General features: G+C 69.5%; 43 protein-coding genes, 1 tRNA gene and 1 riboswitch (1 of these 45 only partly in view). Of the genes, 26 read left to right on the top strand and 18 right to left on the bottom strand.

From position 1 onward, the window contains the following. The 3 genes from HJG52_RS14880 to HJG52_RS14870 all read right to left on the bottom strand — a co-directional run. Window positions 1–2,886: the 5' portion of a M36 family metallopeptidase gene (locus HJG52_RS14880; RefSeq protein ID WP_171244400.1), read on the bottom strand. The gene continues 102 nt to the left of window position 1, outside the view; 2,886 of the gene's 2,988 nt are visible here — the first part of the coding sequence; its start codon is at window positions 2,884–2,886; its stop codon lies off the left edge, out of view. Between the two features lie 164 nt (window positions 2,887–3,050). Next, window positions 3,051–4,538 carry a hypothetical protein gene (locus tag HJG52_RS14875; RefSeq protein WP_171244399.1) on the bottom strand — a complete coding sequence of 496 codons (1,488 nt, stop codon included), beginning with the start codon at window positions 4,536–4,538 and terminating at the stop codon, window positions 3,051–3,053. 108 nt (window positions 4,539–4,646) lie between these two features. Beyond that, a complete protein-coding gene (locus HJG52_RS14870; protein ID WP_171244398.1) occupies window positions 4,647–6,482 on the bottom strand; it encodes a phosphoenolpyruvate carboxykinase (GTP) in 1,836 nt (611 codons plus the stop codon). Window positions 6,483–6,903: 421 nt separating this feature from the next. Between HJG52_RS14870 and HJG52_RS14865 the strand changes: the two genes are divergently transcribed. Next, window positions 6,904–6,976, top strand: a tRNA-Arg gene (locus HJG52_RS14865). Window positions 6,977–7,223: 247 nt separating this feature from the next. Here the strand turns inward: HJG52_RS14865 and HJG52_RS14860 are convergent. The 4 genes from HJG52_RS14860 to HJG52_RS14845 form a co-directional block, all read right to left on the bottom strand. Then, window positions 7,224–7,889 (bottom strand): hypothetical protein, encoded by a 666-nt coding sequence (locus HJG52_RS14860; protein ID WP_240978055.1) that lies wholly within the window; start codon window positions 7,887–7,889, stop codon window positions 7,224–7,226. Between the two features lie 149 nt (window positions 7,890–8,038). After that, window positions 8,039–8,695, bottom strand: coding sequence for a helix-turn-helix domain-containing protein (locus tag HJG52_RS14855; protein ID WP_171244396.1), 657 nt, complete (start codon window positions 8,693–8,695; stop codon window positions 8,039–8,041). A 449-nt stretch (window positions 8,696–9,144) separates the two neighbouring features. Further along, window positions 9,145–9,327: a hypothetical protein gene (locus tag HJG52_RS14850; RefSeq protein ID WP_171244395.1), complete on the bottom strand. Its 183-nt coding sequence runs from the start codon at window positions 9,325–9,327 to the stop codon at window positions 9,145–9,147. A gap of 38 nt (window positions 9,328–9,365) precedes the next feature. Continuing rightward, complete coding sequence (locus HJG52_RS14845; protein WP_171244394.1) at window positions 9,366–10,907, bottom strand: peptidoglycan-binding domain-containing protein; 1,542 nt, start codon at window positions 10,905–10,907, stop codon at window positions 9,366–9,368. A 257-nt stretch (window positions 10,908–11,164) separates the two neighbouring features. On the opposite strand from HJG52_RS14845, the gene HJG52_RS14840 reads away from it, so the two are divergent. Beyond that, complete coding sequence (locus HJG52_RS14840; RefSeq protein WP_346767760.1) at window positions 11,165–12,052, top strand: peptidase inhibitor family I36 protein; 888 nt, start codon at window positions 11,165–11,167, stop codon at window positions 12,050–12,052. 145 nt (window positions 12,053–12,197) lie between these two features. On the opposite strand, the gene HJG52_RS14835 is transcribed toward HJG52_RS14840, so the two are convergent. Beyond that, the gene (locus HJG52_RS14835; protein ID WP_346767759.1) at window positions 12,198–13,274 is read right to left on the bottom strand and encodes a ribonucleotide-diphosphate reductase subunit beta; all 1,077 of its coding nucleotides are present in this window, start codon (window positions 13,272–13,274) and stop codon (window positions 12,198–12,200) included. Beyond that, entirely contained in the window at window positions 13,271–15,730 is a 2,460-nt protein-coding gene (locus tag HJG52_RS14830) for a ribonucleoside-diphosphate reductase subunit alpha (RefSeq protein WP_171244392.1), read from the bottom strand. The genes HJG52_RS14835 and HJG52_RS14830 overlap by 4 nt, the downstream gene beginning before the upstream one ends. A 145-nt stretch (window positions 15,731–15,875) precedes the next feature. Beyond that, window positions 15,876–16,105, bottom strand: a riboswitch (cobalamin riboswitch). A gap of 192 nt (window positions 16,106–16,297) precedes the next feature. Between HJG52_RS14830 and HJG52_RS14825 the strand changes: the two genes are divergently transcribed. Continuing rightward, window positions 16,298–18,031 (top strand): S8 family serine peptidase, encoded by a 1,734-nt coding sequence (locus tag HJG52_RS14825; protein ID WP_171244391.1) that lies wholly within the window; start codon window positions 16,298–16,300, stop codon window positions 18,029–18,031. An 86-nt stretch (window positions 18,032–18,117) separates the two neighbouring features. On the opposite strand, the gene HJG52_RS14820 is transcribed toward HJG52_RS14825, so the two are convergent. Further along, the gene (locus tag HJG52_RS14820) at window positions 18,118–19,089 is read right to left on the bottom strand and encodes a helix-turn-helix transcriptional regulator (RefSeq protein WP_171244390.1); all 972 of its coding nucleotides are present in this window, start codon (window positions 19,087–19,089) and stop codon (window positions 18,118–18,120) included. Between the two features lie 102 nt (window positions 19,090–19,191). Here HJG52_RS14820 and HJG52_RS14815 point away from each other — a divergent pair, with 102 nt between their 5' ends. The 3 genes from HJG52_RS14815 (at window position 19,192) to crcB (ending at window position 21,848) form a co-directional block, all read left to right on the top strand. Next, window positions 19,192–20,733 carry a DHA2 family efflux MFS transporter permease subunit gene (locus HJG52_RS14815; RefSeq protein WP_171244389.1) on the top strand — a complete coding sequence of 514 codons (1,542 nt, stop codon included), beginning with the start codon at window positions 19,192–19,194 and terminating at the stop codon, window positions 20,731–20,733. Between the two features lie 240 nt (window positions 20,734–20,973). Continuing rightward, window positions 20,974–21,480: a fluoride efflux transporter FluC gene (locus HJG52_RS14810; RefSeq protein ID WP_206070856.1), complete on the top strand. Its 507-nt coding sequence runs from the start codon at window positions 20,974–20,976 to the stop codon at window positions 21,478–21,480. Next, window positions 21,477–21,848, top strand: coding sequence for a fluoride efflux transporter CrcB (gene crcB / locus HJG52_RS14805; protein WP_171244388.1), 372 nt, complete (start codon window positions 21,477–21,479; stop codon window positions 21,846–21,848). Before HJG52_RS14810 ends, crcB begins: the two co-directional genes overlap by 4 nt. A gap of 16 nt (window positions 21,849–21,864) precedes the next feature. Here the strand turns inward: crcB and HJG52_RS14800 are convergent, their stop codons facing one another. After that, window positions 21,865–23,094, bottom strand: coding sequence for an aminotransferase class I/II-fold pyridoxal phosphate-dependent enzyme (locus HJG52_RS14800; RefSeq protein WP_171244387.1), 1,230 nt, complete (start codon window positions 23,092–23,094; stop codon window positions 21,865–21,867). Between the two features lie 116 nt (window positions 23,095–23,210). Here HJG52_RS14800 and HJG52_RS14795 point away from each other — a divergent pair, with 116 nt between their 5' ends. Next, on the top strand, window positions 23,211–23,744 hold the full coding sequence (locus HJG52_RS14795) for a DUF6328 family protein (RefSeq protein WP_206070854.1): 534 nt from the start codon (window positions 23,211–23,213) through the stop codon (window positions 23,742–23,744). 9 nt (window positions 23,745–23,753) lie between these two features. On the opposite strand, the gene HJG52_RS14790 is transcribed toward HJG52_RS14795, so the two are convergent. After that, on the bottom strand, window positions 23,754–24,365 hold the full coding sequence (locus HJG52_RS14790) for a hypothetical protein (RefSeq protein WP_346767758.1): 612 nt from the start codon (window positions 24,363–24,365) through the stop codon (window positions 23,754–23,756). A gap of 3 nt (window positions 24,366–24,368) precedes the next feature. Further along, complete coding sequence (locus tag HJG52_RS14785) at window positions 24,369–25,859, bottom strand: DHA2 family efflux MFS transporter permease subunit (RefSeq protein WP_171244386.1); 1,491 nt, start codon at window positions 25,857–25,859, stop codon at window positions 24,369–24,371. 53 nt (window positions 25,860–25,912) lie between these two features. Here HJG52_RS14785 and HJG52_RS14780 point away from each other — a divergent pair, with 53 nt between their 5' ends. The 16 genes from HJG52_RS14780 to HJG52_RS14705 all read left to right on the top strand — a co-directional run bounded on the left by HJG52_RS14780 (window position 25,913) and on the right by HJG52_RS14705 (window position 49,516). After that, entirely contained in the window at window positions 25,913–27,295 is a 1,383-nt protein-coding gene (locus tag HJG52_RS14780) for an MFS transporter (protein WP_171244385.1), read from the top strand. Window position 27,296: 1 nt separating this feature from the next. Next, window positions 27,297–28,724, top strand: coding sequence for a pyridoxal phosphate-dependent decarboxylase family protein (locus HJG52_RS14775; RefSeq protein WP_171244384.1), 1,428 nt, complete (start codon window positions 27,297–27,299; stop codon window positions 28,722–28,724). Window positions 28,725–28,820: 96 nt separating this feature from the next. Then, window positions 28,821–29,264: a MarR family winged helix-turn-helix transcriptional regulator gene (locus tag HJG52_RS14770; RefSeq protein WP_171244383.1), complete on the top strand. Its 444-nt coding sequence runs from the start codon at window positions 28,821–28,823 to the stop codon at window positions 29,262–29,264. 218 nt (window positions 29,265–29,482) lie between these two features. Further along, window positions 29,483–29,998: a MarR family winged helix-turn-helix transcriptional regulator gene (locus HJG52_RS14765; RefSeq protein ID WP_171244382.1), complete on the top strand. Its 516-nt coding sequence runs from the start codon at window positions 29,483–29,485 to the stop codon at window positions 29,996–29,998. Continuing rightward, window positions 29,998–32,118, top strand: a complete 2,121-nt coding sequence (locus HJG52_RS14760) for an MDR family MFS transporter (protein ID WP_206070852.1) — start codon at window positions 29,998–30,000, stop codon at window positions 32,116–32,118. The genes HJG52_RS14765 and HJG52_RS14760 overlap by 1 nt, the downstream gene beginning before the upstream one ends. A 168-nt stretch (window positions 32,119–32,286) precedes the next feature. After that, entirely contained in the window at window positions 32,287–33,114 is an 828-nt protein-coding gene (locus HJG52_RS14755) for an SDR family oxidoreductase (protein ID WP_171244381.1), read from the top strand. A 390-nt stretch (window positions 33,115–33,504) separates the two neighbouring features. Further along, entirely contained in the window at window positions 33,505–37,359 is a 3,855-nt protein-coding gene (locus HJG52_RS14750; protein WP_171244380.1) for a DUF6923 family protein, read from the top strand. A 108-nt stretch (window positions 37,360–37,467) separates the two neighbouring features. Beyond that, complete coding sequence (locus HJG52_RS14745; RefSeq protein WP_171244379.1) at window positions 37,468–39,195, top strand: SpaH/EbpB family LPXTG-anchored major pilin; 1,728 nt, start codon at window positions 37,468–37,470, stop codon at window positions 39,193–39,195. Between the two features lie 128 nt (window positions 39,196–39,323). Further along, window positions 39,324–40,301, top strand: a complete 978-nt coding sequence (locus HJG52_RS14740) for a class C sortase (RefSeq protein ID WP_171244378.1) — start codon at window positions 39,324–39,326, stop codon at window positions 40,299–40,301. 23 nt (window positions 40,302–40,324) lie between these two features. Next, window positions 40,325–42,109: a SpaH/EbpB family LPXTG-anchored major pilin gene (locus HJG52_RS14735; protein WP_171244377.1), complete on the top strand. Its 1,785-nt coding sequence runs from the start codon at window positions 40,325–40,327 to the stop codon at window positions 42,107–42,109. 96 nt (window positions 42,110–42,205) lie between these two features. Continuing rightward, window positions 42,206–43,825 carry an AMP-binding protein gene (locus HJG52_RS14730; RefSeq protein ID WP_171244376.1) on the top strand — a complete coding sequence of 540 codons (1,620 nt, stop codon included), beginning with the start codon at window positions 42,206–42,208 and terminating at the stop codon, window positions 43,823–43,825. Between the two features lie 75 nt (window positions 43,826–43,900). Next, complete coding sequence (locus HJG52_RS14725) at window positions 43,901–44,878, top strand: pirin family protein (protein ID WP_171244375.1); 978 nt, start codon at window positions 43,901–43,903, stop codon at window positions 44,876–44,878. Window positions 44,879–45,002: 124 nt separating this feature from the next. Next, window positions 45,003–45,179: a hypothetical protein gene (locus tag HJG52_RS14720; protein WP_171244374.1), complete on the top strand. Its 177-nt coding sequence runs from the start codon at window positions 45,003–45,005 to the stop codon at window positions 45,177–45,179. 188 nt (window positions 45,180–45,367) lie between these two features. Then, window positions 45,368–46,927, top strand: coding sequence for a Re/Si-specific NAD(P)(+) transhydrogenase subunit alpha (locus HJG52_RS14715; RefSeq protein WP_171244373.1), 1,560 nt, complete (start codon window positions 45,368–45,370; stop codon window positions 46,925–46,927). Window positions 46,928–46,937: 10 nt separating this feature from the next. Next, on the top strand, window positions 46,938–48,335 hold the full coding sequence (gene pntB, locus HJG52_RS14710; RefSeq protein ID WP_171244372.1) for a Re/Si-specific NAD(P)(+) transhydrogenase subunit beta: 1,398 nt from the start codon (window positions 46,938–46,940) through the stop codon (window positions 48,333–48,335). Window positions 48,336–48,799: 464 nt separating this feature from the next. Next, entirely contained in the window at window positions 48,800–49,516 is a 717-nt protein-coding gene (locus HJG52_RS14705) for a hypothetical protein (RefSeq protein WP_171244371.1), read from the top strand. 144 nt (window positions 49,517–49,660) lie between these two features. Here HJG52_RS14705 and HJG52_RS14700 read toward each other — a convergent pair whose 3' ends face one another. The 3 genes from HJG52_RS14700 to HJG52_RS14690 form a co-directional block, all read right to left on the bottom strand. Further along, complete coding sequence (locus tag HJG52_RS14700) at window positions 49,661–51,169, bottom strand: APC family permease (RefSeq protein ID WP_171244370.1); 1,509 nt, start codon at window positions 51,167–51,169, stop codon at window positions 49,661–49,663. A gap of 61 nt (window positions 51,170–51,230) precedes the next feature. Further along, the gene (locus tag HJG52_RS14695; RefSeq protein ID WP_171244369.1) at window positions 51,231–52,016 is read right to left on the bottom strand and encodes a PH domain-containing protein; all 786 of its coding nucleotides are present in this window, start codon (window positions 52,014–52,016) and stop codon (window positions 51,231–51,233) included. Window positions 52,017–52,028: 12 nt separating this feature from the next. Then, window positions 52,029–52,199 (bottom strand): hypothetical protein, encoded by a 171-nt coding sequence (locus tag HJG52_RS14690; protein WP_171244368.1) that lies wholly within the window; start codon window positions 52,197–52,199, stop codon window positions 52,029–52,031. A gap of 121 nt (window positions 52,200–52,320) precedes the next feature. Here HJG52_RS14690 and HJG52_RS14685 point away from each other — a divergent pair, with 121 nt between their 5' ends. After that, entirely contained in the window at window positions 52,321–54,222 is a 1,902-nt protein-coding gene (locus HJG52_RS14685; RefSeq protein WP_171244367.1) for a GMC family oxidoreductase, read from the top strand. Here the strand turns inward: HJG52_RS14685 and upp are convergent. Further along, complete coding sequence (upp, locus tag HJG52_RS14680; protein WP_171244366.1) at window positions 54,207–54,845, bottom strand: uracil phosphoribosyltransferase; 639 nt, start codon at window positions 54,843–54,845, stop codon at window positions 54,207–54,209. The genes HJG52_RS14685 and upp overlap by 16 nt on opposite strands. Before the next feature lie 64 nt (window positions 54,846–54,909). On the opposite strand from upp, the gene HJG52_RS14675 reads away from it, so the two are divergent. After that, entirely contained in the window at window positions 54,910–55,359 is a 450-nt protein-coding gene (locus HJG52_RS14675) for a nucleoside deaminase (RefSeq protein WP_171244561.1), read from the top strand. Then, a complete protein-coding gene (locus tag HJG52_RS14670; protein WP_171244365.1) occupies window positions 55,356–56,051 on the top strand; it encodes a VTT domain-containing protein in 696 nt (231 codons plus the stop codon). The genes HJG52_RS14675 and HJG52_RS14670 overlap by 4 nt, the downstream gene beginning before the upstream one ends. Before the next feature lie 14 nt (window positions 56,052–56,065). Here HJG52_RS14670 and HJG52_RS14665 read toward each other — a convergent pair whose 3' ends face one another. After that, on the bottom strand, window positions 56,066–57,562 hold the full coding sequence (locus HJG52_RS14665) for an MDR family MFS transporter (RefSeq protein ID WP_171244364.1): 1,497 nt from the start codon (window positions 57,560–57,562) through the stop codon (window positions 56,066–56,068). Window positions 57,563–57,671: the final 109 nt, after the last annotated feature.

Genomic DNA, 57,671 nt, shown 5'->3' with positions numbered 1-57,671 from the left:
GGCGAAGGCCGGCCCACCCTGGCACTGGTTCGTCACGATCTCGAACCGCACGTGCGTCGCCGCCGTCTGCGGGATCTCGAACGTGCGCATCTTCAGCTCCGGCGCCACCGGTCGCGGGGCGGCACCGGGGAAGGCGTCGGGCGCCGAGGTGAACGCGACCCGGAAGTCCGCGTCCTGGTTGCACAGGACCCGGCCCTTCGCGTCACACGTGGAGATCCGGAACTGGCGGATGTTCTGGAACCGGTTGACGCCCGGCTCCGGCAGACCGCTCACCTGCACCTTGCGGACGACCTGACGGCCACCGGCGAGGTCGATGGTGAACTTCTTCTGCTCCGCGGTCGGCTGTGCGACTGTGCTGGTGGTGGTGCCCTCGTCCCCGTCGATGAGGTCAGGGACGTCGGTGCCCGCTCCGGTGACAGTGCCGCCGGCCTGCGAGCTGGCGAGGTTGGTCACCATCTTCACCGGCATGTCGCGCGTCTGACCTGCGTTGCCGCTGAACGTGATTCGCGTCTGGGCGTAGCCCGGGGCGGTGGCGGTGTAGGTCTTCTCCCCGGCCGAGACGACGAACCGGTCGCCCGTCGCGCTGGCCGGGTCGGTGTCCGCGATCGCGGTCGACCGTGCCACGTACTCGCCGACGTAGAGCTTGGCCCCCGGGATCACTCGGCCGTCCTCGTCGACGGGGGTGAACCGGAGGGTCGAGTTGCCCTGGTAGGCGGATTCGAAGTTCGGCACCGGGTTGTCGTCGTTGGCGCTGGTCGAGGAGGCGTTGCGCCCCATGCCGCGGTCGGCGAAGGCGTTCCACATGATGTCCTGGTTGGCGCCGCCGAACCGCAGCAGGTCTGCGGCCAGCATCGCGTTGCGGGCGTCCAGCATCGACACCGAACCGCTGGGCATCAACAGCCACGCGTCGAACACCAGCTGCATCCAGCGCCGGTTGCCCGGGCAGGCCGTGGCGGCCGTCTTGCCCTCGGCGCAGCTGCGCTGGGTGGCTGCGTCACCGGCGCCGTAGCGGTTCATGAAGGCCGCGCGCACGTCGGTCTGCGTCGCTGTCCAGATCTCACCGTCAGCGTGCACCTGCGGACCTGTCAGGTCGTAGCCGACATTGCTGTAGTTGAGCGGGCTGTTGCTGGCGTTGTAGTTGCGAATCCCGCGCTGCGGGTTGCCCGTGACGTAGGCGCCCATCGGGATGTTGCTGCGGCCGGCCGGCTCGTAGCCCCACTCCTGGAGGTACTCGTTGGCCATGAGGTCCGACCAGCTCTCGCCCATCGCACCGGCCTGGAGGCCGGACAGGTTGTTGTTCGGTCCACCGGCCATGCGGTTGCTGATGCCGTGGCCGTACTCGTGCCCGATCACCGACATGTCGTAGTCGCCATCGACGCACGGTGCGTAGAACGAGCCGGCGATCGGCTGCCACAGGTACATGTTGCTGTAGCCGGGGATTCCGTCGGCGCGGGTGCCGAAGTTGGCGTTGTCGCGCGAACCCGACTGGGCACCGGACTGCGCGTAGCCGAGGACGGCGTCGTTGCCGAGCCCGCCCTTGCCGTAGTTGTCCTTCTGGAAGTTCCAGGCGGTCTCGGTGAAGCCGAGCCGGTAGGACCAGTCGTGCATCCGGTTGTGCATGCCGAACAGGTTGGCCGTGGCCGCGTCGATGTCGTTGCGCTCGGGGCTGTTGTAGACCGACGGGTTGCACTTCTGCTCGAACCACTGGTTGGTCCACGGGTAGGTGTAGTTGCGGTCCGACTTCGGCGTCGCGGGCACCGGGGTGCCGAAGCCGCGCCAGAGCTCGCCGCTGTAGGCGTTGTTGCCGCTGGTCGTCAGGGTGGACACGTCGAGGGCGGGGTCGATGTCCCACGCCTTCGGTGAGGCCGGGCTCTGCATCGTCTCGGCGCAACCTGCGGCGGCAGTCCAGCACCACTCGACCCGGGTGTCCGCCGAGCTGCCGTCCGTGGCCGGGGTGCCGGTGAAGACCTTCCAGCGCGGGTTGTCACTGTCGAAGTCGACCAGCGACTCGCGGGCGATCACCTCTCCGCTGCGCGCGTCGACGTAGACGGAGTATCCGCTGTCGTCGCCTTCCTGGGTGACGACCTGGTAGGCCGGCCGCGGCGCCTGGCCCGGCACGGGAATCGCGACCTGGGCGGCATACTGCTCACCGGTGAGGCCCTTGGCGGTGAGCCTCGTCCAGCTCGTGCCGGACCTCGACCGGTTCGACTCGCCCTTGCGCTTGACCTCCGTCGCCTTGGCTCCGACGTTGCTCGCCGCCTTCTGCAGGGCCTGCTCAGCGGTGAGGGCCGGTGCGGCCAACCGCTTGCTGCTCGCTCCGCCGGTCGGCGCGAGCGTGGAGTTCACGTAGCGGGCCGCTCCGTTCTCGACCGCCACGACGACGAGGCCGTCGATGCCCGCCGGCACGCCGCCGAAGGTCTGGCGCAGCATCACGACGTCGGCCTTGCCGATCTTGTTCGTCGTCACGAGCTCCATCGCGTCGACATCGGCCGCCGTGAGGCCGAACATCGCGGCCCGACCGGTGATGAAGTCGCGGGCGGCCCGCTCCGGGTCCTTGGCCAGGCCGGTGGCGAGCGGCGTCGTGCCGCTGGCCGAGATGCTCTCGACCGACCCGAACCGGTTCCAGGTCACCTCGCCACCGCTGGCGCGGGCGTTGGCGGCTTTGCTCGCTGCGGTCCGTTGCGTCGACGACGGCGACGCGGCGGCCGGCCGGTTGTCGATGTCCGGCAGCTGTCCGGACGGGTCGCCGGCGAAGGGTGAGCCCTTCTGGGTGGCGTCCTTGCCTCCCTGCGCGGCGGTGGCGGTCTGCCCCACCGTCGTGATGGCGACGGCCGCGGCGGCGATGACCCCGATCGCGGCGACGCGCCTGTTCCTCCTGTTGGACATGTCTCCTCCTTGTCCACAGCCGCCGCGGCGTTGCGGTTGCGCCGGACTCGGCGGCCACGATGCTTTCCAGCCAACCCAAAGAATGCGTGACGCAGGTCACGTCCGGGTCCGGACTTGGTCAAGGGTGGGTATGCCGCCCGTCGAGGGGCCCTGGACGCGTGCGGTCAGGCGCGAGCACCGCCGAGGCCGAGGACGACGGCCAGTCCCAGTGCGCTACGCGGGTCGTATGCCGTGCGCCAGAGACCGCCGTGGACGGCCTCGTCGGCCTCCGCGCGCCATGGCGTCTGCTCAGGGCGCGGCCCGGTGCGCAGGTCGTGGACCAGGAGGGCAGCCATGAGGGTGTTGCTCGTCGCCGGCTCGAAGACCTCGATCCCGAACCGGTGCGCCCCGGCATACGCGCTCGCCAGCGCGCGGTTCTTGATGACCGAGCGGGTGCGGGTGGGCGGTGCGACATTGAGCGAGACCGGTATGCCGTCGCGTGCGGCGGTGGTGGCGCGCCACCGCTGGAGCCGCTTGGCGAGGGCGTAGTTGGGTCCCTGCTGTGGGACCAGGCTGTCGTTGACACCGGGTGCTGACCCCGGGGCGTAGTTGCGCTGGAGCAGCCGCCCGCCGCTCAGGCCTCGTAGCGCGGGGCGCGCCAATCGCATCGTGGCAGAAGGGGACCGGTAGTTGCGCGTGGACTGCTCGACCGCCTCGGTCGGCACCGCGAACACGTCGGTCGGCGTGGCGAGGAAGGCAAGCGCGACCTCGTCCGGTCGCCTCCGCAGCAGCTCGACGCTGAGCGCGTCGACCGCGGTGGCGACGCGCACGTTCGTCGCCCCGTCGGCATACACGTAGTTGCCGAGCACGAGGCGCCCCTCGATCCCGGTGAGCCAGTCCGCGATGGCCGGCAGTCCGTGGAGCAGGTCGGCGCCGGCACGTGCGGCGAGATCGCCTCCGGCGCCGCCACCCGTCTGCACCGGCACGTGCAGGGTGCCCGCTGACGACCGGGCCACGTTGGTGACTCGTCGCCAGATGTCGGCGCGCGGGAGGTCGACTCCGACCACCTCCCCGCCCCACGAGAGGACGGCGCGCAGCGGGCCCATCTCGGCTCCGGCGCCGAGCACGACGAGCCGCCGGTCGCTCAGGTCGAGCCAGGCGGGGTTGGCCATGACGGTGCGGACAGCCTCGGCCGCGGAGGGCTCCATGACCCCTGCGGCGGTCCAGCGGTCGAGCTGGCGGTGCAGGTCGTCGCCACGCAAGCGATTGCCGTGCACCGGAATGCTGAGCTCGGTGGCGCGCTCGCCCTCGCCGCGCACCGTCGCCGTCTCCAAGGGTGCGTCGGCGGAGCCGGAGGCGAACACGTCGCCCAGCGGCACCTCCTCACTCTTCGCTCCCGTCGCGCGCATCCGCTCGTGCAAAGAGGCCAGGCCGTCGCGGGCAATCGTGGCCGCCGCCTCTCCGTCGTCGAGCAGCCCGGCCTCGACCATCCGGCGGAAGTGTGCGAGGTAGCCCTGCCGCCAGTTGGTCTCCCGCTCGGCCGCCCGCGCGCCGACCGGGTCGACCTGGCGCAGCGCATCCGCCACCACAGCCCGCCCGAGGGCCGAGGTGGAGCGCTTGCCGTCTACCTCGGGAAAGATCACGCCGCTGGGCTGAGATCCGATGCTCGCCATGTGCGTGAGTATGCCGTGCGCGGTTCAGCGGGTACCTCGGCCTCGACACGCGACTGGGGGCGCAGGGGTGACGTATCCGTCACTCCTGCGCCCCCAAATGTCGTGAGGTCACTCCGCGCCGAGGCGAGCCTTCAGGCCGTCGAGCTCGACCCGCAGCTGGGTCGGCAGCGTGTCGCCGAACTTGGCGAACCACTCCTCGATCTGCGGGATCTCGGCCTTCCACTCCTCGACGTCGACCTCGAGCGCGGCCTCGACCTGCTCGGGCGTCATGTCCAGCCCGTCGGTGTCGAGCGACTCCGGCGTCGGCACGTGACCGATGGGGGTCTCGACCGCGGCGGCCTTGCCCTCGATGCGCTCGATGGCCCACTTGAGGACACGGCTGTTCTCGCCGAAGCCGGGCCACAGGAAGTCGCCCTCGTCGTCGCGACGGAACCAGTTGACGTAGAAGATCTTCGGCAGCTTGGTGGCGTCGGCGTCCTTGCCCACGTTGATCCAGTGCTGGAAGTAGTCGCCGGCGTTGTAGCCGATGAAGGGCAGCATCGCCATCGGGTCGCGGCGCACGACACCGACCTCGCCGGTCGCGGCGGCGGTGGTCTCGGACGACAGGGTCGCGCCCATGAACGTGCCGTGCACCCAGTCGCGCGACTCGGTCACCAGCGGGACGGTCGTCTTGCGGCGACCGCCGAAGAAGATCGCCGAGATCGGCACACCCTTGGGGTCGTAGTACTCCTCGGCGAGGATGTCGCACTGCTCGATCGGGGTGCAGTAGCGGCTGTTGGGGTGGCTCGACAGCTCGTCGGACTCAGGCGTCCAGTCCTGCTTCTTCCACGAGGTGGCGTGGGCCGGGGTGTTCTCCAGGCCCTCCCACCAGACGTCGTCGTCGTCGGTGAGCGCGACGTTGGTGAAGACCGAGTTGCCCTTGTTGATGGTCTTCATCGCGTTGGGGTTTGTGTGCTCGTTGGTGCCGGGGGCGACGCCGAAGAAGCCGAACTCGGGGTTCACGGCATACAGCCGGCCGTCCTCACCGAAGCGCATCCAGGCGATGTCGTCGCCGAGGGTCTCGACCTTCCAGCCGGGGACGGTCGGCGCGAGCATCGCGAGGTTGGTCTTGCCACAGGCGCTCGGGAAGGCCGCGGCGATGTAGTAGACCTGCTGCTCCGGCGAGATGAGCTTGAGGATGAGCATGTGCTCGGCGAGCCAGCCCTCGTCGCGCGCCATGACGCTGGCGATGCGCAGCGAGTAGCACTTCTTGCCCAGCAGGGCGTTGCCGCCGTAGCCGGAGCCGTAGGACCAGATGGTGCGCTCCTCGGGGAACTGCACGATGTACTTCTCGGGGTTGCACGGCCACGGGACGTCCTCCTGGCCCTCGGCCAGTGGCGCACCGACGGAGTGCAGTGCAGGGACGTAGTTGGCCTTGTCGCCCAGCTCCTCGATGCGGCGCAGCACGTTGACGCCGCAGCGGGCCATGACGCGCATCGACGCGACGACGTACTCGGAGTCGGTGATCTCGACGCCGAACATGGGGTTTTCGGCGTTGAGGTGGCCCATGACGAACGGGATGACGTACATCGTGCGGCCCTTCATGCACCCCTTGTAGAGGCCGCGCATGAGGTCCTTCATCTCGTTCGGGTCCATCCAGTTGTTGGTGGGCCCGGCGTCCTTCTCGTCCACGGAGCAGATGAAGGTGCGGTCCTCGACCCGGGCGACGTCGGACGGGTCGGATGCGGCGTAGAAGCTGTTGGGCTTCTTGGACTCGTCGAGGCGGATGAACGTCCCCGCCTCGACCAGCTTGTCGGTGAGTCGGGTCCACTCGGCGTCGGAGCCGGTCACCCACTCGATGCGGTCGGGGGTGGTCATTGCTGCCACCTCGTCCACCCAGGCCTGGAGGCCGGCGTGGGTCGTGCCCCCTGCCCGCTCGTCGGTCTGCGTCGCCTCGGTCGTCATCTCTCGGCCGTCCCTTTCGCCCGCGGGCTCTCGCCCCCGCGGATCAGTGAGGTGGCGCCCACGCGACGGCCCGGTGGTTCGAGCCGGGTGTCCACATGGTGGGCGCCGGGTGATCTGCCCAAGGTACGCCGGGCTACGCGTGGGTAGGTACCACCGACGGTGGACCGTTCCGGTGAAACAACTCACAACCAATGACCGAAACACGCAAAACTGTCGCCTTCTTGCAGGGCTTGCAAGAAGGCGGCCGATCGGGTCGCGTGAGTGATGAGCGGCAGGTATGCCGCGTGGCCGGCTGCGCTGGTCCCGGCTCCTCGTGACTGCGCAGGCACACCGATTTCGTGCGGGAGGGGGTGTGCCGGTAGTCTTTCCCGTCGTTGCTCCGTGCGCAGTCCCACAAGGACGTCGGCCCGGGGCGACATCTGCGCCCGTAGCTCAACGGATAGAGCATCTGACTACGGATCAGAAGGTTAGGGGTTCGAATCCCTTCGGGCGCGCTCTGTGTTGAGACAGAACGATCGGGCCCTGACCAGCGGAAACGCCGGTCAGGGCTTTGTCGTAGCTGCTGCTGGTTCGGCACTGAGGGTGGCCATTCTTGGGCCCAGTGCTGAGACCATGTGGGGCTGAGGTCGTGGGAGTCGCTGTGGGAGTCGCTTCGGGTCGCGTGGTCAACCTTCTGATTCTGGGCCGTAACGCGACTCGCTTCGGCTCTGGGCAACTGCATCACGGCGCGGCACCGGGCAGTTAGGTGAACTGCGAGGTGAGGACGCGTAGAGCGGCGCGCGCTGTGGCCTCGTGTTCCTGAGGTAGCGAACGCCAGGCGGGGTGACCCTCATGGACGGCACGTTGCAGCGTGGCGAGCCGCCGTCGGTCGGAGCCAGTGAAGGTATCGCGTTCTGCAAATGGATCCTCGATGCACGCGAGTAGAGCGACCGCGTCGAAGAGGTGGCGCTCGCTATCTCGACTATCCGCGGCGTAGGCGGCGCTCTTGAGGATCACAGCGCCGAACGGGCTGGGCACCGAGACGGTTGTGAGCCGTCCAGTGGTGATCTCGAGGCGGGCGTTGATGGTTCGTCGCAGGGCTTGGGTGCCGCCTTCGATGCGGACCATGTCACGGCCGCGCAGCCGCTCGACGACCGTCGGGGCCGGGTGGTCGGCCATTAGGACATCGACGACGTCCTGGTCGGATGCGCTGGCGGGGAGGTCGACCGTGCTGGAGCCACGGACGAACCGATGGGCCGTGTTGGCCCGGGGGTCCACGGGGTCGCGGAGCCGGTAGCCCAGGGTCTCTAGTGCGGCTGCGGTCGCGTTCGGGACGCCCCGGCTGGCCTCGATGTGAAGGACGATGTCCACATCGTTAGTCGGCCGCACCACGCCGAGCCCGTGGTGGACGGTGTGCAGTTGCGTCATGAGTCCGCCGACGAGGGTCCACTTGTCAGCAGGAAGGGCTGTCGCAAGTTCGGCCACGTTGGCCCATGGCGCCGGCCACCCACCGGGAGTGGCGGCAACGTCGATAGTCGGCCGCGTCCGCCCGGTGGGTTCGCTCGAGGGTGCAGGTGTCATCGGCGGAACTGGACGAGTGCCTCGGCCAGAGCGCGCTCACCAACGCCGCGTTCGCGAGGGTCGCGCGAGGTGGCAGCATCCAGGGCAGCGAGTACGTCTCCGTGCATGGTGATGGCGCGGACGGCGTTGGCGTCGAGGTGGGTCGCGCGGATCGTGACGTCTCCAGTGGGCTCCTCGCGCAGTCCAAAGAAGCCGACTAGGGAGTCCAGACGGTCGGCGGACAGGTATCCGTCCACGTGGTCGGGCTGGGTACCAACCAGGCCAAGACGTGTTGCGTCCGTGGTCACCAGGTCATCGAGCAATCGTCGCAATGCCGAAGGATGGGCTTGGTAGACATGGACGCTCGCGCGGTCACGGGTCTGCACGACGAGCTCTGCAGGGTCGGTGATCTCACGCAACGACGCTCGCACCCGCGAGGTCTGGCTAGGGCCGAGCCAGTCGGCATGCATCCCCGAAAGAATCGCGATGGCACCCCATGCGGTGTGCTCCGCCCACACCCTGGTGCGTCCACCCTGCCGTTCGAGGAGGTACCGCTCTAGGGAGTCGCGGTTGATCAAGCCGCGAGCGACACGGGTCAACTCGCCGGAGTCCGCGAGGCGGCGCACATGCTGGACCGTGACCCCGAGGGTGCGCGCAGCTTCCGTGGTACTCACGAATCCTTCACTCGACGCCATACAGATAATGTTCCATTCCGAACCTAATCTGTAAATGAGGTGACCGGCAGGATGCCGACGGTCCAGGCGACGAACTTGCAGACGCAAACCACCACCGAAGCAAGCATCAGCCTCCATCCGTCGGCCAGGGGCGCCCATACACACCGACGACGGAGGCCGCTACGCGCGCTGTGCCCGATGCCTCGAGGAGCGAGACAGCAAGGGTGGCAACGTCACCGGGCCGGGTGCGACGAGTGCAGGCCGCACCAGCGGCATCAGTGGGGTCGGCTTCTAGCCCGACCTCGGACGGCCGGCCTCGCCCTCGTCAGGTCGTGAGCCACTGAGACTCCGCTCCGACGTGACGCGGCGCGTCTCGCCGGCGTGATCCACATCGCGGCTTCTCCTTCGGTCGAGCTGCGTGGAAGTCACGTGGTCAGGAGGAAGCGTGCTCAGAGCCGGGGGGCGCGGAGCGCGATCACGATCCCCAGCAGAGCCACGAAGGGACCTACGAAGGCCCAGAGGATGTCACCTGACATCGCGCTACCGCCTACGACGCCAAACCCCTGCAGCGTCCAGAGCACGCCGATGGCCGTGAGCAGACCGCCGGTGATGAGCAGTGCGGGTCGTCGCATGTCGCAAGGGTATGCCGCGTGGTGGCCTTCACCGAGAGTCAGTTGCTTTTGGGTGCCAGCGCTCGTTGCAGCCGTTCGTCATCAGGCTTCAGGGTCAACAGCCAGGTGTTGAAGGCAACGTCGCTCAAGTTCGCCTGGGCCTGACGCCTGAGCTTCGGGTCATACGGAACGTGCTCGTCGCACCTCCACTCTGCTGGGGCGCCACCGAAGTTCGCCTCGCGGAGGATGGTTCCGGTCAGGGTTCCGACTCGTCCGTCAACGGTGCTCTCGAAGTTTTCGATAGGTGCGAAAGCGGCCTGCAACGCCCGAACGGCGCCGGCGGTGTCCCTGCCGTACTGGCCGTCGACGGGCGTCCGCGGGCCGATTCCTAACCCGGCAGACCCCAGGTGGTTGACGGCATACTGCACGCATTTGACGCCCTGCCCGACGCTCCCACGCTGGATGACGTCGGAGGCCTGGACGGGCGCGGCCGGCCCACTCACCCACGCCGTTGCGATCGCCACGGCGGCGCCGGCGCGCGCAGCCCGTGCCAACCGCATACCGCCGACGACGCCCACGAGGTCGAGCGCTCTCCCGGTGAGGGTCCAGACGCACCATCCCACCAGACCGAGGAGAAGGGCCAGGCGAGGCAAGCCGGAGCCTCCGGCCAGCACCATCTGGGAGGTCCAGAACCCCATTGACGCAAGGCCGGTCGCGACTGGAAGCCGGCGTCCGGCATCGACGAACAGGGCAACAGCGACCAGGCTGATCGAGTAGGCCGGGGCTGGATTGGGCTCGAGCGCAGCCCGTAGGGCCAGGCCCGCGAGCAGTCCCGCCGCCGGCCGTGAGCGGAGGTGGCCCAGCAGGGTGCCTGCCCATGCAACGGCCAGCTGCAGGGGCCGGACCCACGCGGGTGGGCGTCCGGCGCGCACACCGAGGTACGACAATCCATCGCCCGGCACCACCGCCATGACCCCTTGTCCCGCGCGCGCCATGGCGCCGGGGTCGGCAATGACGAACGGCAGCCACACCAGGGCGGCCAGCATCGGCCCCAACCACAGCGTCACTGGCGTCGCGAGCAGGAGCGGCGCAAGCGCCAGTGCTGTCGGCTTTCCCGCCACCGCGACGAACCAGCCGGCCAGAACCCAGCTGGTGCGGCGTGCGGCGAGCGCTGTCAGCATGACGGCGGCGCCGAGCAGGACGAGTGCGTCGTCGCCGTGCCCTTTCCAGGCGAGCTGCGCCCACGGGGCGATGAGCAGAGTCGTGGCCAGCAGCCAAGTGATCCGTCGCGAGGGCGGGACGTCATCCTCGAGTAGGGGAAGTGCGGCCAGGACCAGGAAGGGCAGGACGAGGAGGGCCACGACAACGTTGTATGCCGCGTGTGGCAGTGGAGCCAGCGCCAGCGCCAGGGGCCCCATCTGAGCCAGTGGTGCTTCGGCGTAGACCCGCAGGCCGTCACCAGAGAGCAGGACCTGCGCTGCCTCCCGGGCCAGGAGAAAGTCCGGGTGGGTGAACCAGCGCCAACGCCATCCGTCGTAAGCGATCAAGGCCGAGGCTGGCAGGGTGAGCAAGGCGGCCAAGCGCACCCTGTGCCAGTTCATGACGGCCCCCTCCTTGGTCAGCCCGAGCTGCGGGCTCGCGCGAACGCTATCGCGGGAGGTGCCAGCTCATCGGGACTTCAAGCTCGTGGTTCACCGAGCCGTCACCGGGCGTGCGGTCGACAAATGTCTGGGGTGGCGCGAGGATCGCTGTCGCCGAACCCTTCGGAGGAGCAGTGCGGGCTCGGTGCCCACAACGAATCCGCATGCCCGAGGCGCGACGGCGCGTCGCGCCTCGGCACCACCGAAGGAGCCTGACCGTGTCCGTCCGAATCCGTTCCGCCCGTGTCGTTTCCGCGCTCGCCGCGGGCCTGCTCGCCGTCGCCGGGGCCGTGGCGACGACCACCAGCGCCGAGGCCGCGGGCCGCGACGGCGTCTGCGACTCCGGCGAGTTCTGCCTCTACTACAACAGCGACAACGCCGGTTCGATCTCCGACTTCACCACCTCGATCAGCGACTACGGCGACACCCAGCCGAGCTGTTACGAGTTCAAGAGCGCCGGCAACGGACAGGGGCTATGCGTGAAGAACAACGCCGCCTCCGTCTGGAACCGCACCGGCGGCTCTGTGACGGTCTTCTACAACAGCGGGTATGCCGGTGACGCCCAGACGTTCGCGGCCGGAGCCAAGACCAACCTCAACGCGACCCTCAAGAACGAGAACGCATCCCACCGGTTCGGCGGCGGCACCACGACCAAGGTCGACATGTCCGACGCGCTCTACGTCGGCGGCGGGGGCAGGCTCACCACCGGCTTCGACGGCTACGTCAACACGCCCGGTCGCCACGAGGGAATTGACTTCGCCAAGGCCAGCGGTGCCGGGGTCAAGGCGCTGCTCGGCGGCACGGTGACCAACGTCGTCGAGGGTGGCAGCGGCAGCCTGTCGACCATCGCCATCTACAACGCGACCTACGACAAGACGATCATCTACCTGCACTCCAACCCGCTCGACAGCGTCGACACCGGCGACGTCATCAGCAAGGGCCAGCAGATCGCCAATGAGGCTGCCCGCGGCACCTCGGCGACGCACACTCACGTCGAGATGCGCCTCGGCTACCGCACCCTGGCTGCCAAGAGCGTCAACGACCCGGTGCTCGACAACCCGAACCCCAACCCCTTCTGGGAAGCGCGCGGCTACAACGTGCGCTGACGCGAAAAGACCTGCAGGACAACGGTATGCCGCGTGGTCGCCCCTCACGCGACCACGCGGCATACCCGGCGCTTGCGTCTGCGTGAACGGCGGCCATAGCAACCGTTCATGCAGACGCAAGCAATCATGCGCGGGGCGGAACGACTCAGAAGTCGTCGTCGAAGCCGACGCTTCCGGTGACCCCGACCTGGTAGGCCGAGACACGGCGCTCGAAGAAGTTCGACAGCTCCTGCACGTCCTGGAGCTCCATGAACGCCAGCGGGTTCTTCGAGCCGTACTCGGGCTCGAGGCCGAGCTGCTGGAGCCGGCGGTCGGCCACGTTCTCGAGGTAGAGCCGCATGTCGGAGGTCGACAGCCCGGCGACCCCACCACCCAGCAGGTCCTCAGCGAACTGCGCCTCCGCGTCGACCGCGTCCCGCAGCATCTGACGCACGTCGGCCGCCATCTGCTCGTCGAACAGGTCGGGCTCCTCTTCGCGCACCGTCTCGACCACGTCGAACGCGAACGACATGTGCATCGACTCGTCGCGGAACACCCAGTTGGTGCCCGATGCGAGCCCGTTGAGCAGGCCGCGCGACCGCAGGAAGTAGACGTAGGCGAAGGCACCGTAGAAGAACAGCCCCTCGATGCACGCTGCGAAGCAGATCAGGTTGAGCAGGAAGGCCTTTCGGTGCTCGCGCGTCTCGAGTCGGTCGAGATCGAAGACCGAGTCGATCCACTTGAAGCAGAAGTCGGCCTTGTGCTTGATCGACGGGATGTTGTCGACCGCGGCGAACGCCTCGGCGCGCTCCTTCTCGTCGGGCACGTAGGTGTCGAGCAGCGTCAGGTAGAACTGCACGTGCACGGCCTCCTCGAAGAGCTGCCGGCTCAGGTAGAGCCGACCCTCGGGGGAGTTGACGTGCTGGTAGAGGTTGAGCACCAGGTTGTTCGCGACGATCGTGTCGCCGGTGGCGAAGAACGCCACGAGCCGCGACACCAGGTGCCGCTCGGCCTCGGTCAGCCGCTTGAGGTCCTTGAGGTCGGAGTGCAGGTCGACCTCCTCGACCGTCCACGTGTTCTTGATGGCGTCGCGGTAGCGCTCGTAGAAGTGCGGGTAGCGCATCGGCCGCAGCGTGAGGTTCATGCCGGGGTCGAGCAGCATCCGGGTCGCGGAGTGGTCGGAGCCGGTGGTGGCGGCAGCGGTGTCGGTCATCTGGTCCTTCGTCATCTGGTCGGTGGTCACTGGCAGGCCTCGCAGCTCTCGGGGTTCTCGAGGGAGCAGGCAATCGCGTCCTGGTCGGACACTGCCGCCTCGCTCGGGCTGATGGTCAGGGGTGTGGGCGCCGATGCGGCGGTGGGCGCCGGATTGGCCTTGGCCGCAACGGAAACCGTCGCCTGCTGGATGCGGGTGGCCGGACGTGACCGCAGGTAGTAGGTCGTCTTGAGCCCGGCCTTCCACGCGTAGAGGTACATCGAGCTGAGCTTGCCGATGGTCGGCGCAGCCAGGAACAGGTTGAGCGACTGGCTCTGGTCGATGTAGGGCTGACGGGCCGCGGCGAGGTCGATGAGGGCGCGCTGCGGCAGCTCCCACGCCGTGCGGAACAGCACCCGCACCTCCTCGGGTAGGTCGAGGATGCCCTGCACCGAGCCCTCGCTGCGCTTGATCGCCTCCCGGATCTCCGGCGTCCACAGCTTGCGGGCCTTGAGCTCGCGCACCAGCGCCGTGTTGACCTGGAGGAACTCGCCCGACAGGGTCTCGCGCTTGAACAGGTTGGACACCTGCGGCTCGATGCACTCGTAGCAGCCCGCGATCGACGCGATGGTCGCGGTCGGCGCGATGGCAATGAGCAGGCTGTTGCGAAGACCGTTGTCCTTGATGGCCTTCCGCACGGCCTCCCACCGCTCGGTCTGGGTCGGGGTTACCTTCCAGAGGTCGGGCTGGAGGTCGCCGTGGCTCGCCCGCGTCTGGTCGTATGCCGGGTGGGCGCCGTGGGTGGCCGCGAGCTCGGCTGAGCGCTCGAGGGCGGAGAGGTAGACCTCCTCGCTGATGCGGGTGGACAGCTCGCGTGCCTCGTCAGAGTCGAGCGGCAGGCCGAGGGCGAAGAACACGTCCTGGAGACCCATCATGCCGAGCCCGACCGGACGCCAGCGCGGGTTGGAGGCCGCCGACTCCTCGCTCGGGTAGTAGTTGATGTCGATGACCCGGTCGAGGTAGGTCACGGCCGTGCGGACCGTGGATCGCAGTGTCTCCCAGTCGATTCCGTCACGCGCGGCAGTGAGGTGCCGCGCGAGGTTGACCGAGCCCAGGTTGCACACGGCCGTCTCGGTGTCGCTGCTCACCTCGATGATCTCGGTGCACAGGTTGGACAGGTGCACCACCGGGCCGCCGGGCACGTCCGAGGTCTGGTTGCAGGTGCGGTTGCTCGCGTCCTTGAACGTCATCCAGCCGTTGCCGGTCTGGGCCAGCGTGCGCATCATCTTCCCATAGAGCTCGCGGGCGCTCACGGTGCGCACGACCTTGCCGTCGCGCTCCGCGGCGGCATACGCCTCCTCGAAGGCCTCGCCCCACAGGTCGGGCAGCTCGGGCACCTGGTTCGGGTCGATGAGGCTCCACTGCTCGTCGGCCTCGACCCGGCGCATGAACTCGTCGGGGATCCAGTTGGCGAGGTTGAGGTTGTGCGTGCGCCGTGCGTCCTCGCCGGTGTTGTCCCGCAGCTCCAGGAACTCCTCGATGTCGGGGTGCCACGGCTCGAGGTAGACGCACGCCGCACCCTTGCGGCGACCGCCCTGGTTGACCGCCGCCACCGACGAGTCGAGCGTGCGCAGCCACGGCACGATGCCGTTGGAGTGACCGTTGGTGCCCCGGATTAGTGCGCCGCGCGACCGCACCCGAGACCACGAGATCCCAATTCCACCAGCGAACTTCGACAGCTTCGCCACCTGGGCATAGCGGTCGTAGATCGACTCGAGCTCGTCGCGCGGGCTGTCGACGAGGTAGCACGACGACATCTGCGTGTGCCGCGTGCCGGAGTTGAAGAGGGTCGGCGAGCTCGGCAGGTAGGCCAGGCTCGACATGAGCCGGTAGAAGTCGATCGCCTCGCGGGCCGTGTGGGCCAGGCCGCACGCGACGCGCAGCAGCCAGTACTGCGGGGTCTCGATGACGTCGCGGGTCTGTGGGTGGCGCAGCAGGTAGCGGTCGTAGACGGTGCGCAGCCCGAAGTACTCGAACCGACGGTCGGCCTCGGTGTCGATGGCGTGGTCGAGCTTGCGGGCGTTGGCCTCGACGAAGGCTGCGGTCTCGTCGCCGATCAGCCCCTCGAGGTGGCCCAGCCGGATCGCCTGGCTGAACGACGCGACCTGGTGGCCCCGCACCTCCTTGTCGATGTAGTTGGACAGCAGCCGGGCCGCGAGGCGCGAGTACTCCGGCTCGCTCGCGGTCATCTCGGCCGCCGTCTGGATCGACAGCCGGTCGAGCTCGGCGGTGGTGGCGCCGTCGTAGAGGCCACTGATGGTGCGGGTCGCAATCGCCATCGGGTCGACCTCGGTGAGGTCGTCGCACCAGCGGTCGACTGCCCGCACGATCTTCATGACGTCGACGGGCTCGGCGTCGCCGTTGCGCTTGCGCACCTGCATCTGGGTGCGGCGCGCCGGGCTCTCGGGGGCGGCCGGCTCGGCGGCCCCGGGAACGACTTGGGTCATCTGCTCTCTCCTCGCGAGCGGTTCCGATGGGTCGGGACCACGCGGGGAGGCGACGACGACGCGGTGGCGAGCACCCGGCATACCGGGTCGTCGTCATCACGTCGGTCGAAAGGACCCGCCCTCGAGGTCACGACCACACCACGCACGGCGTGCGTGGTCGCTGGCAGGTCTTCGGACTCGTGGACGTGGTGGGGCGCGACCTCGCGGTCTCGACCCACGCGCCTACCGGCCGTCGCTTCCCAGACTCGCGTCCAGTGCTTGGTGACGGCTTTCGTTTCCACTCACCGCTGCGGGGCAGTCCCGGACTTGCACCGGGTTCCCTCTTGCCCCGAAGCCGTTGGCTCACGGCTCCGGACCAGCTGTCAGCCACCATATGGGGTGGTGCTGACAAAACCCCGGCACCACATGTTGTGTCCGCGTGTCTCGGCGTGTCGCGCCCTGGCGATGGCTAAAAGGGCAGGTCAGGGCGCTGGACTGCGCGCAGGCTGTGGGTTCCGCAATCGGCCGATCGGGCTTACCTTGTCCCGCATGCGGGCCGCACCCCGTGGCCCACCCCATGGAGGAACCATGTACAGAGCGCGAGCACTCGCAGCGGCCAGCGCCGCCGCGATGGTCGCGGCGGGCCTGACCGGCCTGGCCACGACCGCCACCGCGGCGCCCACGAAGGCGACTGCATCTGGAGCATCCTCGAGCTGGCTGGTGCTGGCCGACCGCGGCGCCTCGACCGCCGCGTTGGTCAAGGAACTCAGAGCGGCTGGGGCCACGGTCACGTCGGTCAACGAGGCGATCGGGCTGGTGAGTGTCACGTCGAAGGACGCCCGCTTCCGCGCGTCGGCGAGCCGGATCGCCGGCGTCCAGGGCGTCGCGGCCGACGTGAGCATCGGTTCGTCGCCCAACCCGGTGAAGGCCCGCGCCGACAAGGTGGAGAAGGAGCACCAGGGCGCCACCGCTAAGGGCAAGGACAAGGGCGCCAAGGCCAAGAAGGGTGTGAAGGCCGACCCGCTCGACCAGTACCTGTGGGGCATGGACATGATCAACGCTCCCGCGGCGCACGCGATCGAGCGCGGCGACAAACGCGTCACGGTGGGTGTCATGGACACGGGTGTCGACGGTGCGCACCCAGACCTCGCCCCCAACTTCGACGCCAAGAAGTCGCGCAACTTCACGACCGACATCGAGGCGATCGACGGTCCGTGTGAGTTCACTGGTTGCGTCGACCCGGCCAACGTCGACGACAACGGTCACGGCACGCACGTGGCCGGCACCATCGGCGCGGCGCTGAACGGGCGCGGTGTGAGCGGTGTCGCGCCGGGCGTGACTCTCGTCAACGTCCGGGCTGGCCAGGACAGTGGCTACTTCTTCCTCGGACCGGTCACGAACGCCCTCACCTACTCCGGCGACATCGGCATCGACGTCGTCAACATGTCGTTCTACGTCGACCCGTGGCTCTACAACTGTCGGGGCGGCGCGCCGGAGGACAGCGCCCCGGCTGCGGCGGACCAGGAGATCATCATCGCGGCCATGACGCGGGCGCTCAACTACGCCAACGCTCGCGGCGTCACGCTCGTGGGTGCACTGGGCAACAACCACGAGGACCTGGCCAAGCCCCGGGTCGACCTGTCCAGCCCGGACTACGACAACCCGGCCTACGACTGGGACACCGCTCCCTACCCCCGGACCATCTCCAACGCCAACTGCCTCGACCTCCCGGTCGAGGGCCCGAACGTCATCGGCGTGTCCTCGCTCGGCCCGACCGGCACCAAGTCGGACTTCTCCAACTACACGACTGACCTCAGCTCGGGCGAGATCGAGGTCTCTGCTCCGGGTGGCTGGTTCCGTGACGGGTTCGGCACGGACACCTATCGCACCAACGGCAACCTGATCCTGTCCACGGCGCCGCTGCACGTGCTGCAGGCCGAGGGTGCAGTGGATGAGGACGGCAACATCACGCCCGACGGCGAGGCGGCCGGCGTGATGAAGGAGTGCGTCAAGCGCGTCTGCGGGTACTACCAGTACCTCCAGGGCACCTCGATGGCGTCGCCGCACGCTGCCGGCGTCGCTGCGCTCGCCGTCAGCGCCCACGGGCGGGTCGACGGCAAGCGCGGCCTCACCATGGCCCCTGACGCGGTCGCCATGCTCATGATGCGCACGGCCACCGACCACGCCTGCCCGCCGGGCGGCGTCCGGTCCTACGCGCAGGAGGGACGCAGCGCCGAGTGGACGGCCACCTGCGTGGGCAATGCCGACTTCAACGGGTTCTACGGAGCCGGCATCGTCAACGCCCTCGGCGTGGTGCAGTAACCGCACGACGTCGCCCCTTGGGGCGCAACGAGGAAACGACGAACTGCCCCGGCGGGGTCGACCCCGCCGGGGCAGTTCGCGTGTCGTCAGCCGACGGCAGCCCGCTCAAAGCGGTCGGCCCAGTCGCGCAGCATCTCGCGGAAGGCCTCGGGCGCCTCCTCCACCTCGAAGGCCGCACCCGCCCAGCCGAACCCGAAGAGGGACCACTGCGGCTGGCTCGCGTCCATCGCGACCCGGCAGCTGTCGGTGCCGACCGGCGTGATCTCGGCCCACCGGCCGATCCGGCTCTCCACCTCGTCGGCGGGTGCGTGGACCAGGGCAACGACCTGCTGACCACGGTCGCGTTGCGAAAGGCCTTGGCGCACAAAGGAGGCCGCATCGTCCGTGGGGATCTCGCGGCGGCGGAACCGTGCCCGGGTGCCCATCGGCGCCGAGAGGCGGTCGAGGCGGAACGAGCGCCAGTCCTGTCGTTCCAGGTCGTATGCCGCGAGGTACCAGCGGCGTCCGACCGTCACCAGCTGGTGGGGCTCGACGTGGCGGCCCAGGTCCTCGCCGGCCGCCGCGCCGCCCTTGGCGGTGTAGCGGAACCGCAGCCGCTCCTCGTCGCGGATCGTCTGCGCAACGATGGACAGCACCTCGGCGGAGACCTCGGGGGCGGTCCCGAAGGGTGAGTCGACGGTGACGCTGCGCAGCGCCTCGGCCCGCCGCTTGAGCTTCGCGGGCAGCACCTGCACGACCTTGGACAGTGCCGACAGTGACGCCTCGGCGAGCGCCCCGCTGCCCTGGTGGGCGGCGTTTCCCAGGGCGACCGCCATCGCGATCGCCTCGTCCTCCTCGACGGTGAGCGGCGGCATCGCGGCGCCGGCACCGAGCTGGTACCCGCCGTCGGCGCCCCGGGTCGCGTTGACGGGGTAGCCGAGCTCGCGCAGCCGGTCGATGTCGCGACGCAGGGTGCGCTCGGACACCTCGAGCCGGTCGGCGAGCTCGCCACCGGGCCAGAACCGGTGGGTCTGCAGCAGCGACAGCAGTCGGAGGGCGCGTGAGCTGGTGTTGGCCATGGATCAAGAGTCTCTCACCATCAGGTCAGAAACTGACCGGAATCATCCCTAGCGTCGTCAACGACCGAAGAAGTACCGCAGACCTCCACCCGGGAGAGAACGATGACAACGACCACCACAGCGCTCCGCGAGGCGGCGCCGGAAGCAAGCAACACGGCATACGCAGCAACGGAATCCGTCACGTCGCGCGAGGGGCGGCACGGGCCGCTGCCGACCGGCCGGGCGCGCACCATCGCGCTGCTCAGCCTCTTCCTCGCCTCGACCATGGAGCTGCTCGACACCACGGTCGTCAACGTCGCGCTGCCGACCATCGAGGCCGGCCTCAAGGCGAGCGCGACCCAGCTCCAGTGGATGGTCGCGGCCTACCCGCTGGCCTTCGCGCTGGGCCTCATCACCGGCTCGCGGCTCGGTGATCTGTTCGGCCGCAAGCGGGTGTTCCTCGCAGGGCTGGTGGGCTTCACGGTGACGTCGGCGGCGTGCGGCTTCGCGCCGAACGCCGAGCTGCTCGTCGCGTTCCGGGCGCTGCAGGGGCTGGCCGCCGCCGCGATGATCCCGCAGGTGCTGTCGAGCCTGCAGGTGATGTACCGGCCGGAGGAGCGCGCGAAGGCGATGGGCATGTTCACCGGGCTCGCCGGTCTCTCTGCAGTGCTGGGCCCGGTGCTCGGCGGTGTGCTGACCGAGGTCGACGTCGCCGGTCTCGGGTGGCGTTCGATCTTCCTGATCAACGTCCCGTTCGGGGTGCTCGCGATCGTGGCGGCTTTGCGCTGGGTCCCGGAATCCGTTGCGGCAGTAGCTCCCCGGATCGATGTGGGCGGGGTGCTGGTGCTGGCTGCCGGGCTCTTCGCCGTGCTCTACCCGTTGACGCTCGGCCGCGAGCTCGGGTGGCCGACGTGGGTGTATGCCGCGATGGCGGCGGGCGTGGTCGTGCTGGCCGGGTTCGTGCGGGCGCAGCTGCGGGCCGAGCGGGCGGGGCGGGAGCCACTCGTGGCGCTGAGCCTCTACCGCGGGCGTGGGTTCGCCGCCGGCACGGTGCTCAACGCGGTGTTGTTCATGGCGATGGCGTCGTACTTCCTGTGCCAGACCATCTACCTGCAGGCCGGGCTCGGCTGGTCGGTGCTCAAGGCCGGTCTCGCCGGGATGCCGTTCGCGCTGACGACGACGGTCTTCGCCGGGCTGGCGGTTGCGGTGCTGGCGCCGAGGATCGGGCGGCGGGTGCTCCAGCTCGGTGCGATCACCTGGGCGGCTGGTGCGGGGCTGATGGCTGTGACCGTGCACGGCGCTGACGCTGCGACATCGGTGTGGGCGTTCCTGCCGGCGTTCCTCGTCTCGGGCGCGGGCTTCGGGCTGATGGTGTCGCCGATCGGCGTCTTCGCGCTGGCGGACGTGCCGGTGACCAAGGCCGGCTCGGCGTCGGGGCTGTTCAGCACGACCGGTCAGCTGGCCGGCGCCGCAGGTGTGGCTGCGGTCGGGTCGGTGTTCTTCTCGGTGGTCGAGTCGAATGCGTCGCGGGTGCCCGTGGACATGTTCCGGCCTGCGTTCCAGGTGGCGCTCGGTCTGCTGGTGGTCCTGCTCCTGGTCGGCGCAGTCGTCGCCCGGGCGCTCCCGGCGAATGCACCCCAGGAGGGCGCACCCGCGGCCCACTGAGGCTCCGCTGCCAGCACTTCATGTCCCGCAACATGCCGTGGAAAATCGGGCGGATTCCAGCGGTCAGTGCAACGCGGACTCTGGAATCCGCCTCGCGATCGACGGCATGTTGCGGGACATGAACGTCGAGCGCGAATGCACGCAAGGCGCGGCTAGACTCCGCTCGAGTGATGGCGGTGGGGCTCGCCGACAACCGCGGAGATTCCGCCAACAGTCCCTACCTGAGACGGTAGGAGAGCCATGCCCATCGACCCACCAGCCCCGCGCGAGCCGATCGACCCGGACGTCACCAGCGCCGAGGCACACGAGGCCGCTGCCGAGCACCTCTCGCTGCGCCACCTCCTGCGCGGGCGCGGGGACATCGTGGGTTCCATCGCGGCCGGCGGCGCCATCGGCGCCCTGGCTCGTTGGGGCCTCGCCGAGCTGATCCCTCACGGCACAGGCGAGTTCGCGACGAGCACCCTGATCGCCAACGTCGTCGGCGCCTTCCTGATCGGCGTCCTCATGGTCGTGGTCGTCGAGGTCATGCAGCCCACCCGGCTCGTGCGGCCGTTCCTGGGCGTGGGCGTCCTCGGCGGCTTCACGACCTTCTCGACCTACACCCTCGACCTCCACGAGATGCTGCGTGAGGGGCACCCGGGTGCCGCCGCGGCATACCTCGTCGTCACGCTCGTGGGCGGCCTCGCCGCCACGGCCGCCGCCATCGCGGTGACTCGCCACCTTTTGGTGCGGGAGGGCGCACAGTGACAGCGCTACTCATCGTCCTCGGCGCCGCGGTCGGGGCGCCCACGCGCTACCTCGCCGACCTGTGGATCCAGAGCCGGCACGAGACGCGCTACCCGTGGGGGACGTTCGCGGTCAACGTGATCGGCTCGCTCGTGCTCGGGTGCATCGCGAGCGCCGTGTATGCCGGGTCGTCGCCGGAATGGCTGCTCACCCTGGTGGGCACGAGCTTCTGCGGGGCGCTGACGACGTTCTCGACGTTCTCGTTCGAGGCGGTACGGCTCACGCAGGAGGGTGCACTCGCGACCGCGGTTGCCTACGTGGCGGGCAGCCTCGCCGCGGGGCTCCTGGCGTGCACCGCCGGATGGGCCCTCGTCGCGGCCGTCACCTGACCGCCGACCGAAGGGCTCAGCGGCGACGGGTCTCGAGGAACTCGCCGATCCGGCCGATCGCCTCGGTCAGGGTGTCGACGTCGGGCAGCGTCACGAGCCGGAAGTGGTCGGGCTCGAACCAGTTGAAGCCGGTGCCGTGCGTGACGAGGATCTTCTTCTCCCGCAACAGGTCTATGACGAACGCCTGGTCGTCCTCGATCGGGTAGACCTCGGGGTCCAGACGGGGGAAGCAGTACAACGCTCCGTGGGGCTCGACGCACGACACCCCGGGGATCTCGTTCAGCAGGCGCCACGCGAGCTTGCTCTGCTCGTAGAACCGACCACCGGGATGGATGTACTCCTCGATCGACTGGTAGCCACCGAGTGCCGTCTGGATCGCGTGCTGGCCGGGCACGTTGGCGCACATGCGCATGTTGGCCAACAGGGTCAGGCCCTCGAGGAAGTCGGCCGCCGCCTCGCGCGGACCCGACACCATGACCCAACCCGCGCGGTAGCCGCACACGCGATAAGCCTTCGACAGCCCGCTGAAGGTGAGGCACAGGACGTCGTCACCGGCATACGTCGCCGTGTGGTGGTGCACCGGCTGAAAGTCGTTGTCCCCGAACAGGATCTTCTCGTAGATCTCGTCCGACATCAGGACCAGGTCGTGCCGCCGCGCGATGTCGACGAGACCCCGCACCGTCTCCTCGCTGTAGACGGCGCCCGTCGGGTTGTTCGGGTTGATGACGACCAGCGCATGGGTGTTCCCGGTGATCTTGGACTCGATGTCCTCGAGGTCGGGGTTCCACCCGTTGGCCTCGTCGCAGCGGTAGTGGACCGGCGTCCCACCCGCCAGCGTGACCGCGCCGGTCCACAGCGGGTAGTCGGGCGCGGGCACCAGCACCTCGTTGCCCTCGTCGACGAACGCCGTCAGCACCATCGAGATCAGCTCGGAGACGCCGTTGCCGATGAAGACGTCGTCGACGTGCGTGTCGGTCAGCCCCCGCGACTGGTAGTAGTGCGCCACCGCCGTGCGGGCCGAGTAGATGCCCCGCGAGTCGCTGTAGCCCTGCGACGTCGGCAGGTGGTGGACCATGTCCTGCAGGATCGCGTCGGGCGCCTCGAACCCGAACGGCTCGGGGTTGCCGATGTTGAGCTTGAGGATCTTGTGCCCCTCGGCCTCGAGCCGCTGGGCCTCGACGAGGATCGGTCCGCGCACGTCATAACGGACCTGATGCAGCTTGCGGGACTGGGTGATTCGGCGCACGACGCCAGTGTGTCAGTGGGCGGGTCGCTCACGGCGGACCATCCCGTATGCCGTCCGGCACAGTTCGCGTGCCCGCGCACCTCGCGTGGCCGGGCGGGGTACGCCAGAGTGGGTGCATGGGCGCCGGAGACGATGACCAGCACGCGAGCGTGCAGGAGGGCGTGCGCGAGGAGACCCGGCCCGCCGAGCGCGACGAGACGCCGGCGGAGCGGTCGGACCGCAACTGGAACGAGCTGTTGCAGGAACTGCGCGTCACCCAGACCGGGGTGCAGCTGTTGTCCGGCTTCCTGCTGACCCTGCCGTTCCAGCAGCGCTTCGAGTCGCTCACCGACGACCAGAAGCTGCTCTACCTGTGGACCGTCGTGCTGTCGGTCGCCGCGACCGGGCTCATCGTGTCGCCCGTGGCCATGCACCGGGCACTGTTCCGGCGGCATGCCAAGACCACTCTGGTGACGGCCGGTGACCGCATCGCCAAGGCCGGGCTCGTGGTCCTTGCCGTCACGGTGGCGTCGGTGCTGGCGCTGATCTTCTCCGTCGTCGTCGGCACCGGCCCGGCCATTGCGGCCGTGGGAGGTGCGGCGCTGTTCTTCGTGGGCTTCTGGCTCGTGCTGCCCGTGGCCATGACCAAGGGCCACCGCCGGCTGCCCTGACGCCAGGGCTCAGAGGCGGATCGTCGTCGTCACGCTCGTGACCGACGGTGTGGTCGGGGTGGAGGAGAAGCCGAACGAGCACGGCGGGTCGACCGGGGCCAACGCCCCCAGGTCGGATCCGCGCCACGTGCCGCGCAACCCGGCGACCCGGTGCTGGTCGACCGCGCCGTACCACTCGCTCCGCCCACCAGCGGCCGAACCACGGGTGCGCACCCCGCGCAGCACCACCCGGGCCACGGGGTCGAGTGCCGCAGCCCACAGGGGACTGGTCGCCAGCCTGGCGGGCGGGATGCGCAGGACCCAGCCGAGCGGCATACGACCACCGACCTCGAGCGCCACGTCGAGCAGGTCAGCGGCGCGCACGCGCCAGCCACCCGACCCCACCTCGGCGACCACCGGACCCACGACGACCTCGTCGAAGACGTAGGTGGCGGAGACGAACTCGGCCACCTCGTCCGTCGGCGCGAGCAGCGTGCGGTGCCCGGTCGCGTCCTGCAGCATCACGTCTGCGAACGCGCCGAACGGGGACTCGCGCCAGCGCCCCACCACCAACCGCACGCCGGACGTCGTGCCGGCCCCGGCGATCTCTCCGGTGAAGCGCAGCAGGCCTTCGCGCGGCACGGCTCAGCGGTGGGAGGGCTTGGCGAGGAAGACCACCACGACCAGGCCGATCACGAGCACCCCTGCCGGCAGCAGCATGGCCTGCGACATGGCGGTCGCGAAGCCGTCGGCGACCTGCGGCGGCAGCTTCACCCCGGCGGTCCCGGCCATGCCACCGGACCCGGCCGCGGCGTCGCCGAGGTTGGCGCGCAGACGGGCCTCGATGACCGCCGCGATGGCGGCCGAGCCGAGGACCGCGCCGACCTGGCGGGTCGTGTTGTAGATGCCGGAGCCCGCACCGGCCGAGGCGAGCGGCAGGTTGCGGGTCGCGGTCGCCGCGAGCGGCGCGAACATCGTCGAGGTGCCGAGGCCCACGAGCGCCATCGGGCCGAGCAGGTGCCACGCGGGCGCACCGGCCGTCATCGACCGGCTCAGCCACCAGAAGGCCAGCACCCCGACGACGAACCCGAAGGTCGTGATCACCCGAGGGTGCATGCGGTCGACGAGCCGCCCCACGAACGGCGCCACGATGACCGACACGACCGCCGTGGGCACGGTGAGCAGGGCTGCCCGGGTCGGGCTGAGTCCGAGCACCAGCTGGGCGAAGAGCGTGAATGGGAAGGCGAAGGCCGTGATTGCGAAACCGACCGTCGTGATGGCGAGGTTGGACAGCGAGAAGTTGCGGTCGCGAAAGATGCCCAACGGCACCAACGGTTCCCGCTTGATCCGGCTCTGCCACCAGACGAAGACCACCATGACGATGATGCCGGCGGCGATGAGCCGCTTGACCGTGATGAACCCGGTGATCGTGCCCCAGTCGTAGGTCTCGCCCTCCTGGATGCCGAAGACGAGCAGGAACATGCCGACCGCCGACAACGCCACCCCCACCAGGTCGAAGGAGTGCGAGTGGGTCTGGAGGGTCGGCACCAGCCGCCACGCGAGCGCGAACGCGATGAGCCCCACCGGCACGTTGATGAAGAAGATCCACTCCCACCCGGGGCCGTCGACGAGCACGCCACCGAGCAGCGGCCCCACGAGCGTCGCAACACCGGCAGTGGCTCCCCAGAGCGACATCGCCTGCCCGCGCGACGCCGCCGGGAACGTCCGCGTGATCACGGTCATCGTCTGCGGCGTCATCATCGAGGCGCCCAGTCCCTGCACCACGCGCGCGATGACGAGCTCGGTGATGCTGCCCGTCAGCCCGCACCACAGCGATGCCAGCGTGAAGACGGCGAGCCCGGCGAGGTAGAGGTTCTTGGGCCCCACCCGGTCGCCGAGCCGGCCCGTGATCAGCAACGGCACGGCATACGCCAACAGGTAGGCACTGGTGACCCACAGCACCGAGTCGACGCCCGCGTCGAGCCCGCGCATGATCGCCGGAGTCGCGATCGACACGATGGTCGAGTCGACGAGGATCATGAAGAAGCCGATGACCATGGCCCACAGCGCCGGCCAGGGCCGGTACCCGTCGGGAAGGTCGGTGCCGGGACGGGTCGCGGTGGTGGGGTCGGCCATGGGGCAACCGTATTGCCGCCCGCCGACGTCGCGGCACCCCTACGCTGCGTGAGGTGAGCCATGCCGTCGGCGCCGCCGGTCGCCTCCCGGAGGGTCCCCGGGGCCGCCTCCCCGGCAGGGTCGTGCGCGGGTATGCCGCGGGGTCGGTCGCGACGGGTGCGTTCGGCACCGTGCCCGGCCTGCTCCTGCTGCCGTACCTCACCGACCGGCTCGGGGTCGCGGCCGGGCTCGCGGGCGGGATCGTGTTCCTGCCCAAGGCCTGGGACGTCGTGCTCAACCCGGTCGCGGGGCGCATCAGCGACCACCACGTCTCGGCGGCCGGGCCGCGCCGACCGTTCCTCATCCGGGCCGGGGTGGCGCTCGCGGCCTGTTTCGCGGTGCTGTTCGGCGGCCCGTCGTCGCCGGAGGCGTTGGCGGCGGTCTGGGTGGTCGTGGCCTTCCTCGCGTGTGCCACCGCCTACGCGTTCTTCCAGGTGCCCTACGTCGCGATGCCCGCCGAGATCACCGACGACTACGCCGAACGCACGCGGCTCATGACCTGGCGGGTGGCCGTGCTGGCCTTCGCCATCCTCGTCAGCGGTGCCTCGGCGCCGGCCATCCGCGACGCGGTCGGGCCGGCCCAGGGCTACCGCGTCATGGGGGTCGTGGTGGCGCTGCTGATCCTCGTCGGGGTCGTCGGCGCGTGGCGGGGCACGGCGTCGGCGCCGGTCGGACGCGTCCACCGAACTGGCGGGATGTTGCGCGACCAGCTGCGAATCGTCGCTGGTGCCAAGGACTTTCGCGTCCTGTTGGGCACCTTCGTGCTCCAGGCACTCGCGACCGGGGCGATGCTCGCCGGTGTCGACTACGTGGCCCGGCACGTCCTCGGCAGCTCGTCGGCCTCGACCCTGCTCTTCGTCTGCTTCGTGGCCCCCGCGATCCTCGTGACACCCCTGTGGGAGCGGCTGGGTGCGCGGCGAGGCAAGCGGTGGGGGTATGCCGTGGCGTCGGTCCTGCTGGGCGGTGGCGCGCTCGCGCTGGTGGGCGCCCGGTCCCTGCCCGCGGCCGCGGTCTACCTGGCCGTCGCGGTGGTCGGGGTCGGTTACGCGGGGGCTCAGATGTTCCCGATGGCGATGCTGCCCGACGTCGCAGCGGTCGACGCCGCCCGCACCGGGGAGAACCGCATCGGTGTCTTCACCGGGGTGTGGACCGCCGGCGAGACGCTCGGCCTCGCCCTCGGACCCGGCCTGTATGCCGCGGTGCTCGCCCTCGGCGGGTACGTCTCATCCACCGACTCGACTGCGGCACAACCCGGTTCGGCCGTCATGGCCATCACGCTGGGCTTCTCGCTCGTCCCCGCGGCACTTGTCGCGCTGAGCCTCGTGCTGCTCGCCCGCTACCGTCTCGACGAGGCGGCCGTCCGTGCCGCCAACGCCTCGTCACCCCAGGAGGTCTGACATGGGTCTGCCCGCCGACGAGGTCCGCGCCCGGCTGGAGGCCATGGCCGCGCACGACGTCCCGACCCATGGTGGACGCACCCTTGCCTACGTCTACGACTCCGGCCTCGCGGAGGTGGACGTGCTCGCCCGTGACGCGCTCGCGGCATACGCCTCGAGCAACGGTCTCGACCCCACCGCCTTCCCCAGCCTGCTCGCGATGGAGCAGGACCTCGTGCGGTTCGCCGGCCGGTTGCTCGACGCGCCCGAGGGATTCGTCGGCACGGCGACCAGCGGCGGCACCGAGTCGATCCTGCTCGCGGTGCAGGCGGCCCGCGACGCCCGGCCCGACATCGAGCGACCGCGGATGGTGCTGCCCACCACGGCGCACGCGGCGTTCCACAAGGCCGCGCACTACTTCGGTGTCGAGCCGGTGCTCGTCGACGTCGACCCGGTCAGCTTCCGGGCGGACCCGGCCGCGATGGCCGCCGCGATCGACGACCGCACCGTCCTCGTCGTCGCGAGCGCCCCCTCCTACGCCCATGGTGTCGTCGACGACGTCACCCCGATCGCGGCCGCGGCGGCCACGGCCGGCGTGCGTTGCCACGTCGACGCGTGCATCGGTGGGTGGGTGCTGCCCTACCTGCGCAGTGCCGGGGCGGACGTGCCGCGGTGGACCTTTGCGGTCGAGGGCGTCACGAGCATCTCGGTCGACCTGCACAAGTACGCCTACACCCCCAAGGGCATCTCGCTCCTGCTGCACCGTGATGCCGACCTGCGCCGCCCGCAGTTCTTCGCATCCGCGCAGTGGCCGGGCTACACGATGCTCAACTCGACGACCCAGTCGACGAAGTCGGGCGGTCCGCTCGCGGCAGCCTGGGCGGTCGTCACCCACCTCGGCGACGACGGGTATGCCGCGTTGGCGGCGACCGTGGCGGCGGGGGTGCGGGACCTGATCGAGGGCGTCGCCGCCATACCTCAGCTTTCCGTTGCAGGAGAACCGGACTCGGCCCTCGTCGCCCTGCGCGCCGACGCCACGCTCGACCTGTTCACGTTGGCCGACGAGCTCCTGGCGCGCGGGTGGTACGCCCAGCCACAGCTGTCGTTCCGCGACCAGCCACCCACGCTGCACCTCAGCCTCAGCGCCGCGACGGCGCCACTCGTGCCGGATTTCCTGGCGGCACTGCGGGAGTCGGTGGAGGTCGCCGTCGAGGACGGGCCGGTCGAGGTGCCACCCGAGCTGGTGGCGGCGGTGGCTTCGATCGATCCTGAGACCTTGGACGACGCGGCCTTCGAGGGGCTGCTCCATGTCGCGGGCCTGGCGGGCGCCGACGGCGCGCTCGCGCTGCCGGAGCGGATGGCGCCGGTCAATGCGCTGCTCGACGTGGCGCCACCACGGTTGCGCGAGGCACTACTCGTGGCGTTCCTCGACCGGCTGACCCGGCCCTAGGGGACCACGCTCGCCGGGCGTGGACGCCCACCACCCGAATCGTGAAAGTCGGGGCGGAACCCACGATGTGAGCCGCGGCTCACTTAGGCTCGGGCAATGCCCCGTTCACCTGTCGGCGAACTCGAGACCGAGCTCACGCGGTTGATGCGTCGCGCCCGCAGCGCGCAGCAACGCATCGCGGCCGAGGTGCACCCCGACCTCGACACCGCGGGGTATGCCGTGCTGGTCACCGTCCGTGACCTCACCGAGAGCAGCGGGGGAGTGCGCGGCGGCGAGGTGTCCGACGTGCTGGGGCTGCACAAGTCCACGGCTAGCCGCAACCTCACGACGCTCGAGGAGCTCGGGCTGGTCGAGCGGATCCCCGACCCCGACGACGCCCGCGCCCGCCAGGTGCGGCTCACGACCCAGGGCGCCGAGGCGCTGGAGCGCACCTTCGCCGGACGGCGTGAGCGGCTGCGCTCGCAGGTCGCCGGGTGGGAGCCGCGGGACGTGGCCGAGTTCGCCCGACTGCTGAAGAAGCTCAACGACGGCGCCTCCTGAGCCCTTGGGGACCCGCCCCGCCTGAGCTGGGCATGCCCAGCGAACTTTGGCCCAAAGTTCGCCAGTGCTGGGAACCTTCCCAGCACAGGTGAACTTCTCCCCAAACTTGGCGGCGACTCACGGGGGCGACGTCGGTGCGCCGGTGGGCCGCACGGCATACAAGTTGCATTGAGCAACTAATGGGGATTATGGTTGCGTTCAGCAACCAAAGGAGTCCCATGACCGCCACCGCCACCCGGGCGACGACCACTCCCGTAGACGTCGACGACGTCGCCGCGGTGCTGTCCTCGCTCTCGGCGCTCATCCGCACGAGCCGCGCGATCGGCCGCCGCCTCCTGGACGAGAGCGGCACCTCCAGCACGCCGCTGGCGGTGCTCAAGGTGCTCGCGCGGGGCGACGGTCACGACCGGCCGGGTGACCTGGCGGTCGCCACAGGCGTGGCTCCGTCGGTCGTGAGCCGAGTCATCGCCCGGCTCGAGGAGGACGGGCTGGTGACGCGTCGCAAGGACGACGTCGACGCCCGCGCCTGCCACATCGCCCTCACCGACGCGGGCACTGCACACCTCGAACACGTCCACCGCGAAGCCGCCGCCCGGCTCGCACCGGAGCTCGCCGGCATACCGGCCGAGGACCTCCACCGGATGCCGCACCTCCTGCAGGAGCTCGAGCAGGCCATCGCCCGCGCCGAGCGCCTCCCCGCCCACCACGCAACGTCCACCACGGAAAGCCACTGATGTCAGCCACTGCTCCCACCGCGACCATTGCGCGCACCCCTGAGGAATCGGGGGAGATGTCGCACCGCGAGATCCTCGAGTCGATGACGGGTCTGCTCGCGGGCCTGTTCACCGCGCTCATCAGCAGCACGATCGTCTCGACCGCCCTGCCCACCATCATCGGCGACCTCAACGGCACCCAGCGTCAGTACACCTGGGTCATCACCGCGTCGCTGCTCGCCACGACCGTCAGCACCCCGATCTGGGGCAAGCTGTCAGACCTGTTCAGCAAGAAGCTGCTCGTGCAGCTGTCCCTCGCCGTCTTCGTCGTCGGCTCGATGGCCGCGGGCCTCGCGCACAGCGTCGGCTTCCTCATCGCCTGCCGCGTCGTCCAGGGCCTCGGCATGGGTGGGCTCACGGCCCTCACCCAGTCGATCATGGGCGCGATGATCGCCCCGCGCGAGCGCGGTCGGTATGCCGGGTACATGGGTGCCGTCATGGCCGTCTCGACCGTGAGTGGTCCCCTCCTGGGTGGCTTCATCGTCGACAGCGGACTCGGCTGGCGCTGGACCTTCTACGTCTGCGTGCCCCTCGCGATCATCGCCATGGTGGTGCTCCAGCGGACGCTCCACATCACGACGCCCAAGCGGATGCCGAAGATCGACTACCTCGGTGCCGTGCTCATCGCGATCACCTCGTCGCTGCCGCTGCTGTGGGTCACCTTCGCCGGCCACGACTTCCCCTGGTGGTCCATGGAGACCGCGTGGTACCTCGGCGGCACGCTCCTCGGCCTGGTGCTCACCATCGCGGTGGAGCTGCGCGCGGCCGAGCCGATCATCCCGATTCGCTTGCTGCGCAACGTGACCACGGCACTGGTCATCATCGCCAGCGTCTCCGTCGGCGTCGCGATGTTCGGCGGCACCACCTTCCTCACGCAGTACTTCCAGGTCTCGCGTGGCTACTCGCCGACCCATGCCGGGCTGCTCACGATCCCGCTCATGGGCGCGCTGCTCGTCGCCTCGACGCTCGGTGGCCGGTACGTCAGCAAGAGCGGTAGGTGGAAGGGCCTGATCGTGGTCGGCGGCGTCTTCCTCACGGCCGGCATGGTCTGGCTCGGTCAGCTCGACCACCAGACGCCGCTGTGGCAGATCGGCACCGCCATGGCGCTACTCGGCATCGGCATGGGGTCGATGATGCAGAACCTCGTCCTCGCCGTGCAGAACTCGGTCGACGTCAAGGACATCGGCGCCGCCTCCGCGAGCATCGCGTTCTTCCGCACGCTCGGTGGTGCGATGGGCGTCTCGGTGCTCGGCGCCATCCTCGCCAACGGTGTCCGCGACAACATCGCGGCAGGGTTGGCCAAGCTCGGCCCGGCGGCCGCGGCTGCAGCCCAGCAGGGCGGCGGTACCGGGACGCTCGACATCAAGGACATGCCCGGCCCGATCCAGGGCATCGTGCGTGCCGCCTACGGCGACGCCACCGGGCACATCTTCCTCATCGGCGCGGTCTTTGCCGCAATCGCTTTCGTGGCAGTCCTTTTCGTCCGCGAGACCGAGCTCCGCACGACCGTCTCGATGTCGGAGGAGGTCGCCGCCAACGCGGAGGCCGCCGCGGGTGCCAGCGCGCCCACCGACGCCGCAACAGTGGCGGCGCTGGCCGACGAGTCGCCCCTCGCACCTGAGCCTGGGCCCGGCCGGCAGCCCCAGGTCCAGGACGTCGATGTGCGCGAACCCGGCGTGCGGGTGCTCGACCAGGGCTCGTCGCCGCGCGAGGCTGAGGAGCTGACCGCGCTCGCGGCGCTCGACGTGCTCGCTTCGGCCGAGCTCGACGTGCGTGGCTCGTCGCAGGCGGGTCAGCGGGCGCTCGACGAGGCCAAGGACCTGGTACGCGCACTCGGGCGTGACGTCGACGCGGCGCTCGGGCAGTTCCACGTGCAGCTCGAGCGGGTGCTCGAAGGGCTCGAGCAGCCCCAGGGCCGGCACGCCGGTGAGCCGGCGTCCGAGCCGATGCACGATCTGGAGTTCACGCTGCTGCGCAGCTCGCAGTCGACGGCCGACCGCGTGGTCGCGGCCGCCCACGCCGAGGCGGAGCAGATCATCGCCGCCGCGCGGCTGGAAGCCACCCGCCGCGTCAACGACTGAGCACCTCCGCGGCTCGAGGTGACCCGCCGGCCCCGGTTGGCGGCCGATCACCTCGAACCGCGGGATGCCGTGGGAGAGCGCGGGACAGCGTCGGCCTCGGCGCGTCGTGAGATGGCCCACGGCGCCGGAGGGTGGCCGTGGTTACCGATCGGTAACTAGGCTGCGGGGATGGCTACGACCCTGGCAGGCAAGACGATCCTCATGTCCGGCGGGAGCAGGGGCATCGGCCTCGCGATCGCCGAGCGAGCCGCCCGCGACGGCGCCAACATCACGCTCATCGCCAAGACCGACCAGCCCGACCCGCGCCTGGCCGGCACGATCCACACCGCGGCCGAGGCGATCGAGCAGGCCGGCGGCCGGGCGCTCGCCGTCGTCGGCGACATCCGCGACGACGCGACCATCGCCGAGGCGGTGGAGCGAACGGTGGGCGAGTTCGGCGGGATCGACATCGTGGTCAACAACGCCAGCGTGCTCAACCTCAGCGGCACCGCGCAGCTCGAGCCCAAGCGCTACGACCTCATGCAGGACGTCAACGTCCGCGGCACCTTCATGCTCACCCGGGCCGCGATCCCGCACCTGCTCGCCAGCCCGGACCCGAAGGTCCTCACCCTCAGCCCGCCCATCAACCTGGACCCGCGCTGGTTTGCCGGCCACCCGGCATACACCATGGCAAAGTATGGAATGACCCTCGCCGCAACGGGATTCGCACACGAGCTGGGCCAGAAGGGTGTCTCGTCCACGTGTCTGTGGCCGGCCACCCTGGTCGCGACGGACGCCATCGGCAACCTGCCCGGCGGCGACCAGATGGTGGCGGCCAGCCGCAGGCCCGACATCGTCGCCGACGCCGCCTACGAGGTGCTCACCACCGGGGGTCAGGCGCTCAACGGGCGCACGCTCATCGACGAGGAGCTGCTGCGCGAGCGCGGGGCCACCGACTTCGCGGTCTACTCCATGACGGGCCGGGACGAGGGCCTGGCCCCAGACCTGTTCCTCTGAACATTCCCGTCAACAGCACAAACGTCCTATACGGCCTACCGGCGCGTAGTCCTTTTGGCCACCCGGTCTCCCTCCTACGGTCGGACTCGGGTTCAGCGCCGGATGAATTTTATGCCGGTTTTGTGCCTCTGTGGGGCTGATGAGGCGGTGCGCGCACTTGGTCGCGAGGGCCGGAAATGCCCTCGCACAGGGCCTCTGACCTGCGGTTTTGCCCTTTCGTGAGGCGCTCGGCGGGAGCTTGACGCATAGATAGTTGAACGCTCAGCCAGGTGATTGCTCTTTACCAAGTCTTTACCGACTCTTGGCGCCGTGAGGAAACACCAGTGGGGGGCCGGCCAACGTCGGCCCGCGCCGACCCGAGTGGGGCGCGCCGATGCGCGGCGTTCCGGCGTGCGTCGAGTCGTGGCGGCGCGCACGGTCGTCGCAGCCGGTCTGGCGTTCCTCTGGGTTCTCGTCGCGGCGCTGTCCAGCCCCAGCATCGACGTCCTCGCACCGGCGATGGCCGCGAATCCGACCACGTCGGCCGACGGTCGGCTCAGCCTCGGCGTGACCGCCACCCCGTCGACCGTCACCCAGGGCGGGTCGGTGACGTACACCTACACCGTCAAGAACCTCACGGCCGGTACCACGCTGCGTCCCGGCAGCCCGGCGATCAACGACCCGAGCTGCTCGCCGATCACCCCGACGGCGACCAACCTGGCGCCCGGCGCATCGCAGACGTTCACCTGCACGACGACCCGGAACCAGACCACCACGTCGACGGCGTCGGCCCGCTACACGTACACGTACACCTGCAACGTCTTCTTCACCTGCACCGGCACCTCGACCGTGTCCCAGGCCGTCACGGTGCAGGTCACGGCGACCTCGCTGGTGCCGATCGACTGCACGAGCCCGACCTTCTGGGTCGCCCAGAACAAGCCGACCACCAACCCGTACACGACGCTGTTCCAGCAGTACACGACGTCGACGTCGTCCGACTTCATCCCGGCGGACAGCCAGACCACGTGGGGCTACAACGCACTGGCCTACAACCCCGCGGACCACTACCTCTACGCCGTCTCGAACTGGAACTCCGGCAGCGTCACCCTGGCCAACCACCTGCTCCGCATCGACGGCTCCGGCACCATCCAGGACCTCGGCGCGATCGACAACATCGCCACTGCCGACAGGGCGGCGGGCACCCTGACGGGGACCGGGGGCATCAACGCCGGTGCCATCTCGGGCGGCGACTTCTACTTCTCCAACATGAGCACGACCGGGGCGATCTACACGATCAACCTCGCCTCGGTCCCCGCCGTGCCCAGCGTGCCGCCAGCCAACGTCTCGGCGACGAAGTTCTACGACGGCTCGGCCATCCCCCGGACAAACGACTTCGCCTTCGTCGACAGCAAGCTCTACGGCATCAACAACAGCAGCTCCACCCTCTACGCCTTCGACACGACCACGAAGACCTGGAGCTCCGTTGCCAACACCGGACTGCCCAGCGACATCTACGGTGCGGCGTGGACCTACGGCAACGGCAACCTCGGCTTCGACGCCAACACCCAGAACAAGATGGCCCAGGTCACCACCGCCGGCGCCGTGGTCAGCAGCCGCACCGGCCCGACCTCGGGCAACAACGACGGCGCCAGCTGCGTCGACAACAACAATGTCGACCTGGCCGTGCTCAAGACCGCCACGCCCACCGTGGCGCCGAGCGGCACAGTGACCTTCACCCTCACCGTCACGAACAACGGCCCCGGGATCTCCTCCGGCGGCTTCGTCACCGACGTGGTCCCGTCCGCCTACACCGGAGTCACAGTCGACAAGACCGCGTACCCGAACTGCGCGGTCTCCGGCAACACGGTCACCTGCCAGAACGGTGTCCTCAACCCAGGCGACAGCTACGACGTCCAGATCACCGCCAAGGCCCCCGGCACGACCCAGTGCATCACCAACTCCGCGACGGTGACCGGCAGCAACGAGGCCGACCCGGTGCCGGCCAACAACACCTCGAGTGCCCAGACGTGCATCTCTGACGCCAAGATCGACGTGGCCAAGGCGGCAGGCGGCGCCACGGTCACCGGTCCGGACGGGAACGGCAACTACACCGCGTCCTACACGGTGACCGTGAGGAACACGGGCACCGGAACCATCGCGGGACTGTACGGCCCGCTCGTGGACACCCCTGCCTTCAGCAGCGGCGTCTCCATCGTGAGCTTCAGCTGGGCCGGTGGGCCGACCGGCGCCCCTGCGACCGCGGTCACCGCCGACGCGACGGGCAGCTACACCTTCGGCACGGCCGGGACCTCGATCAACTCAGGTGGCGTGCACATCTACACGGTGACCGTGGTCGTCAAGCAGGCACCGACCGCGTCCTCCACGCTCACCCTGTGTAACGGGACCGCCGGCAACGGTCTCTACAACACGGTGGGCGCCGACGGCGAGAGTGCCAGCGCGTCCACGACCAACAACAGCGCGTGCGTCAACCCGGCCCCCGCCATCAACGTGGTCAAGAACGTGCGTCTCGCCTCCGGGTCGGGCAACGGGGTCGACAGCCTCACCGTCAACCGGGGTGACCAGGTCGTCTACGTGTATGCCGTGTCGTTGCCAACCGGGTACACCGAGCCCGTCAGGACCGTCACGGTCACCGACGACAAGCTGGGCTCCATCTCGGGCCTCGCGTCACCGGCCGGCTACAAGTCCGGCGACACCAACACCAACAACCAGCTCGACCCGGGCGAGACGTGGCTCTACTGGTCGGCCGCCACCGCGCCCGCGAACAGCGTCGACAACGTCGGCACCGCCACCGGCACGGGCCTCACCACCAACCGTTCCGCGACCGCCACCGACACGGCCCACCTCACGGTCCTGTTCCCGACGCTCGACGTCGCCAAGACGGCTGGGGCACTGACCGGGCCGGACGCGAACGGCGTCTACACCGCGGCATACACAGTCACGGTCTCCAACACCGGCACCGGCGCGGGCAGCTATGGGCCCGTCACCGACACCCTCGGCTTCGACCCGAACCTCACGCCGAAGACCGCCACCTGGACCAAGGGCGCCGCGACGGGCACGACGACGTTCGGGGCGACCGGCCCCTTCACCTTCACGGTGGGGCCGAACGGCACCACCGCGCTCGCCGCGGGGGCGACTGACACGTATGCCGTGTCCGTCACCTTCACCTACAGCGGCGCCTCCGCTGCGGCCCTGTGTGGCGGCCCGGGCACCGGGCTCTACAACTCCGTGGCGCTACCGACCGGCCAGGAGTCGAACACCTCCAACAACAGTGCATGCACTGCGCCGCCGCCGCGGTTCGGCATCCAGAAGCTCGCCCAGGGTGGCACCGCGGGTGGCACGGGCACGAGCGTGCAGACCGCCGCAGACGGCACAGCCTCAGTCACCTACACGGTCATCGTGACCAACACCGGCAGCGTCGCCGCAAAGCACCCGGCGATCACCGACTCCGTCACTCTCCCCACGGGTTTCGCGGTCACGTCGGTGACCGTCGGCGGCACGGCGCAGACCCTCACGGGGGGCTCGTTCGCCATCCCGGCCTCGGCGGCAACCATCGCGCCCGGTGGGACGGCCAGCTACAGCATCGTCGTCAACGGCAAGGCCGCTGACCTCACCGCCGTCGACTGGACCAAGGCGGCCACCTGCAACACCACCGGCGGTGGAACGCCCTCGGCCGGCGGGTTCTTCAACCTGGTGTCGATGGTGGGTGACTCCGACGGGTCGGCCAACAACGACGCCTGTGCGCCGGTGACGAAGCCGACCCAGGTCGTCAAGGTCAACAAGCTCGGCACCACCTGCGCCGGTGGTGCGACCACCTGCCCGCTGCCCGGCGCGACGTTCGCCATCTACGCCACCGACCCGAGCCAGGCGGGCGCGACCCCGATCGCGAACGGCATCACCGCCGACGTCACCGGCGGTGCCGCCTTCACCTCGGCCGCCCTGGCCTACCCCGGCACCTACTGGCTGGTGGAGACCAAGTCGCCGGGCGGGTACGAGCTGCTGGCCCAGCCGATCCGCTTCACCCTCGGCTCGAGTGGCATCACCCTCGTGGGCGCGCCCACCAGCGTCATGCTCGCCCCGGGCAGCACCACGACCATCCAGGTCGTCGACAGCAAGGCCGGCCGACTGCCGGCAGCAGGTGGCCACGGGCCGCTGCGCACCACGCTGCTCGGCCTGCTCATCGTCGCGCTCGGCGCGGCATACACCCGAAGACCATCCGGTCGACGCGCTCCGGGACTCACCTCCTGAGCCGGAGCACACCGGAGACCGGATGGGCCGATAGGGCAAGCAGCCGCGAGACCCCCCGGACAAGTGAATAACGAACAACCACAATCACTTTCAGAAAGGCACGTCCCCATGAGCAAGCGCTCTTACGCCTACGCCGCGGCTGTCCTCGCTGCCGCGACACTGACCCTGGCCCCCGCCACGGTCGCCCTCGCCGACACCGGCAACCCCTACGCCGTCGGCGGTGTCTCCCAGGAGAACACGTCCAACAAGGCCCTCATCAACCCCACCGCCACGGTCCAGCTGAGCATCCACAAGTACCTCGGTGTCCAGACCGGCCAGCCGAACAACGGCACCGAGCAGACGGTCAACCAGCCGCCCCTCCAGGGCGTGAACTTCGACGTCTACCAGGTGTTCTACGACGCCGCGCACACCCAGAAGGTCGACCTCACGACCAACCAGGGCTGGACCGACGCGTCTGCGATCACCGGCTACACCCCGAGCTCGGCCGACATCGCTGCTGGCTCTTTCACGATCAACGGGAAGACCTACTACATCGCCAAGTCGGCCACCGTCACCACCGACGCCTCGGGCTCGGCGACGTTCACCAAGCCGACGGGTGTCGGGTTCTACCTCGTGGCCGAGAACCTGAAGACCTCCGGCACGCTCACCTCGAACGGCACGACGATCGACAAGAGCACGGTCACCCCGGCCGCGCCGTTCTTCGTGACCCTGCCGATGACCAACCCGAGCGACCCGACCCGGTGGATGTACGACGTCAACGTCTACCCGAAGAACCAGTCGGACTCGATCGCCAAGGCCGCCACCGACAAGGGCACCACCACCGGTGACGCCGGCAACACCGGCTCGCACGCGGTCGACTACACCGTCACCAGCTCCATCACCGACGGCACGAACCCGCTCGGCATGTATGTCGTCTACGACGACCTCGACCCGGCCCTCACCTTCACCGGCGCCGACCTCAAGCTGTCGAACGGCACCGCCCTGGTCGCCGGCACCGACTACACCGTCTACACGGCCCCCAACGCAACGACCCCGGCCACGGCATACACCTCCGGCTCGGTCGCGAACGGCCCGCTCGTCACCGTCGTCTTCACCGACGCGGGCCTGGCCAAGCTCGAGGCCAACCGCAGCCTCAACGTCGTCACCACGCTGCACACCACCGTCGGTGCCCTCGACGCGGACGGCGTCATCCCCAACAAGGCCTCGTTCGTCCCCAACCAGAACTGGTGGGACCAGTACGGCACCGCCGGTGTGAACCCGGAGACCCCGGCCACCACGCCGCCCGGCACCGTGCCGGGCACCCCGTCGCCGGTCGTCGAGAGCAAGTACGGCACCGTAGTGGTCGACAAGTACGACCCGCAGAACTCCGGCGCCAACCTGGCCGGTGCGGTCTTCGCGATCTACGCCGACGCCACCCCCGGTGACAACACCTGCTCGGCGAGCGACGTGAGCGGCACGCCGATCAACACCGCCACCATCGGCTCGAACAACAAGGCCACCTTCACCGGCCTGCAGACGTCGAACTTCTACAACGGCGGACCGGTCGCGGACCAGACCAAGTGGCTGTCCTACTGCCTCGTGGAGACCAAGGCGCCGGCCGGCTACAACCTCGACGCCGCGCCGCGCTACATCACGATCGACTACACCACCGGCAGCACTACGGCCCCCGCCTCGGTCACCCAGCGGGTCGCCAACGAGCAGGCCAACTTCGGCAACAGCCTGCCCCTCACGGGTGGTTCCGGCGTCGCGGCGATGAGCGCCCTCGGCCTGCTCCTCGTCGGTGGCGGTGTCGCCTACTCCATGAAGAACCGTCGTCGGGAGGAGCAGGACGCCTGAGTGGTCGCCTGACCACCGAGCCGTCACTGCCCTGACGAGCAAGACCTGGTGGCGGGAAACCCGTTTCCCTCCAAGGGTTTCCCGCCACCAGCACCGCCACCCACCACGGACCACCAAGGACACCTGAGATGACCACCCTGCTCGAGCGACCGGCCCCCGCGCCGGTGCCCGCTGCCCGCGCCCCGCGCCGGCGCAGCGAGTGGCGACACCGCGTGGTGCCGCTGCTGCTCGTGCTGGCGGGCATCGCGGTGATCCTCTACCCGGTGGGGGCGACGTACTGGAACAACTACCACCAGCGCCAGTTCGCCCAGCGCTACCAGGACCAGACGGAGAAGACGGCACCCGTCACTCTGAACGAGGCGCTGGCCAAGGCGGAGCAGTACAACGCGGCCCTCCCGCCCGGCCAGCTCCAGGACCCCTGGAAGCCGGAGCAGGCCGCCACCAACGCCCAGCACCGCGCCTACCTCGCCCAGCTGAACCTCTTCGACGCGATGGCGCGCATCCGCATCCCGTCCATCAAGGTCGACCTGCCCGTCTACCACGGCACCAGCGACGAGACCCTCGCCCGCGGCATCGGCCACCTCTACGGCTCGACCCTTCCGGTCGGCGGCCCCGGCACCCACGCGGTCCTCACGGGGCACAGCTCGCTGGAGAACGCGACGATGTTCGACCACCTGCCCCAGGTGAAGGTCGGCGACCGCTTCTACGTCGACGTCTACGGGCGCACGCTCGCCTACGAGGTCGACCAGGTCAAAGTGGTCCTCCCCGACCAGCTGGGAGACCTCGTGCGAACGCCGGGTGCCGACCAGGTCACCCTCGTCACCTGCACGCCGTATGCCGTGAACACGCACCGCCTGCTCGTGCGCGGTCACCGCGTCGCCTACGACCCCGCCGCGGACCCGACGCGGGTCGCCACCGGCATGGACTGGAGCATCGAGTCGTGGATGTGGCCGCGGCTCATCGGCGCCGGCGTCGGCCTGCTGGTGCTGCTCGTGATGGTCGCCCTGTGGATCCGTGGCGACCGCCGGCGCGCCCGACGCCGTGCGGCGCTGGCGGCAGCCCGCGCGACCAAGAACAACCCGACCACCCCGACCGAAGACGTCTGACGGAGTCCACCGTGCGAACGAGAATGGCACTGCGCTGGGCAGGCATGCTCCTGCTCGCGCTGGCGTGCGAGCTGAGCCTGGCCGTGCCGGCCACGGCCGCGCCGCTCGCAGCTGCGGCGCCCGCGGTTGCGGCGCCCACGGCCGCTCCGTCGGCATTCACCCCCGTCGACCCGACCGAGATCCCGGCCGACGCCACCGGCCGCCTCGTCATCCACAAGCACCTGCAAGCGGGTCTGGACCAGACGGCATACCCGGCGGACGGCACGGCACTCACCCTGCCGGACGAGGCTCGCGCCATCGCGGGCGCGGTCTTCACCGTCACCCGCGTCGACGGTGTCGACGTCCGCACCACCGACGGCTGGAAGCAGGTGCAGGCCTACCAGGAAGACCTCACCGCCGCACGGGCGAACCTCGGCGCCACGGTCAAGGCCGCCCCGACCGGCAGTGACGGCGTCACCGTCGTGGGCGACCTGCCCGTGGGGCTCTACCTGGTCCACGAGGTCGGGGTCATGGGCCCGGGAGGCAGCCCCGACCCCAGCTACCTCGGCGCGGCCGACTTCCTCGTCACGATCCCGATGGTGGCGCCGAGCGGCACGTCGTGGAGCTACGACGTCAACGTCTACCCGAAGAACAGCAAACTCGGCGTGACCAAGACGGTCGCGGACGGCAACGCAGGCGTCGCCGGGCAGGATGCACCGGTCGCCGGACACGTCCTTACCTACACGATCGACGCCGACATACCGCGTGGCGTGGCCCTTCCGGCGTTCGCAGTCAGGGACGACCTCGCGACGGCCGTCGTGCCCGGCAGCAATCCGGTTCGCCACACCAGCGACTACCTCGAGCTGAGTGGGGCTGGGTGGACCGGTGCGGTGACGCTCGCGGTGGTCGGGGCCGCGACGAGCCCGCTCGTGGCCTGCGCGGAGGGCACCACGACAGGTTGCGACTACGTGCTCGAGCGCACGAGCAGCTCGGTGGCCGCGGCCTTCACCGCGTCGGGGCTGACCCGGCTCACCACGCTGTCGGCCTTCGACCCCGGGGCTGTGGTGCGGCTGACGCTCCAGGCCCGCGTGAAGGCGTCGGTCACTGAGACGACCACGATGGCGTCCCGTGAACTGGCCCGCGGCGGTGCCGCTCCTGTGCTCACCCTGCCCAACACGGCGGTTGCCTGCACGACGGGTATGCCGGTCGGCGCCGCGTCTGGGGGCGCGGCACCGTTGGCGTCGGTCGCCTCGTGTGGGGTGGCCAGCAACACGGTGCGCACGGTGTTCTCCACGATGAGGATCCACAAGGTCGCCGCGAGCACAGGGGCCGACCTCGCCGGCGCGCGCTTCACGGCATACCGCACCGAGGCCGACGCCCGCGCCGGTCGCAACCCGGTCGCGGTCTCCGCGCCCACGGACGCCGACGGCATGACCCAGCTTCCCGGGTTGCACGTCAACGACCTCCAGAACGACGGCCCGGCCACCGACAGCTACTGGCTGCTCGAGACGACGGCGCCGACTGGGTACGTCGCCTCGGGCGAGCCCATCCGGGTGCGGGTGCTCCAGGACGGCCGCACGGAGAAGGCCGACGCGACCGGTGGAGTGCGAATCGTCAATGACCCGAGCGGTTCTGCTGACCCTGTCACGGGTGGCGGCACTGTCGAGCACCCCGGCTCGGCCGGCTCGACCGGCTCGGCCGGACCGCTCGCGTTCACCGGTGTCGAGCTGCTCCAGATGCTGCTGCTCGGGTGCGGCCTGCTCGTCGCGGGGCTGGTGCTCGCGTGGTTCGCGCGGCACCGCCGCGACGAGACCGCCGAGGCCGTCTGAGCCGCTCGTCGACTTCTCCCTGCCGGCCACCCCACAGCCGCTCCACTGGCCGGGCCGACCATTGCCACCCACGCCGAACCGGGGTCCAATGTCGCCATGACGACGCTGTCACACGCCGTGGGCGAGACCGAACCAGCACTGCTCGAGCAGACGATCCCGGACAACCTCGACGCGACGGTGTCGCGGTTCGGGGACCGCGAGGCGCTCATCGACGTCCAGCAGGGCATTCGCTGGACGTATGCCGAGTTCGCCGGTGAGGTCGACCGCCTCGCCCGCGCGCTGCTCGCCGCCGGCGTCGAGAAGGGGGAGCGCGTCGGCATCTGGTCGCCCAACCGCGCCGAGTGGACGGTCGTGCAGTACGCGACGGCGAAGATCGGCGCGATCCTCGTCAACATCAACCCCGCCTACCGGACCCACGAGCTGGAGTACGTGCTCAAGCAGGCCGGCATCGCGCACGTCTTCCTGGCGCCGTCGTTCAAGACCAGCGACTACGTCGCCATGCTGGGGGAGGTGCGCGACTCGGGTGCGGTGCCGGACGTGCGGAACGCGTGGGTCTTCGGGCAGTCCTCGTGGGACGAGCTGCTCGTGCGTGCCGAGGAGGTCGGCAGCGAGTCGGTCGCCGAGGTCCAGCGAAGCCTCGACGCGAGCGAGCCGATCAATATCCAGTACACGTCGGGCACCACGGGATTCCCCAAGGGCGCGACGCTGTCGCACCGCAACATCCTCAACAATGGCTACTTCGTCGGCGAGATCTGTGGGTACACCGAGAACGACCGGATCAACATCCCGGTGCCCTTCTACCACTGCTTCGGCATGGTCATGGGCAACCTCGCGGCCACCACCCACGGCTCGGTCATGGTGATCCCGGCGCCGGGCTTCGACCCCGCCGCGACACTGCAGGCAACGTCCGACGAGAAGGTGACCAGCCTCTACGGCGTCCCCACGATGTTCATCGCCGAGTGGTCCCAACCCGACCTCGCGGCATACGACCTGACGTCGGTGCGCACCGGCATCATGGCCGGATCCCCTTGTCCCGCAACGATGATGAGCAAGCTCATCGACGCCGGGATCGACGAGATGACGATCTGCTACGGCATGACCGAGACGTCCCCGGTGTCGACGCAGACGCGGCGCGACGACTCGTTCGAGCGCAAGGTCGGCACGGTCGGGCGGGTCATGCCGCACCTCGAGATCAAGGTCGTCGACCCGGTGACCGGCGAGACCGTGCCGCACGGCACGCCGGGGGAGTTCTGCACCAAGGGCTACTCGGTGATGCTCGGCTACTGGGAGCAGCAGGACAAGACCGACGAGGTGCTCATCGACGGTTGGATGCACACCGGAGACATCGCGGTCATGGACGAGGACGGCTACGTGCAGATCACCGGTCGCATCAAGGACATGGTGATCCGCGGCGGCGAGAACATCTACCCGCGCGAGATCGAGGAGTTCCTCTACACGCACCCGGACGTCCTCGACGCCCAGGTGATCGGGGTGCCGGACGAGAAGTACGGCGAGGAGCTGTGCGCCTGGATCCGGATGCGTGAGGGCGCGGAGCCGCTCGATGCGGAGTCGGTGCGCGCGTTCGCGACCGGCAAGCTGGCGCACTACAAGATCCCGCGCTACGTCATGGTCGTCGACGAGTTCCCCATGACCGTGACGGGGAAGGTGCGCAAGGTCGAGATGCGCGAGAAGTCGGTCGCCGAGCTCGGCCTCTGACGGTGGGCGGGAATGGCTTGACGCGGCGGCGCGTTCCGAGGATAGTTGAAACTGAAACGATCTCAGGAGCGAGTCATGCCAGCAGTAACCGTCCCCGACCTGACCGTCCTGCCCCGCGTCCCCGCGGTGTCCTCCGCGGCGCAGCAGCGACCGGTCAAGGCGATCAGCACCGCGCCGGAAGGCTTTGAGGGAGAAGGGTTCCCGGTCAAGCGCGCCTTCGCCGGGGTGGACCTGCGTGACCTCGACCCCTTCATCCACATGGACGAGATGGGAGCCGTCGAGTACGCGCCGGGCGAGCCCAAGGGCACCCCGTGGCACCCGCACCGCGGCTTCGAGACCGTCACCTACATCATCGACGGCGTCTTCGACCACCAGGACTCCTACGGGGGCGGGGGCTCCATCACCAACGGCGACACCCAGTGGATGACGGCCGGCTCGGGCATCCTGCACATCGAGGCGCCGCCGGAGCACCTGGTCGTGAGCGGTGGGCTGTTCCACGGGTTCCAGCTGTGGGTCAACCTGCCCAGGGTCGACAAGCTCAAGCCGCCGGCCTACCAGGACCTGCGTTCGAGCGAGGTCGGCCTCGTCGCGTCGGCCGACGGCGGCTCGCTGCTGCGCGTCATCGCCGGCGAGGTGGGCGGCGTCTCCGGTCCCGGCGCGACGCACACGCCGATGGCCATGGTGCACGCGACCGTCGCCCCTGGCGGCGAGCTCGTGCTGCCGTGGCGCCGCGACTTCAACGCCCTCGTGTACGTCATGAGCGGCGACGGCTTCGTGGGTCCCGACCAGACCCCGGTCGGCCCGGGCCAGCTCGCCGTCTTTGGCGCCGGCGACGCGATCCGCATGTCGGCCGCGCAGACCCAGCAGGAGCGGTATGCCGCGGGGCTCGACGTCGTCGTGCTCGGCGGGCTGCCGATCCGCGAGCCCGTCGCCTGGGCCGGACCGTTCGTCATGAACACCAAGGCCGAGGTGGCCAAGGCGTTCGAGGACTTCCAGGCCGGACGGCTCGGTCAGCCCGTGCCGCACGGCGACGTGGGCGGCGCCACCGCCTGACCCCTCCGCACGTCCCGGCGATCGGGGGCGCAGGAGTGCCCCATTCGGCACCCTTGCGCCCCCCATTGCATTCAGGGATGCGATACGATACGGTGCGTATCGTAATGAAAGGAGGCGAGTTCCAGTGACCAACTCCACGACTCGCACCCGCGCGGCCGACCGCGCCAAGCGCTACCCCCACGACTACCTCCACAGCGACCGCCCCTACGCCGAGTCCCAGCGCGACATCGGCGGCGGCCTGTTCCTCGGAGCCATCACGCTCATCGCCCTGATGGCCCTGATCGTGTTCGGCCTCTTCTGAGGCGTATCCCCGCGACGCTGCAACCAGCGTCGGGCGACCCGCTTTCGGTCGCCGGCCACACGGCATACCTCGCGCCCGCCGTCCACCACCTGGGACGGCGGGCGCGACCGTGCTCACATCGACACGAGGCCGCGCCGCCGAACCAATAGGTTGTGACCGACACGCACCTTCCAACGACGGGAGCAGCTGTGCGCATCGGTGTCCCAGCAGAGTCCAAACCGGGTGAGACCCGGGTGGCCGCGACGCCCAAGACGGTCGAGCAGCTGCTCGCCCTGGGTTACGACGTGGCGGTCGAGCAGGGTGCGGGCGCGCAGTCCGCGTTCAGTGACGAGGCGTATGCCGCGGCCGGCGCCTCCGTGGTCGCCGGCCCCGATGCCTGGCGCAGCGACATCGTGCTCAAGGTCAACCCGCCGAGCGACGACGAGATCGCGCTGCTGCAGGCCGGCACGATGATCGCCTGCCTCATCTCGCCGGCCATCAACCCCGGCCTCGTCGAGCGGCTCACCGCAGCCGGCGTCACCGCGCTCGCGATGGACGCCGTGCCGCGCATCTCGCGCGCCCAGTCGCTCGACGTGCTGTCGTCGATGGCCAACATCGGGGGCTACCGCGCGGTGATCGAGGCCGCGAACGAGTACGGCGCGACCTTCGGCGGACAGGTGACGGCGGCCGGCAAGGTGGCCCCGGCGAACGTCCTCGTCGTGGGCGCGGGTGTCGCCGGGCTCGCGGCGATCGGCACCGCCGGAAGTCTGGGGTCGGTCGTGCGGGCGTTCGACGCCCGGCCGGAGGTGGCCGAACAGGTCGAGTCCATGGGGGCGCAGTTCCTGCGGATCGAGGGGCTCGAGGATGAGGGCCCCTCCGCGACCGGGTACGCCAAGGAGATGGGCGAGGACTTCAACCGCAAGGCCGCCGAGCTCTACGCCGAGCAGACCAAGGTCGCCGACATCGTCATCACGACCGCGCTGATCCCCGGCAAGCCGGCGCCGAGGCTGATCACCGAGGAGATGGTGGCGTCGATGAAGCCCGGGTCGGTGGTCGTCGACATGGCTGCGGCCAACGGCGGCAACGTCGCCGGGTCGCTGCCCGACGAGCGGGTGGTCACGCCGAACGGCGTCATCATCCTCGGCTACACCGACCTGCCCGGCCGGCTGCCGACCCAGGCCAGCCAACTCTACTCGACCAACCTCGTCAACCTCATGAAGCTGCTGACGCCCGGCAAGGACGGCCGGGTGGTGCTCGACCTCGAGGACCCCGTGCAGCGGGGCATGACGGTATGCCGCGACGGCGAGACCCTGTGGCCGCCACCACCGGTGGCGGTGAGTGCAGCACCGGCGCCGGCCGCTTCGGGTGCGGCCGCCGATTCTGCGCCGACCGGCGCCCCCGAGAAGCCGGAGAAGAAGCCGCGCGACCCGCGTGTGAAGTACGCCGTAATGGCGGTGGCGGCGCTGTTGTTCGCATTTGTCGCGGCCAACTCGCCGGCCGTCTTCCTCGGCCACTTCACGGTGTTCGCACTCGCGGTGATCGTCGGCTTCTACGTGATCTCCAACGTCGCGCACGCGCTGCACACGCCGCTGATGTCGGAGACCAACGCGATCAGCGGCATCATCCTCGTCGGCGCGATCCTCCAGGTGGGTAGCAGCAACACGGTGGTACAGGTCATCGCGTTCGTCGGCATCGTCATCGCGAGCATCAACATCTTCGGTGGGTTCGCGGTCACCGGCCGCATGCTCCAGATGTTCCGGAAGGACTGAGGCGACCACCATGGCAGGCACCGCGACCACGAACGTCGTCCAGGCGGCATACATCGTCTCCGCCGTCCTCTTCGTTCTCTCCCTCGCTGGCCTCTCGAAACACGAGAAGGCCAAGGAGGGCAACGCTTTTGGCGTCACCGGCATGGTCATCGCGCTGCTCGCGACGATCTGGCTCGCGGTGTCGCAGGCCCACAACGGCATCGTCACGCTGCTGCTGATCCTCGTCGCGATGGCGATCGGTGGCTCGATCGGGCTGTGGCGGGCGCGGGTCGTCGAGATGACCCAGATGCCCGAGCTCGTCGCGATGCTGCACTCGTTCGTCGGGTTGGCGGCGGTGCTGGTCGGGTTCAACTCCTTCGGCGAGTCCAGCGAGTTCACCGGGGGTCTCACGGTGCACCTCGTCGAGGTGTTCCTCGGGGTGTTCATCGGTGCCGTGACGTTCACCGGCTCGATCGTGGCGTTCCTCAAGCTGTCGGCGCGGATCAAGTCCTCGCCGCTGATGCTGCCGGCGCGACACTGGCTCAACCTGCTCGCGGTGATCGTGTCGCTGGTGCTGCTCGTGGTCTTCGTGCAGACCCACGCGCTGTGGCCACTGGCCCTGATGACGGTGGTTGCGCTGGCGTTCGGGTGGCACCTGGTCGCCTCGATCGGCGGCGGCGACATGCCAGTCGTGGTGTCGATGCTCAATTCGTACTCGGGCTGGGCGGCCGCCGCGGCGGGCTTCATGCTCGGCAACGACCTGCTCATCGTGACGGGCGCGCTCGTCGGGTCCTCCGGTGCGATCCTGAGCTACATCATGTGCAAGGCGATGAACCGGTCGTTCATCTCGGTCATCGCCGGCGGGTTCGGACAGGAGGTATCGCTCGGCGACGACAAGGACTACGGCGAGCACCGCGAGACCAACGCCGAGGATGTCGCGGAGCTGCTCAAGGACGCGAAATCCGTTGTCATCACACCGGGTTACGGCATGGCGGTGGCGCAGGCTCAGTACCCGGTCGCGGAGCTGACCTCGCAGCTGCGCAAGCGCGGGATCGACGTGAGGTTCGGCATCCACCCGGTCGCGGGGCGGCTGCCCGGGCACATGAACGTCCTGCTCGCCGAGGCCAAGGTCCCCTACGACATCGTCGAGGAGATGGACGAGATCAACGACGACTTCCCCGACACCGACGTGGTGCTCGTGATCGGCGCCAACGACACCGTCAACCCGGCCGCGTCGGAGGAGCCGACCAGCCCGATCGCCGGCATGCCGGTGCTCGAGGTGTGGAAGGCCAAGGACGTCGTCGTGTTCAAGCGCTCGATGGCGACCGGGTATGCCGGTGTGCAGAACCCCTTGTTCTTCAAGGACAACAGCCAAATGCTCTTCGGCGACGCCAAGGAACGCGTCGAGGACATCATCAAGGCGTTGTGAGTCCCACGGCACTTGCTTGCGTCTGCGAGTTTGCCCACCAGCGGGGCAAGTTCGCAGACGTTGCGGTATGCCGCTTGCTTGCGTCTGCGTTGTTGCCCACCAGCGGGGCGAACTCGCAGACGTTGTGGATGCTCAGCAGTTTCCACAGGGTGCATTGATTGGTTCTCATCATCCACACCCGCATGACGGGGGCCTGACCCTGACGCCCCAAACAGGCTTCACTCGGCCGGGTGACTGACGATGACGACCTCAGGGGACTTGCTGCGGACCTCGCTGGCGTCCTGCCGCTGCGAACACTCGCTCAGGCAGAAGTGCCAAGGCGGGTCCGTCGTGCGAACATCCGGGCGGGTCGATGGCGCACAGTCCCGCATCGTGGGGTGGTGACGCATAACGGACCGCTCACAGGGGAAGCGGCCCTCCGAGCTGCCCTGATCGAGGTCGGTCCGGGTGCACGCCTTGGTGGTGTGAGCGCCCTGGAGGTGGACGGGCTTCGCGGCTTCGAGGAGCCCGTGACGCACTTGTGGGTCCCCAAGGGGTTCCAGAAGGCGACGCCGCCAGCCACCCTGGGTACAAAGGGACGGCCAGGTTTAAGTGGCCTACAGATTCGCCTTCACGAAAGCCGTCGATGGTCGACGACCGACAGCACGGAGGTCGGCATCCCTCGTTCCACACGGGCCGTGGCCACGGTTCAGGCGGCCCTGTGGGCCCGGTCCACGCGGCAGGCAGCCCTGTGCCTCGTGATGCCGATTCAGCAGCGACTGGTTCGAGTGGGCGATGTGATCGAGGAGTTCGAGAAGGTTCGACGCCACGAGTTCCGGCGGGTCCTCAAGGCGGTGTTGGCGGACATCGCGGATGGAGCTCATTCGCTCAATGAGCTCGACTTCGCTCAGGAATGCCGTCTGCGTGGGTTGCCCGAACCGTCCCGTCAGCACGTGTGCCGTTTGAGCGGAGGGCGGGTCTACCTGGATGTGAGGTGGGACAAGTACGGAGTGGCCTTGGAGGTCAACGGTGCAGGGCACGAGGCGCTCGATGTCGCTCTGCGTGATGAGGTTCGCCTGATTGATCTACAGAGTGCTGGGGACGCGGCCATTCCGCTGTCCGTCCTCACCCTGCGCTGCGACCCGGACCCGTTCTTCGCGGCCCTGCGCCGGCTCCTGGTGGCGCGAGGTTGGCAGCCCTGACCACGCGGTATACCTCAACGTCTGCGAACTTGCCCCGCTGGTGGGCAAACTCGCAGACGCAAGCAAGCGCCTGGCTGCAGCGTCTGTGAACTTGCCCCGCTGGTGGGCAAACTCGCAGACGCAAGCAAGTGCGGCTGGCGTACCTCAGGTGCTGGTGAGGCTGGGGACCTCGCCTTCCTTGGCGCGGCCGGACAGGCGGCTGTTGCGGTAGCTGTAGGCGAAGTAGACGACGAACCCGAGCGCCATCCACACGAGGAAGCGCAGCCACGTCTCGATCGACAGGTTGAGCATGAGGTAGATCGACGCCAGCGCGGCCACGATCGGCAGCACTGGGGAGAACGGCACGGTGAACGCTCGCTTCAGGTCGGGGCGTCGGCGCCGCAGGATCGGCACGGCGATCGACACGAGCGTGAATGCCGCGAGGGTGCCGATGTTGACCATTTCCTCGAGGTCGATGTGGTTGCCGAGCCACGCCCCGATGAAGGCGACGATGAGGCCGACGACGAGCGTGATCCGCACCGGCGTGCCCGTCTTGGGGTTGGTGCGGCCGAAGGCCGGTGGCAGCAGCCAGTCGCGCGACATCGCGAACAGCACGCGAGTGGCGCCGATGATGAGCGTCATGACGACGGTGGTGAGACCGGCGACGGCACCGCAGGAGATCAAGGTGGCGTAGCCGCTCTTGCCCACATCCGTGAACGCGGTCGCGAGGGCTGCGTCGGGGTTGATCTTGTCGTACTTGACCATGCCGGTGATGACGAACGCGACGGCGACGTAGAGGATGGTGCAGATCACCAACGAGGCGATGATGCCGATCGGCAGGTCGCGCTGCGGCTTCTTGGCCTCCTCGGCGGTGGTCGCCACGACGTCGAAGCCGATGTAGGCGAAGAACACGATCGAGGCGCCGGTGAAGATGCCACCGAGCCCGTAGGTCGTCGGGGTGAAGCCGAACAGCCACTGGATCAGGGGCTGCCTGATGCCTTCACTCTGCTTTCCGGCGATGGCGTCAGGGATGAACGGCGTGTAGTTGGCGCTCTTGATATAGGCCAGGCCCGCGAAGATCACGAACAGCACGATGAACAGCTTGACCCCGACGAGCACCATGTTGACCCGCATCGACTCCTTGATGCCCCACGCGACGAGTGCGGTGAGGGCCGCAATCAGCAGAAACGCCAACAGGTTGAACTGCCCGCCGGGGTTGGAGTCACTCTTGGGGGCGAGCGCGTCGGGCAGGTTGATGCCCATGTCGGTGAGCAGCAGGTTGGCGTAGTGCGACCAGCCCTGCGACACCACGCCGGCTCCCAGCGCCAGCTCGAGCAGGAGGTCCCAGCCGATGATCCACGCGACGATCTCACCGAGCGAGGCGTAGGAGAACGTGTACGCCGACCCCGACACGGGCACGGTCGAGGCGAACTCGGCGTAGCAGAGCGCCGCCAGTCCACACACGACCGCCGCCACGACGAACGAGATCGCGATGGCCGGCCCGGCATACGCCTGCGCAGCCTTGCCGGTGAAGGTGAAGATGCCGGCGCCGATGATCACGCCGATGCCGAAGACGGTGAGGTCGAGCCAGCCCAGTGACTTCTTGAGGGCGAAGTCTGGTTCGTCGGTCTCGCGGATCGACTGCTCGATCGACTTGGTGCGCATCACGGACATGGGCGACCTCCGGGCTCTCCCGCAGCCGCCTCGGCGCGACTACGCACCCGCCAAACTAGCCCTAGTCATCCCCGACGTCGCGCCGTGGGCGGATCGGGATGGGGCCCGTGTCGGCGCTACGGTCACGCGCGCGCAGGTCGGGGGAGCGGTAGACCGAGCCGTCGTCGCCCGGTCCGTTCTGTCCGCCGAAGCGTGCGTCGTCCCACCCGGCATACGGATCAGGTATGCCGCGTGGCGGCCGTGGTGCCTCGCCGCCCCCGTGGCGGTGGTCGAAGTCCCTGTCGTCCCAACGGTCGTCGTGGTGCCACGTCGAGTCCGCGTCGTCAGGGTCGACCGAGTCACGGTCGGCCACGCCGAAGATCTCGGCGCAGATCGCGCGGTAGTTGTGGTCGGGCTGCGGCACCCAGTTGACCTCGCGCAGGGCCTGGTCCTGGCCGGCCGACTCCATGACGAACCGCCCATACCCCAGGATGCGACCCGGCACCGAGCGCTCGAAGGACATGTCGGTCACCTTCATCAGCGGCATCATCGACACCTTGCGCGTGATGAAGCCGTAGAAGAGCAGCAGCCGCTTGTCCGTGGCGACGAACCAGTCGTGCCGCCACTCCGCGAGGCGGTAGGCCATGCGCAGCACCAGCCCGAACCACAGCCACCACACCAGGGTGCTGAACCAGCCGAACGACGGGTCGACCTTGGTGTCCACCCACAGGGCGATGACGAGCCCGACGATGGCGGAGCCCACCGGCTCGGCGACCTTGCCCCAGTGCTGGTGCACCGCGGTGACCACCCGCTCGCCGTCGAGCAGGTAGCGGTCCAGCTCGGCGTGGTGGCGCTCCGGCAGCGGCACGGGACGTCCCGGCTAGCGTCGGCCGAGCAGCGCGTCGAAGAACGTGCCGATGCTGCGCACGCCGTCAGCGAGGATCGACCCGGAGGTCTTGAGGATGTCGGCCGCCTGCTCGGGGGAGACGATGATCGCGTAGACGGCGAACGCCAGGACGACCCACAGCAGGATCTTCTTGACGCGCTGCATGTCGGCTCCTCCGGGTCGGTGGGGCGTGCCGGGGCGACACACCTCAGTGGATCACTGTGCCCGACTGGGCGTGCCGGGCCGAGGAGGCGCGCCGCGCGGGTGTGGCTCGTAGGGTCGGTACATGGTGGACAACCGGGGTGAGCTGGCGGACGAGTACGACTTCGTCGTGGTGGGTTCCGGCGCGGGTGGCGGGCCGCTGGCCGCCAACCTCGCGCTGGCAGGGCACAGTGTGCTCGTCATCGAGGCGGGCGACGACCACACGTGCCCCTCCTACGAGATCCCGATCATGCAGGCGTACGCGAGCGAGGACCCCGATCTGGCGTGGGATTTCTATGTGCACCACTGGGACTCGCCGCAGCAGCAGGCTCGCGACCCCAAGGACGTGGCCGACCGTGGCGGTGTCCTCTACCCGCGTGGCAGCACGCTCGGCGGCAGCACCGCGATCAGCGCGATGGTGACGATCTACCCGCACGACAGCGACTGGCAGCGCCTCGCCGACCTCACGGGTGACCAGGGCTGGGCCCCGGCCCGCATGCGCGAGCTGTTCCGGCGCATGGAGGACTGGGAGGGCGTCGACCCCGAGCCGCTGCCGGGCGAGGACGAGCAGACCCGCGACGCCAAGGCGGCGCACGGGCACGAGGGCTGGCTCGGCACGACGCGGGCCAACCCGCAGATCGGCGGCCGCGAGCCGATGTTCCTCGACATCATCGGGGCGATGGAGCGCACCAGTCGCGACCGCTTCGGCATCCCCGAGGACGTGTCGCTGCCGCGCGACCCCAATGCGGCCGACACCCCCGGCGACTTCCAGGGGATGGCGTTCATCCCGGTGGCCGTGCGCAACGGTGCCCGCAACGGTGCGCGCGAGCGCGTGCTGCAGGCCCGGCGCGATGCACCCGCCGCCGGCGGGCGACTCGACATCGCGCTCAACCACCTCGCGACCCGCGTGGTGATGGAGGGCGCGACGGCCGTGGGCGTGGAGACCCTCGCGGCACCACGGGTGTATGCCGCCGTGCCCGGCGGTGCGACCGAGGCCGCCTCCCGAAGGTCGGACCCAGGGGAGCGTCGCACCTTTCGCGCGCGGCGTGAGGTCGTGCTGGCGGGCGGCGCCTTCAACACGCCGCAGCTGCTGAAGCTGTCGGGGATCGGGCCCGCGGACGAGCTGGCCGCGCAGGGCATCGACGTTGTGGGCGAGCTCCCGGGCGTGGGGGAGAACCTGCACGACCGCTACGAGGTGTCGGTGCTGAGCAAGGTCACCCGCGACTACCCGATCTTCGAGGGATCGGCGCTCGACGTGCCACCGGACGACGAGTCCGCCGACGACCTCTACCGCGAGTGGCGCGATGACCGTTTCGGGCCATACTCCACCAATGGTTCATTGGCAGCCATCATCGCGAAATCCTCTGTCTCCCAAGCAGACTCGGACCTCATCATTTTCTCACTGCCCAGCGACTTCCACGGCTACTACCCGGGATATGCCAAGGACGCGGTGCGCACGCACGACAACCTCTCGGTGCTGGTGCTCAAGGGCCACACCGGCAACCGGGCGGGGTCGGTGACGCTGCGCTCGACCGACCCGACCGACGTCCCCGAGATCGCCTTCCGCTACTTCGAGGAGGGCGCCGCGGGGTGGGAGGCCGACCTCGACGGAGTCGTCGACGGCATCGAGATCGCCCGCGACGTGGTGCGCCACCTCCAGGACGTCGAGGTCGACCACGAGGTGGTGCCGGGCGACGACGTGACGACCCGTGAGCAGCTGCGCCAGTTCGTGCGTGACGCGGCATGGGGACACCACGCGTGCGGCACCGCCAAGATCGGACGTGACGACGACCCGATGGCGGTGCTGGACGGGCAGTTCCGGGTGCGCGGCGTCGACCGGCTGCGGGTCGTCGACGCGAGCGTCTTCCCGGACATCCCGGGGTTCTTCATCGCCTCGGCCGTCTACCTCGTGGCCGAGAAGGCCAGCGCGGACCTGCTCGCCGACCACCCGGGGCCGGGAGGTGTGCCCTCTCAGACGACGCCGTAGAGGCGGTCGCCCGCGTCCCCGAGGCCGGGGACGATGTAGCCCTTTTCGTTGAGCTTCTCGTCGATCGCCCCGGTGACGAGGTGCACGGGGATGTCGAGTCCGGCGAGCTCGTCCTCGACGTACTTGATGCCCTCGGGCGCGGCCAGCAGCGTGACCGCGGTGATGTCGTCGGCACCGCGCTCGACGAGGTACTGGATCGACATGGCGAGCGTCCCGCCCGTCGCGAGCATCGGGTCGAGCACGTAGCACTGCCGGCCGGACAGGTCGTCGGGCAGCCGGTTCGCGTAGGTGATCGCCTCGAGCGTCTCCTCGTTGCGCTGCATGCCGAGGAACCCGACCTCGGCGCTCGGCAGCAGCCGCACCATGCCCTCGAGCATGCCCAGCCCGGCACGCAGGATCGGCACGATGAGCGGCTTGGGGTTGCTCAGCTTGATGCCCGTCGTCGGCGCGACCGGCGTCTCGATCTCGTAGGGCTCGACGCGCACGTCCCGCGTCGCCTCGTACGCGAGCAGCGTCACGAGCTCCTCGGCCAGCCGGCGGAAGGTGGGGCTGTCGGTCCGCTTGTCGCGCAGGTAGGTCAGCTTGTGCGTGATGAGCGGGTGGTCGGCAACGTGGACGCGCATAGGCGAAACTTAGCGCGTGACCTCCACCCGTGGCCCGCTGCCCGACCCCCGGTATGCCGCGTGGATGGGTCGTGCGCTGGAGCTCGCCGCCGAGGCGGCGGCGGATGGTGACGTGCCGGTGGGCGCGGTGGTCGTCTCACCGGAGGGTGAGGTGGTCGGGGAGGGGCGCAACCGCCGCGAGGCCGACGGCGACCCCACCGCCCACGCCGAGGTGGTCGCGCTGCGCCAGGCCGCGCGGCATACCGGCTCGTGGCGACTCGAGGGGCACACTCTGGTGGTGACGCTCGAACCCTGCCCCATGTGCGCCGGTGCGCTCCTGCTCGCCCGCGTGGGCCGGCTCGTGCTCGGCGCCTGGGACCCCAAGCTGGGGGCGACGGGGTCGGTGTGGGACATCGTGCGCGACCGTCGGGCCAACCACTTCGTCGAGGTGGTGGGGGACGTGCGGGCCGAGGAGGCGTCACAGGTCTTGTTGGACTTCTTTGCGGGACATAGGGATTCGGAGCCTGTGCTGTGAGTGGGGTCGTCGACTCGATCGTCAACACGGTGCTGTCGGCGCCGCCGTGGCTCGTCTACCTCATCGTGGCGCTGGTGGTGTTCGCCGAGGACGCGCTGTTCGTCGGGTTCGTGCTCCCGGGCGAGACCTTGGCCATCATCGGTGGCGTCACCGCGAGCATCGGGCACACCTCGTATCCCGTGGTGCTGGCCGTGGTGATCCTGTGCGCCGTCATCGGTGACTCGGTGGGGTACGAGATCGGGCGGCTGGCCGGCCCCAAGGTGCTGCAGCTCAAGATCCTGCAGAAGCGGATGAAGCGGATCGAGGGGGCGCAGGACTTCCTGCGACGGCGAGGCGGTTCGGCGGTGTTCCTCGCCCGGTGGACGGCGTTCCTGCGCGCGGTGATGCCGGCGCTGGCGGGGCTGTCGCGGATGCCGTACCGGACGTTCCTGCCGTGGAACGCGCTCGGCGGGATCGCGTGGGGCACCGCCGTGGTGACGGCCGGCTACCTCGCCGGGCACTCCTACCAGCGGGTGGAGAAGTGGTTCGGCACCGGCGCAGCCGTGCTGCTCGCGGTGATCGTGGTCGTCGCGCTGGCGGTGTGGGCGGTGCGGCGGCGTCGCGTCGAGCACCGTGACGACACCGCGGCAAGCACTGGGCGGAAGGCTTCGGACCCGGCCCGCGATGACGGCAGCAGCGCCGGTCCGGCCTGAGTCGGGCCCGAGCGTCAGGCCGCGGCGGTCTCCGTTGCGGTCTCCGGCTCGGGTGCAGGCGTGGCCTGGTCGGCGCGTACCTGCGGCATGAACACGCCCGCCGCGACGGTGAGCAGGGCGGCGATGGCGACGGCGACGAAGACCGCGGCGCCAGCGTCGGTGGCGGTTGCCGGGTCGGTCTCGGGACGGCCCGAGGCGGAGATGACCCCGTTGGCGACCGCACCGAAGATCGCGGCACCGACCGCGCTGCCGATCGAGCGGGCGAACATGTTCGTGCCGGTGGCGACACCACGCTCGGCCCAGCCGACACTCGCCTGGGCGGCGATGAGCGACGGGGACGCGACGAGACCAAGGCCGAGGCCCGTCACGAACGACGCGGCGGCCACGACGGCGACCGACGGGTGTTGGGCGAGCAGTGCGAGGGCGCCGGTGCCCACCACGGTGAGCGCGAGACCGATGAGCACCGTGGGACGAAAGCCCAGGCGCAGGTAGAACAACCGTCCTGACAGGGTGGCCGAGATCGGCCAGCCGATGGTGAGGGCTGCGAGTGCGAGTCCGGCGGTGAGGGGCTCGACGCCGAGCGAGTTCTCGAGGTAGGTCGGGACGAACGACGTGAGCCCGATGAGGATCACGCCGACGCCCAGGGCGAGCAGGGTGGTGGTCGCGAGGAGCCGCCGGGAGAACACCCACAGCGGCAGCACCGGCTCGGCGGCGCGGCGCTCCACCAGACCGAACACGGCGAGCAGCACCAGGCCGGCGACGAAGATGCCGATCGAGACTGGTGACGTCCAGGCCCACGCCTGGCCGCCCTCGAGGACGCCGAGGATCAGCAGGGTCATGGCGGTGGTGAGCAGCACCGACCCGAGGTAGTCGATGCGGTGCTCGCGACGCTGCACCCGCTCCTGGAAGTTGCGCAGGATGAGGACCGCGGCGACGAGCGTGAGTGGGACGTTGACGAAGAAGATCCAGCGCCAGATGCCCAGCTGGGAGAAGATGCCGCCGAGCGTCGGCCCGACGACCGAGGAGACGGCCCAGACGGAGGCGATGTAGCCCTGTACCCGGGCGCGCTCGGCGACCGTGTAGATGTCACCGGCGATGGTCATGGAGATGGGCTGGACCGCGCCGGCGCCGAGGCCCTGGATGGCGCGGAACGCGATGAGCGCCGGCATGCTCCACGCGAAGCCGCACAGGAGCGAGCCGACGAGGAAGAGGCCGATGCCGAGCAGCATGAGCGGCTTGCGGCCGAAGACGTCGGCCAGCTTGGCGTAGACCGGCACGGAGACGGCCTGGGCCAGCAGGTAGACCGAGAACAGCCACGGGAACTGGGCGAACCCGCCCAGGTCCCTGACCACCGATGGCACCGCGGTCGCGAGGATCGTCGCGTCGATCGCGATGAGCCCGGTAGACACCATGAGCGCCAGCAGCACCGGGCCACGTTCGGATCGAAGGCCGATGGCAGCGTGGGGAGCAGGAGTCACGTCTAGGGACAAGGCTGCGGCGGGGGCTGGCATTCCCGGCATTCCGCCATCCGGGCGCTCTCAGCACGTGTTCACCGCCCCGTTGCCTGCCGGTGCGGGTGGTGTTCACCCCGGTCGGGCAGAACCGACGTGGTCAGCCCGC

Source organism: Knoellia koreensis (genome assembly GCF_013041615.1).
In the GTDB taxonomy this organism is placed as follows: Bacteria; Actinomycetota; Actinomycetes; order Actinomycetales; family Dermatophilaceae; genus Pedococcus; species Pedococcus koreensis.
Note: the sequence above shows the minus strand (reverse complement) of the source record. Positions and strands in the feature narration are given on the sequence as shown.

What these genes read in the sequence shown, in the direction of transcription:
- upp (WP_171244366.1), bottom strand. Translation starts at nt 54,845, where the DNA reads ATGCGCGTCCACGTTGCCGACCACCCGCTCATCACGCACAAGCTGACC.
- HJG52_RS14765 (WP_171244382.1), top strand. Translation starts at nt 29,483, where the DNA reads ATGACCGCCACCGCCACCCGGGCGACGACCACTCCCGTAGACGTCGAC.
- HJG52_RS14685 (WP_171244367.1), top strand. Translation starts at nt 52,321, where the DNA reads ATGGTGGACAACCGGGGTGAGCTGGCGGACGAGTACGACTTCGTCGTG.
- HJG52_RS14815 (WP_171244389.1), top strand. Translation starts at nt 19,192, where the DNA reads ATGACAACGACCACCACAGCGCTCCGCGAGGCGGCGCCGGAAGCAAGC.
- HJG52_RS14795 (WP_206070854.1), top strand. Translation starts at nt 23,211, where the DNA reads ATGGGCGCCGGAGACGATGACCAGCACGCGAGCGTGCAGGAGGGCGTG.
- HJG52_RS14770 (WP_171244383.1), top strand. Translation starts at nt 28,821, where the DNA reads ATGCCCCGTTCACCTGTCGGCGAACTCGAGACCGAGCTCACGCGGTTG.
- HJG52_RS14830 (WP_171244392.1), bottom strand. Translation starts at nt 15,730, where the DNA reads ATGACCCAAGTCGTTCCCGGGGCCGCCGAGCCGGCCGCCCCCGAGAGC.
- HJG52_RS14745 (WP_171244379.1), top strand. Translation starts at nt 37,468, where the DNA reads ATGAGCAAGCGCTCTTACGCCTACGCCGCGGCTGTCCTCGCTGCCGCG.
- HJG52_RS14820 (WP_171244390.1), bottom strand. Translation starts at nt 19,089, where the DNA reads ATGGCCAACACCAGCTCACGCGCCCTCCGACTGCTGTCGCTGCTGCAG.
- HJG52_RS14825 (WP_171244391.1), top strand. Translation starts at nt 16,298, where the DNA reads ATGTACAGAGCGCGAGCACTCGCAGCGGCCAGCGCCGCCGCGATGGTC.
- HJG52_RS14675 (WP_171244561.1), top strand. Translation starts at nt 54,910, where the DNA reads ATGGGTCGTGCGCTGGAGCTCGCCGCCGAGGCGGCGGCGGATGGTGAC.
- HJG52_RS14775 (WP_171244384.1), top strand. Translation starts at nt 27,297, where the DNA reads ATGGGTCTGCCCGCCGACGAGGTCCGCGCCCGGCTGGAGGCCATGGCC.
- pntB (WP_171244372.1), top strand. Translation starts at nt 46,938, where the DNA reads ATGGCAGGCACCGCGACCACGAACGTCGTCCAGGCGGCATACATCGTC.
- HJG52_RS14845 (WP_171244394.1), bottom strand. Translation starts at nt 10,907, where the DNA reads ATGAACTGGCACAGGGTGCGCTTGGCCGCCTTGCTCACCCTGCCAGCC.
- HJG52_RS14785 (WP_171244386.1), bottom strand. Translation starts at nt 25,859, where the DNA reads ATGGCCGACCCCACCACCGCGACCCGTCCCGGCACCGACCTTCCCGAC.
- HJG52_RS14690 (WP_171244368.1), bottom strand. Translation starts at nt 52,199, where the DNA reads ATGCAGCGCGTCAAGAAGATCCTGCTGTGGGTCGTCCTGGCGTTCGCC.
- HJG52_RS14870 (WP_171244398.1), bottom strand. Translation starts at nt 6,482, where the DNA reads ATGACGACCGAGGCGACGCAGACCGACGAGCGGGCAGGGGGCACGACC.
- HJG52_RS14665 (WP_171244364.1), bottom strand. Translation starts at nt 57,562, where the DNA reads ATGCCAGCCCCCGCCGCAGCCTTGTCCCTAGACGTGACTCCTGCTCCC.
- HJG52_RS14740 (WP_171244378.1), top strand. Translation starts at nt 39,324, where the DNA reads ATGACCACCCTGCTCGAGCGACCGGCCCCCGCGCCGGTGCCCGCTGCC.
- HJG52_RS14850 (WP_171244395.1), bottom strand. Translation starts at nt 9,327, where the DNA reads ATGCGACGACCCGCACTGCTCATCACCGGCGGTCTGCTCACGGCCATC.
- HJG52_RS14735 (WP_171244377.1), top strand. Translation starts at nt 40,325, where the DNA reads ATGGCACTGCGCTGGGCAGGCATGCTCCTGCTCGCGCTGGCGTGCGAG.
- HJG52_RS14755 (WP_171244381.1), top strand. Translation starts at nt 32,287, where the DNA reads ATGGCTACGACCCTGGCAGGCAAGACGATCCTCATGTCCGGCGGGAGC.
- HJG52_RS14725 (WP_171244375.1), top strand. Translation starts at nt 43,901, where the DNA reads ATGCCAGCAGTAACCGTCCCCGACCTGACCGTCCTGCCCCGCGTCCCC.
- HJG52_RS14810 (WP_206070856.1), top strand. Translation starts at nt 20,974, where the DNA reads ATGCCCATCGACCCACCAGCCCCGCGCGAGCCGATCGACCCGGACGTC.
- HJG52_RS14700 (WP_171244370.1), bottom strand. Translation starts at nt 51,169, where the DNA reads ATGTCCGTGATGCGCACCAAGTCGATCGAGCAGTCGATCCGCGAGACC.
- HJG52_RS14760 (WP_206070852.1), top strand. Translation starts at nt 29,998, where the DNA reads ATGTCAGCCACTGCTCCCACCGCGACCATTGCGCGCACCCCTGAGGAA.
- HJG52_RS14860 (WP_240978055.1), bottom strand. Translation starts at nt 7,889, where the DNA reads ATGACGCAACTGCACACCGTCCACCACGGGCTCGGCGTGGTGCGGCCG.
- HJG52_RS14875 (WP_171244399.1), bottom strand. Translation starts at nt 4,538, where the DNA reads ATGGCGAGCATCGGATCTCAGCCCAGCGGCGTGATCTTTCCCGAGGTA.
- HJG52_RS14730 (WP_171244376.1), top strand. Translation starts at nt 42,206, where the DNA reads ATGACGACGCTGTCACACGCCGTGGGCGAGACCGAACCAGCACTGCTC.